This window comes from Trichocoleus sp. DQ-A1 (assembly GCF_039961955.1).
Lineage (GTDB): Bacteria > Cyanobacteriota > Cyanobacteriia > Cyanobacteriales > FACHB-T130 > FACHB-T130.
Map to the genome: position 1 here is coordinate 1 of NZ_JAMPKE010000030.1, position 57,671 is coordinate 57,671.

Annotated in this window: 53 protein-coding genes, 1 tRNA gene, 1 other RNA gene and 1 pseudogene (1 of these 56 running past the window's edge); 28 read left to right on the forward strand and 28 right to left on the reverse strand. The window is 46.3% G+C overall.

All coding sequences use genetic code 11. The features are described from left to right. Window positions 1-125: 125 nt before the first annotated feature. Window positions 126-515: pseudogene (locus NDI33_RS21575) on the forward strand (DUF2887 domain-containing protein); the annotation flags it as partial. A 90-nt stretch (window positions 516-605) separates the two neighbouring features. On the opposite strand, the gene NDI33_RS21580 reads toward NDI33_RS21575, so the two are convergent. After that, the gene (locus tag NDI33_RS21580; protein ID WP_190676688.1) at window positions 606-2,381 is read right to left on the reverse strand and encodes an N-acetylmuramoyl-L-alanine amidase; all 1,776 of its coding nucleotides are present in this window, start codon (window positions 2,379-2,381) and stop codon (window positions 606-608) included. Between the two features lie 56 nt (window positions 2,382-2,437). Next, the gene (locus tag NDI33_RS21585; RefSeq protein ID WP_190676690.1) at window positions 2,438-2,989 is read right to left on the reverse strand and encodes a pyridoxamine 5'-phosphate oxidase family protein; all 552 of its coding nucleotides are present in this window, start codon (window positions 2,987-2,989) and stop codon (window positions 2,438-2,440) included. Between the two features lie 535 nt (window positions 2,990-3,524). Here NDI33_RS21585 and NDI33_RS21590 point away from each other — a divergent pair. Both NDI33_RS21590 and NDI33_RS21595 read left to right on the forward strand, forming a co-directional pair. Next, window positions 3,525-5,198: a CTP synthase gene (locus NDI33_RS21590; RefSeq protein ID WP_190412838.1), complete on the forward strand. Its 1,674-nt coding sequence runs from the start codon at window positions 3,525-3,527 to the stop codon at window positions 5,196-5,198. 118 nt (window positions 5,199-5,316) lie between these two features. After that, window positions 5,317-5,733, forward strand: coding sequence for a hypothetical protein (locus NDI33_RS21595; protein WP_190412837.1), 417 nt, complete (start codon window positions 5,317-5,319; stop codon window positions 5,731-5,733). Window positions 5,734-5,806: 73 nt separating this feature from the next. On the opposite strand, the gene NDI33_RS21600 is transcribed toward NDI33_RS21595, so the two are convergent. The 4 genes from NDI33_RS21600 to trxB form a co-directional block, all read right to left on the reverse strand. Beyond that, entirely contained in the window at window positions 5,807-6,706 is a 900-nt protein-coding gene (locus NDI33_RS21600) for an ROK family protein (RefSeq protein WP_190676748.1), read from the reverse strand. Between the two features lie 177 nt (window positions 6,707-6,883). Next, window positions 6,884-7,327 carry a hypothetical protein gene (locus NDI33_RS21605; RefSeq protein WP_339380350.1) on the reverse strand — a complete coding sequence of 148 codons (444 nt, stop codon included), beginning with the start codon at window positions 7,325-7,327 and terminating at the stop codon, window positions 6,884-6,886. A 191-nt stretch (window positions 7,328-7,518) separates the two neighbouring features. Continuing rightward, window positions 7,519-8,424: an ABC transporter permease gene (locus tag NDI33_RS21610; RefSeq protein ID WP_190426687.1), complete on the reverse strand. Its 906-nt coding sequence runs from the start codon at window positions 8,422-8,424 to the stop codon at window positions 7,519-7,521. Between the two features lie 165 nt (window positions 8,425-8,589). Continuing rightward, a complete protein-coding gene (gene trxB / locus NDI33_RS21615; protein ID WP_199302496.1) occupies window positions 8,590-9,972 on the reverse strand; it encodes a thioredoxin-disulfide reductase in 1,383 nt (460 codons plus the stop codon). Between the two features lie 193 nt (window positions 9,973-10,165). Here trxB and NDI33_RS21620 point away from each other — a divergent pair, with 193 nt between their 5' ends. The 3 genes from NDI33_RS21620 to NDI33_RS21630 all read left to right on the forward strand — a co-directional run bounded on the left by NDI33_RS21620 (window position 10,166) and on the right by NDI33_RS21630 (window position 14,586). Beyond that, complete coding sequence (locus tag NDI33_RS21620) at window positions 10,166-11,497, forward strand: class I SAM-dependent methyltransferase (protein ID WP_190676695.1); 1,332 nt, start codon at window positions 10,166-10,168, stop codon at window positions 11,495-11,497. Between the two features lie 118 nt (window positions 11,498-11,615). Next, complete coding sequence (locus NDI33_RS21625) at window positions 11,616-12,200, forward strand: type IV pilin-like G/H family protein (protein ID WP_190676697.1); 585 nt, start codon at window positions 11,616-11,618, stop codon at window positions 12,198-12,200. Window positions 12,201-12,348: 148 nt separating this feature from the next. Next, a complete protein-coding gene (locus tag NDI33_RS21630) occupies window positions 12,349-14,586 on the forward strand; it encodes an O-linked N-acetylglucosamine transferase, SPINDLY family protein (protein ID WP_190676699.1) in 2,238 nt (745 codons plus the stop codon). On the opposite strand, the gene NDI33_RS21635 is transcribed toward NDI33_RS21630, so the two are convergent. Together NDI33_RS21635 and NDI33_RS21640 are read right to left on the reverse strand one after the other, a co-directional pair. Further along, entirely contained in the window at window positions 14,583-15,575 is a 993-nt protein-coding gene (locus NDI33_RS21635; RefSeq protein ID WP_190527786.1) for an FkbM family methyltransferase, read from the reverse strand. The genes NDI33_RS21630 and NDI33_RS21635 overlap by 4 nt on opposite strands. 49 nt (window positions 15,576-15,624) lie before the next feature. After that, window positions 15,625-17,217 carry an FkbM family methyltransferase gene (locus NDI33_RS21640; protein WP_190676702.1) on the reverse strand — a complete coding sequence of 531 codons (1,593 nt, stop codon included), beginning with the start codon at window positions 17,215-17,217 and terminating at the stop codon, window positions 15,625-15,627. A gap of 204 nt (window positions 17,218-17,421) precedes the next feature. Between NDI33_RS21640 and NDI33_RS21645 the strand changes: the two genes are divergently transcribed. Continuing rightward, window positions 17,422-18,225, forward strand: a complete 804-nt coding sequence (locus tag NDI33_RS21645; protein WP_190527790.1) for a hypothetical protein — start codon at window positions 17,422-17,424, stop codon at window positions 18,223-18,225. A 243-nt stretch (window positions 18,226-18,468) separates the two neighbouring features. On the opposite strand, the gene NDI33_RS21650 is transcribed toward NDI33_RS21645, so the two are convergent. From NDI33_RS21650 to apcD, 4 genes are all read right to left on the reverse strand, one after another. Beyond that, window positions 18,469-19,119 (reverse strand): transposase, encoded by a 651-nt coding sequence (locus NDI33_RS21650; protein ID WP_199300601.1) that lies wholly within the window; start codon window positions 19,117-19,119, stop codon window positions 18,469-18,471. Continuing rightward, window positions 19,070-19,642: a hypothetical protein gene (locus NDI33_RS21655; protein WP_190527792.1), complete on the reverse strand. Its 573-nt coding sequence runs from the start codon at window positions 19,640-19,642 to the stop codon at window positions 19,070-19,072. Before NDI33_RS21655 ends, NDI33_RS21650 begins: the two co-directional genes overlap by 50 nt. 158 nt (window positions 19,643-19,800) lie before the next feature. Then, the gene (locus NDI33_RS21660) at window positions 19,801-20,238 is read right to left on the reverse strand and encodes a hypothetical protein (protein WP_190429045.1); all 438 of its coding nucleotides are present in this window, start codon (window positions 20,236-20,238) and stop codon (window positions 19,801-19,803) included. A 428-nt stretch (window positions 20,239-20,666) separates the two neighbouring features. Further along, on the reverse strand, window positions 20,667-21,152 hold the full coding sequence (gene apcD, locus NDI33_RS21665) for an allophycocyanin subunit alpha-B (RefSeq protein ID WP_190429046.1): 486 nt from the start codon (window positions 21,150-21,152) through the stop codon (window positions 20,667-20,669). A gap of 75 nt (window positions 21,153-21,227) precedes the next feature. On the opposite strand from apcD, the gene rlmD reads away from it, so the two are divergent. Next, on the forward strand, window positions 21,228-22,655 hold the full coding sequence (rlmD, locus tag NDI33_RS21670) for a 23S rRNA (uracil(1939)-C(5))-methyltransferase RlmD (protein WP_190676704.1): 1,428 nt from the start codon (window positions 21,228-21,230) through the stop codon (window positions 22,653-22,655). Window positions 22,656-23,089: 434 nt separating this feature from the next. After that, a complete protein-coding gene (locus tag NDI33_RS21675; RefSeq protein ID WP_190412826.1) occupies window positions 23,090-23,539 on the forward strand; it encodes an ATP-binding protein in 450 nt (149 codons plus the stop codon). Here the strand turns inward: NDI33_RS21675 and NDI33_RS21680 are convergent. After that, window positions 23,536-23,817 (reverse strand): DUF6439 family protein, encoded by a 282-nt coding sequence (locus NDI33_RS21680; protein WP_190427741.1) that lies wholly within the window; start codon window positions 23,815-23,817, stop codon window positions 23,536-23,538. The genes NDI33_RS21675 and NDI33_RS21680 overlap by 4 nt on opposite strands. A 37-nt stretch (window positions 23,818-23,854) precedes the next feature. Between NDI33_RS21680 and NDI33_RS21685 the strand changes: the two genes are divergently transcribed. Both NDI33_RS21685 and asnS read left to right on the forward strand, forming a co-directional pair. Beyond that, a complete protein-coding gene (locus NDI33_RS21685) occupies window positions 23,855-24,232 on the forward strand; it encodes a DUF2203 domain-containing protein (protein WP_190676706.1) in 378 nt (125 codons plus the stop codon). 125 nt (window positions 24,233-24,357) lie between these two features. Further along, a complete protein-coding gene (gene asnS / locus NDI33_RS21690) occupies window positions 24,358-25,749 on the forward strand; it encodes an asparagine--tRNA ligase (protein ID WP_190676708.1) in 1,392 nt (463 codons plus the stop codon). Window positions 25,750-25,828: 79 nt separating this feature from the next. Here the strand turns inward: asnS and NDI33_RS21695 are convergent, their stop codons facing one another. From NDI33_RS21695 to NDI33_RS21720, 6 genes are all read right to left on the reverse strand, one after another. Next, the gene (locus NDI33_RS21695; protein ID WP_190676710.1) at window positions 25,829-26,734 is read right to left on the reverse strand and encodes a DUF4394 domain-containing protein; all 906 of its coding nucleotides are present in this window, start codon (window positions 26,732-26,734) and stop codon (window positions 25,829-25,831) included. 539 nt (window positions 26,735-27,273) lie between these two features. Next, window positions 27,274-27,720 carry a DUF488 domain-containing protein gene (locus NDI33_RS21700; protein ID WP_190412822.1) on the reverse strand — a complete coding sequence of 149 codons (447 nt, stop codon included), beginning with the start codon at window positions 27,718-27,720 and terminating at the stop codon, window positions 27,274-27,276. Window positions 27,721-27,726: 6 nt separating this feature from the next. Continuing rightward, complete coding sequence (locus NDI33_RS21705) at window positions 27,727-28,542, reverse strand: hypothetical protein (RefSeq protein WP_190676711.1); 816 nt, start codon at window positions 28,540-28,542, stop codon at window positions 27,727-27,729. A gap of 198 nt (window positions 28,543-28,740) precedes the next feature. Continuing rightward, on the reverse strand, window positions 28,741-29,208 hold the full coding sequence (locus tag NDI33_RS21710) for a GNAT family N-acetyltransferase (RefSeq protein ID WP_190676714.1): 468 nt from the start codon (window positions 29,206-29,208) through the stop codon (window positions 28,741-28,743). A 373-nt stretch (window positions 29,209-29,581) separates the two neighbouring features. Further along, window positions 29,582-29,653 (reverse strand) — tRNA-Thr (locus NDI33_RS21715). Beyond that, entirely contained in the window at window positions 29,633-29,797 is a 165-nt protein-coding gene (locus NDI33_RS21720) for a hypothetical protein (RefSeq protein WP_190676716.1), read from the reverse strand. The genes NDI33_RS21715 and NDI33_RS21720 overlap by 21 nt, the downstream gene beginning before the upstream one ends. A 124-nt stretch (window positions 29,798-29,921) precedes the next feature. Here NDI33_RS21720 and NDI33_RS21725 point away from each other — a divergent pair, with 124 nt between their 5' ends. The 4 genes from NDI33_RS21725 (at window position 29,922) to NDI33_RS21740 (ending at window position 33,275) form a co-directional block, all read left to right on the forward strand. Continuing rightward, window positions 29,922-31,067 carry a sulfate ABC transporter substrate-binding protein gene (locus tag NDI33_RS21725; protein ID WP_190412900.1) on the forward strand — a complete coding sequence of 382 codons (1,146 nt, stop codon included), beginning with the start codon at window positions 29,922-29,924 and terminating at the stop codon, window positions 31,065-31,067. A gap of 134 nt (window positions 31,068-31,201) precedes the next feature. Further along, window positions 31,202-32,059: a sulfate ABC transporter permease subunit CysT gene (gene cysT, locus NDI33_RS21730; protein ID WP_190412818.1), complete on the forward strand. Its 858-nt coding sequence runs from the start codon at window positions 31,202-31,204 to the stop codon at window positions 32,057-32,059. Then, window positions 32,049-32,930: a sulfate ABC transporter permease subunit CysW gene (gene cysW / locus NDI33_RS21735; protein ID WP_190527806.1), complete on the forward strand. Its 882-nt coding sequence runs from the start codon at window positions 32,049-32,051 to the stop codon at window positions 32,928-32,930. Before cysT ends, cysW begins: the two co-directional genes overlap by 11 nt. A gap of 99 nt (window positions 32,931-33,029) precedes the next feature. Beyond that, window positions 33,030-33,275, forward strand: a complete 246-nt coding sequence (locus NDI33_RS21740; protein WP_347275919.1) for an NIL domain-containing protein — start codon at window positions 33,030-33,032, stop codon at window positions 33,273-33,275. A 58-nt stretch (window positions 33,276-33,333) separates the two neighbouring features. Here NDI33_RS21740 and NDI33_RS21745 read toward each other — a convergent pair whose 3' ends face one another. Together NDI33_RS21745 and NDI33_RS21750 are read right to left on the reverse strand one after the other, a co-directional pair. After that, window positions 33,334-33,981 (reverse strand): response regulator transcription factor, encoded by a 648-nt coding sequence (locus tag NDI33_RS21745; protein WP_190412815.1) that lies wholly within the window; start codon window positions 33,979-33,981, stop codon window positions 33,334-33,336. Window positions 33,982-34,182: 201 nt separating this feature from the next. Further along, on the reverse strand, window positions 34,183-34,635 hold the full coding sequence (locus tag NDI33_RS21750) for a ferredoxin (RefSeq protein WP_190412814.1): 453 nt from the start codon (window positions 34,633-34,635) through the stop codon (window positions 34,183-34,185). A 305-nt stretch (window positions 34,636-34,940) separates the two neighbouring features. On the opposite strand from NDI33_RS21750, the gene groES reads away from it, so the two are divergent. The 3 genes from groES to NDI33_RS21765 all read left to right on the forward strand — a co-directional run bounded on the left by groES (window position 34,941) and on the right by NDI33_RS21765 (window position 38,355). After that, window positions 34,941-35,252, forward strand: a complete 312-nt coding sequence (gene groES / locus NDI33_RS21755; RefSeq protein ID WP_190412813.1) for a co-chaperone GroES — start codon at window positions 34,941-34,943, stop codon at window positions 35,250-35,252. A 121-nt stretch (window positions 35,253-35,373) separates the two neighbouring features. Beyond that, window positions 35,374-37,011 carry a chaperonin GroEL gene (gene groL / locus NDI33_RS21760; protein WP_190412812.1) on the forward strand — a complete coding sequence of 546 codons (1,638 nt, stop codon included), beginning with the start codon at window positions 35,374-35,376 and terminating at the stop codon, window positions 37,009-37,011. Between the two features lie 267 nt (window positions 37,012-37,278). Further along, window positions 37,279-38,355 carry an HNH endonuclease gene (locus NDI33_RS21765; protein ID WP_190676718.1) on the forward strand — a complete coding sequence of 359 codons (1,077 nt, stop codon included), beginning with the start codon at window positions 37,279-37,281 and terminating at the stop codon, window positions 38,353-38,355. 131 nt (window positions 38,356-38,486) lie between these two features. Here the strand turns inward: NDI33_RS21765 and NDI33_RS21770 are convergent, their stop codons facing one another. From NDI33_RS21770 to ilvD, 3 genes are all read right to left on the reverse strand, one after another. Then, window positions 38,487-38,969, reverse strand: coding sequence for a hypothetical protein (locus NDI33_RS21770; protein ID WP_190676720.1), 483 nt, complete (start codon window positions 38,967-38,969; stop codon window positions 38,487-38,489). 106 nt (window positions 38,970-39,075) lie between these two features. Beyond that, a complete protein-coding gene (locus tag NDI33_RS21775; RefSeq protein ID WP_190676722.1) occupies window positions 39,076-40,407 on the reverse strand; it encodes a cytochrome P450 in 1,332 nt (443 codons plus the stop codon). A gap of 109 nt (window positions 40,408-40,516) precedes the next feature. Further along, window positions 40,517-42,202, reverse strand: coding sequence for a dihydroxy-acid dehydratase (ilvD, locus tag NDI33_RS21780; protein ID WP_190676724.1), 1,686 nt, complete (start codon window positions 42,200-42,202; stop codon window positions 40,517-40,519). Between the two features lie 662 nt (window positions 42,203-42,864). On the opposite strand from ilvD, the gene NDI33_RS21785 reads away from it, so the two are divergent. From NDI33_RS21785 to NDI33_RS21795, 3 genes are all read left to right on the forward strand, one after another. Continuing rightward, a complete protein-coding gene (locus NDI33_RS21785; protein WP_190412807.1) occupies window positions 42,865-43,056 on the forward strand; it encodes a hypothetical protein in 192 nt (63 codons plus the stop codon). Continuing rightward, a complete protein-coding gene (locus NDI33_RS21790; protein ID WP_190412806.1) occupies window positions 43,043-43,879 on the forward strand; it encodes a pentapeptide repeat-containing protein in 837 nt (278 codons plus the stop codon). Before NDI33_RS21785 ends, NDI33_RS21790 begins: the two co-directional genes overlap by 14 nt. 168 nt (window positions 43,880-44,047) lie before the next feature. Next, the gene (locus NDI33_RS21795; protein WP_190412805.1) at window positions 44,048-44,644 is read left to right on the forward strand and encodes a pentapeptide repeat-containing protein; all 597 of its coding nucleotides are present in this window, start codon (window positions 44,048-44,050) and stop codon (window positions 44,642-44,644) included. Window positions 44,645-44,937: 293 nt separating this feature from the next. Here NDI33_RS21795 and NDI33_RS21800 read toward each other — a convergent pair whose 3' ends face one another. From NDI33_RS21800 to NDI33_RS21810, 3 genes are all read right to left on the reverse strand, one after another. Further along, on the reverse strand, window positions 44,938-45,324 hold the full coding sequence (locus tag NDI33_RS21800) for a CAAD domain-containing protein (protein WP_347275920.1): 387 nt from the start codon (window positions 45,322-45,324) through the stop codon (window positions 44,938-44,940). Between the two features lie 421 nt (window positions 45,325-45,745). After that, complete coding sequence (locus NDI33_RS21805) at window positions 45,746-46,804, reverse strand: tetratricopeptide repeat protein (protein WP_190412803.1); 1,059 nt, start codon at window positions 46,802-46,804, stop codon at window positions 45,746-45,748. A gap of 264 nt (window positions 46,805-47,068) precedes the next feature. Next, complete coding sequence (locus tag NDI33_RS21810; RefSeq protein WP_190676726.1) at window positions 47,069-47,947, reverse strand: 6-carboxytetrahydropterin synthase; 879 nt, start codon at window positions 47,945-47,947, stop codon at window positions 47,069-47,071. 176 nt (window positions 47,948-48,123) lie between these two features. On the opposite strand from NDI33_RS21810, the gene rnpB reads away from it, so the two are divergent. The 5 genes from rnpB (at window position 48,124) to NDI33_RS21835 (ending at window position 52,091) form a co-directional block, all read left to right on the forward strand. Continuing rightward, window positions 48,124-48,531: RNase P RNA component class A (gene rnpB / locus NDI33_RS21815), an RNA gene on the forward strand. 53 nt (window positions 48,532-48,584) lie between these two features. After that, a complete protein-coding gene (locus NDI33_RS21820) occupies window positions 48,585-48,710 on the forward strand; it encodes a hypothetical protein (protein ID WP_277878910.1) in 126 nt (41 codons plus the stop codon). Window positions 48,711-48,944: 234 nt separating this feature from the next. Further along, window positions 48,945-50,354, forward strand: coding sequence for a DICT sensory domain-containing protein (locus NDI33_RS21825; RefSeq protein WP_190676729.1), 1,410 nt, complete (start codon window positions 48,945-48,947; stop codon window positions 50,352-50,354). After that, complete coding sequence (gene rnc / locus NDI33_RS21830; RefSeq protein ID WP_190412910.1) at window positions 50,290-50,919, forward strand: ribonuclease III; 630 nt, start codon at window positions 50,290-50,292, stop codon at window positions 50,917-50,919. Before NDI33_RS21825 ends, rnc begins: the two co-directional genes overlap by 65 nt. Before the next feature lie 89 nt (window positions 50,920-51,008). Beyond that, window positions 51,009-52,091 (forward strand): Gfo/Idh/MocA family oxidoreductase, encoded by a 1,083-nt coding sequence (locus NDI33_RS21835; protein ID WP_190676731.1) that lies wholly within the window; start codon window positions 51,009-51,011, stop codon window positions 52,089-52,091. A 178-nt stretch (window positions 52,092-52,269) separates the two neighbouring features. Here the strand turns inward: NDI33_RS21835 and NDI33_RS21840 are convergent, their stop codons facing one another. Next, the gene (locus NDI33_RS21840; protein ID WP_190676734.1) at window positions 52,270-54,441 is read right to left on the reverse strand and encodes a sensor histidine kinase; all 2,172 of its coding nucleotides are present in this window, start codon (window positions 54,439-54,441) and stop codon (window positions 52,270-52,272) included. Window positions 54,442-54,704: 263 nt separating this feature from the next. On the opposite strand from NDI33_RS21840, the gene NDI33_RS21845 reads away from it, so the two are divergent. Next, window positions 54,705-55,397 carry a RibD family protein gene (locus NDI33_RS21845; protein WP_190676735.1) on the forward strand — a complete coding sequence of 231 codons (693 nt, stop codon included), beginning with the start codon at window positions 54,705-54,707 and terminating at the stop codon, window positions 55,395-55,397. Window positions 55,398-55,841: 444 nt separating this feature from the next. Continuing rightward, on the forward strand, window positions 55,842-57,671 hold the 5' portion of the coding sequence (locus tag NDI33_RS21850) for an iron uptake porin (protein WP_347275918.1). 324 nt of this gene lie beyond the right edge of the window; 1,830 of the gene's 2,154 nt are visible here — the first part of the coding sequence; it begins with the start codon at window positions 55,842-55,844; its stop codon lies beyond the right edge, outside the window.

The window sequence follows — 57,671 nt, forward strand, 5'->3', positions numbered from 1 at the left end:
GCAAGGGGGCATGGCGGCGGGAGTTGTCTCTTTCATTTATCAAACCATAACGTGAAATGGTTGCCATGCCTGTATTATACCTTTTTAGAGTCTTGTTTTTCGTTTAAGCACCGTTAGGAGAAGCGGCAGATCGATCTCTTGGCGTGGGAGTGGTGAAATTAGTCGTAGAAACTAAAAAGAAAGCCACCGAGTTGGCAAGGCAGCTACTGAATAAAGCTAGTCAAGAAATTGCTGATGAAGCCATCAGGCGACAAGTTATAGAGTTGATTGAGACAATAGTTTTGTATAAGTTTCCACAAATGACTCGCCAGGAGATGGAAGCAATGTTTGGATTCAGTGAGTTAAAGCAAACTAGAGTTTATCAAGACGCCGTCGAGGAGGGTAAACTGGAAGCAAAATTAGAAGCAGTGTCTCGATTATTGACATTAGGGTTGACTGTGGAACAGGTCGCAGAGGCTTTAAGTTTGACAATTGAGCAAGTCAGACAAGCCGCAGAAGCGAAGACTTCCGATTAGGCACTTAATTAGTATTGCTGGGATGGGAATTCATTGCCCAAATCATTGCAAAAGGAATGCCCATACCCAGCCTACTGCCGACAAGAGTATTTACCGAGCGACTTTGAACCATTGGGTAACGCCTTCAGCGATCGCTGCCGCCATCTTCTGCTGCGCTTGCGGATTGACCACCCATTCAAATTCTTCCGGATTGCTCATAAAACCTAATTCCAGCAATACAGAGGGTGCAGAGGCAGGACGCGCGAGGGCTAAGTTATCCCAAAAAACGCCGTAGGAAGGACGCCCCGCCTGAGTCACGATGTAGTTATGCAGAAACATCGCTAAGCTGTGGGCTTGGGGATGATACCAAAAAGTCCCAAAACCCTGCGTATTCTGGGCATCTCCTTCATCGGGGAGGGAATTGTAGTGAATTGAAAGCGAAATTGCCGGTTTCACTGCGTCAATAATTGCCACCCGTTCTGGCAGCGACACCGCCTTATCAACCTCCCGCGTCAGGTACACTGTGGCACCCCGTGCAATCAGCTGAGTGGCGATCAGCTTGGACATGGTGAGCGTCACCTCTTTTTCGGGATAGCCGGTTGGCCCTCCTGCGCCACTGTCTTCACCGCCATGTCCGGGATCGAGAACAATTTTGATTCCAGATAAAGGCTTGTTGGAAGACTGAGAACGGAGAGGGGAGGGGCCAGAGGTGAGACGAGGGGGATGGCGCAGAGATAAAATCAGGCTCGTGCCTTCATATCTCACCGTATAACCCCATTGCTGGGCGGATTTGAGATTAAACGTATATTGAACGGTTTCTGGGGCGACCTGTTGCCAATCCAGGCGAGAAATGACGGGATCGGGGTCGAGGCGAATGATGTCCGTTTGCGCCGTCGTGTTATACAGCGTTAATGTCAACGTGCGATCGCCCTGCTGCACAACGAGCGGTACCGGCACTTGTAAGGGAAAAATGACTTCTGTGGCACCGGGAATCTTCCGAGCGCGAATACTGCGAATCAGCGATCGCGGTGGCACCGAACCTTTGACAATTTGAACTTCTTTACTGTTAATCCAGCCGCCATAGTCCAAGCGCACCCATTCCCCGTCTCGACCTGTAATTGTAGCTCGCGTAGTTTTCGGCAGCGGTGTCAGGCGAGAATAATCTGTACTTGGCCCGGTTCGGGCGACCCCGGCATCAACAATCACCTCAGCCACCTCTAGCTGTGCTGGAGAGAGAATCTGAATCTTCGCCGGTCCCTCCTGACTCACAATCTGCCCATTTTTTTCTACTTTGAACTGGGGACGACCCAAATCAGCCGCCGCCGCCGCTGCTGCACAACCCAGGTAGTGTCCTGCCCCAGCGACAGCATAAGGTTGATTTTGTGCAGTTAAGGCAGCGGAATTCGCTGGTAGCTGTACAACCTGCTGCTGGTTAGTTAGCGGAATCGTTTGATTCGCCAAATTGACGGAAACATTGGCGTCAGCAGGAGCAACTGCGCCGAAACACAGCAACTCACCCGGCAGTCTGGCGAGATCCTGCGATGGAGTCAGGGAATCTTTGGCAAATGCCAACCCCTTTGGTGGCTCAGGGCGGGCGGCAGCCCGCGTAACTTTAAGTTTGACGGCTTGACCTTGATAGCTCACCGTAAAGAGGTTCTCTCCCGGCTTTAACGGAAAACTGGGAGCAAAATGCCCCTGTTTGCTCCGCGCGATCGCCTTCCCATTCACCAACACTTTTCCTGGCGGTGGAGCTGTGCCAATTAAGAAAATTCGGTCAGCTGTGGTTTTATGGCTAGCAGGAGGATAGGAAACGTAAAGAGATTGTTTTGCCGATACTGGTGCTGCCATAACCACCCCTAATACAGCCAATCCCAGGATGTTTCTCATGTTAAATCCTAAGTTCCTTACATCAATTAGAGGATAAAATTAGTAAAAAAGTTTCTTTAATCTTGTAAAAGTTTTGTGGGGAGTCCATCGATACTCTTTTGATTCTTTTCGCACCAATAGTCAAAGATTCCTTGTTTCCCTTTTTTTTCACCCCATTCTCTGATAGTTTTTCTTTCTTCTTTCAGTTCATAAATGGGCACACCATATCCGCATGAAGTTTGTACTGATTTTATCTCAAGTACCACGATCTGACGTTCTCCTAAGATTGGCGTAAACAAGGAATAAAATTTTTCCCAAGCTTCATGTCTTGGAAAAATTACTTTTCCCTGACCGTATAAACGAAGAATCAAAGGCTTTTCAGAAAAGCTGCAAAACATGATAGTCATCCGCCCATTTCCTGGTTCATGTAAATGAGCGGAGGTCTCGTTGCCACTCCCAGTTAAATCAAGGTAAGCCACTGTATTATTATCAATACAGCGGAAAGTATCTATTCCTTTCGGCGACAAATTAATCCGACCTTCTTTCGGTGCAGTCGCGGTAAAGAAGATTTTCTGCTCCTGAATAAAGTCTCGGAGATTCTGATTTAATTCATCGTAAACTTTAGCCATGTCTAGTGTTTTAGCCCACCGATTATCCAGTTAATAGTATTTTAATTGTCAAGCAATTTACAGAGGTCGAAGCATTACCAGGTATCAATAGTTTAGAATCTAATTGGCAGGAAAACGAGTGGGATTGATGGCATTGAAAGGAACGAAGCTATCGATTTCGTCTAACTTCCGGTAAAGGCAAAGTGCTAATACCAGAATGCTAGCAGCGAAGTCGGGAGGTATCAGTCAAAGCCAAAAATAGTGTCACTCAGGGGTTAAACCGTACCAAAAGCGCGATCGCCCAAGCGTGGGAATTGTCCGTCGTCAGTCCTTTGAGGGGTTTGAAGGTCTATAAGCGATCGCAAAGCAACTGTTAGCCTTGTTATCGTTCCTATAGGATAGGTGATAAGGCAGCCAACAAAGCCACTCTGCCAAGGTTTTACAAACCAGCGATCACCGATCGCAGACTGCAAACAACAAGCAACGAACAACTCGTTAAGACTGTGGCACAATTAACGGGGTGGGTTGCCGACATGGCTCTTCTTTTAAGCATTTTATGACTAAGTTTGTCTTTGTCACCGGCGGCGTGGTTTCCAGTATTGGCAAGGGAATTGTAGCAGCAAGTTTAGGACGCTTGCTGAAGTCGCGTGACTATTCGGTTTCTATCCTGAAATTAGATCCGTATATTAACGTCGATCCGGGGACGATGAGTCCTTTTCAGCACGGAGAAGTGTTCGTAACGGCAGATGGTGCCGAGACGGATTTGGACTTGGGGCACTACGAACGCTTCACCGATACGTCCATGTCTCGGCTCAATAGCGTTACAACTGGCTCGATTTACCAAGCGGTACTCAATAAAGAGCGTCGTGGCGATTATATGGGGGGCACCGTGCAGGTAATTCCCCATATTACGAATGAAATCAAAGATCGCATCCAGCGAGTTGCCAAAAATACCAACCCGGATGTGGTGATTACGGAAATTGGCGGCACGGTGGGCGATATTGAATCCCTGCCATTTTTGGAAGCAATTCGTCAGTTCCGCAAAGATGTGGGGCGTCATAACGTGCTGTATATGCACGTAACCCTGATGCCGTGGATTCCCTCAGCAGGGGAGATGAAAACCAAGCCGACGCAGCATTCGGTGAAGGAATTGCGGTCGATCGGGATTCAACCGGATATTTTAGTTTGTAGATGCGATCGCCCTCTACATCCAGGACTCAAAGAAAAAATCTCAGAGTTCTGCGATGTTCCCGTCGAGTGCGTGATTACAGCCCAAGATGCCAAAAGTATCTACGAAGTGCCGCTGATTTTAGAACGGGAAGGACTAGCACAGCAAACCCTAGAATTGCTGCAACTAGAGCAACGCCAACCCAACTTGAGCCAGTGGAAAATCTTAGTAGATCGCCTATATCATCCAACTCACCGGATAGAGATTGCCATCGTTGGTAAATATGTAAGGTTAACAGATGCCTATCTCTCAGTGTTGGAAGCTTTGCGCCATGCAGCGATCGCAATGAATTGTGACCTTAACCTCCGTTGGGTTAGCTCGGAAAGCATCGAATCGGGCAGTGCTGAAACTTACCTGGCTGGTGTGAACGGCATTGTAGTACCTGGAGGTTTCGGCGTTCGGGGTGTCGATGGCAAAATTGCGGCGATTGAATACGCCCGTAAAAACCAGATCCCCTTCCTCGGTTTGTGTCTGGGAATGCAATGTTCGGTGATTGAATGGGCGCGACACGTCGCAGGATTAGAAGATGCCAATAGTGCTGAATTTGCCCCGAATGGATCGAATCCGGTGATCAACCTGTTGCCGGAACAGCAAGATGTGGTGGATTTGGGCGGCACGATGCGCTTGGGGCTATATGCTTGTCGTTTAGCGCCCAATACTCTAGCCTTCCGGCTCTATCAAGAAGAAGTGGTTTACGAACGGCATCGGCATCGGTATGAGTTTAATAATGCTTATCGCAACCTGTTTTTAGAAACCGGCTATGCGATCAGCGGTACCTCGCCGGATGGGCGATTAGTGGAAATTATTGAACTACCTAACCATCCTTTCTTTATTGCCACCCAATTCCACCCGGAATTTAGCTCTCGACCCAGTAATCCCCACCCGATGTTCCAGGGATTGATTCAAGCGGCATTAGCCCAGCTTGACCCCGGACTTGCTCGTTCTGACTCCTCACAGCCTACCCAAGAAGATGCGACGCTCCAAGCAGCTGAGGTATCTTAACAGTTGCTGGCAATTCCAGCAGGACGGAAAGCGATCGCTTCACGTCCTGCTTTCCACCAACCACTTGCGCGGGGGAGCGTTGTCAGTGCCAGAACTCACCTTAATGTGAGGAGGTCATGTGGCGTATTGGATTAAAGTGAGTTATGAGCGAAATGAATATGTAATCGATCTTGACCGCATCAGTGCCTTCGCTTGCACCCCGAACGGTAAGGTAACTTTTTGGTTGCCTGATAGTGCCATCCCAATTATTATCAACCGTCAAAGTAACCCGGATGGCTATCAGCAAGTAATGGACTATATTCAACAAGTTAGCTTCCATTCACTGGCAGCATCTTGGATCAAAGTTAGTTATGAACGGAATGAATATGTAGTCGATCTCAACCGTATCAGTAGCTTTTCCTATTCTTCTAACGGTAGGCTCACGTTCTGGTTGCCGAATAGTGCTATTCCCATCATTATCAACAAGCAGAATGACCCGGATTGCTATCAGAAAATTTTGGAATATATCAAACAGAAAACCGGGCACTCATTTTAACCAGTAGGGAGAACGACAAGTGCTGAGACTAACACTCCTCAATCCTCAACCCTCAGTCCCCAGCCCTCAACCCTCAACTTTCAGTCTTCAAAATTTGCCAAGCCAATTTTGCCGCCCCAACCATTCCAGCTTGGTTGCCTAACTCAGCTTTTAATAGGTGCAAACCCTCACGGGAACTCTTCAGCACCCGCCGCTCAATTTCTGCAAGTGCAGCCGGAAAGAAAAATTCTGCACTTGCACTAACGCCGCCGCCAATGACAATCGCTTCCGGCGTTAAAACATAGATAAGACTTGATAATCCAACACCGAGATCGCGTCCGTAGCTTTGCCAAAATTCTAATGCTTGGCGATCGCCTGTGCTTGCCAGCTTGCCCAGTTCCTCTGGTTCTAACCCTGTGCGGCGGCGAATGGCGGCTACTGAGGCATATTGCTCTAAAGAGCCTTGATTGCCGCTATTACAGGGCGGACCCTCTGGATTTAAGGTAATTAATCCTAGCTCAGCGGCGGCACCTTGATGACCCACAAACAGGTTCCCATCGAGGATAATCGCACCCCCCACACCTGTACCGAGTGTTAGCAGAATCAAATTCCGGTAATGGCGTCCAGCTCCTAACCAAGCTTCTCCCATCCCAGCACAGTTAGCATCATTAGCCAGAACTGTGGGTAAACCTGTTTTGGCTTCTAACCAATCTGCGAGGGGCACATCATGCCAACCTGCGAGGTTAATTGCTACTCTGGCAATTCTACCTGATGCATCGGCGGGACCAGGGGTACCGATACCGAGCGCGATCGCGTGTCTTGCTGGATCGAGCTGCGCGATCGCTTCTATCATCGCATCCAAAACCGCTGTCGGTGTTGCCGGTTGCGGTGTCGCCACACTCAACGACTCCAAGCAAGTCCCATCCTCGCGGAACCTCCCCAGCTTAATTGCCGTTCCCCCCAAATCAATGCCAATTACTTCCCGATTCACCACAACCGTTCTTCTAATTTCCAAAAACTAATACCACTTATCTATATTCATGCCATTTGTCACTTTTCCCAACCTTTAGCGCTGATTTATAAAGTCCCAATTCCTTCTGTAGGGGCAATCCAATGCAATGCCCCTACAGAAGGTGAAGTTTGTCAGTTATTTAATCCACGACCCTTAATATCAGTCTGAAATTTTAAAGGAATTCCAGAACTTTTGAAATTCTTGCTTAGCCTGCTGATAACTTACCGCTTTCTGGTCTAATACTGCTTTTACAATTTCTTTGTCTTCATACTGCTTTTTCGCTAATTCAAACTCCAGCTTTTTCATCTGATAATCTTGCTTTTTAATTGTCCCTTCAACGGAAGCAACCCAGTTAGTAAAGCCCAAGTTTTGAACTTCCCAATCAGTATTCCCTACCTCAGAGATAGCTTTTTCTCCCAAAGCAGATTTACTTTTTTCCGTCAAAGTGTGAAAACTATTCAACGCCCCCTTAATTTGTGGAAGAACGCGCATTGAATTTTTTACAGAAAACCTTTCATTCAGGGTATAACTAACAGTTTCATCGGGATAAACAGGTTTAAGCTGCAAATCCGATACTTGGGCCGTGTTGGGACTGGCTTGCACCTTCAAACCTGTGACAGGTGCCGCCCTAAGTATCCCAGCGATCGCAATAGATAACATAAAACCACCTGTAGCGGCAGCAATTAAAGAAATATTGTCTTTCATATCTCAGCAGCAGTGCTTATTGGTAATGGATCGTTGGTAATGGGTCATTGTATAAATTCGATTACCCATTACCGATAAAATATTTGACTCTATTCAGGGGATTTTTGGTTCCAATTTTCTCTCCGCAACCGGGGATTCACAAACTCGCTTAATCCTTCTCCCACCAGAGACAACCCTACCACCATCAGCGTCATCGCTAAGCCTGGGAAAAGCGCTGTCCACCAAATGCCAGTAGGCAGAGCATCCAGCGCCTGACGGAGATCGTAGCCCCATTCAGGAACCTGATCGGCAAGCCCTAACCCTAGAAAACCCAAACTGCCCAAAATCAAAATTGCATCGGCAGCATTCAGAGTGAATAATACAGGCACGCTCTGAATCACATTAAGAAACAGGTAGCGAGAGAGAACCCTCCAAGTGTCTGCCCCCATTGCTTGAGCGGCTTCGATGAACAGTTCTGTTTTAACACTAACCGTATGGTTGCGGACGACTCGATAATATTGGGGAATGTAGGAAATGCTGAGGGCGATCGCGGCATTTAAGACCCCTCGTCCCACCACAAACGCCAGCGTCACCGACAGCAACAGCCCCGGTAACGTATAAATTGTATCCATCAAAAATAGCAGCACCCGATCCAACCTACCACCCAAATAACCGCTGACTAAACCCAACGGCACCCCGATGACAAGGCTCAACACGGTTGCCAAGATAACCACTTGCAGCGCCGCTTGGCTCCCAAATAGGGTGCGCGAGAAAACATCGTACCCTTGGCGACTGGTACCAAACCAATGACGCCACGAGGGCGGCTCATGAATCGGATTAGCTAAGGACTCCAAGGGATTTTGCACCCATCCCCAAGCCTGAAATGCGGGAGTGAGAAAAGCTATTAGCACGAACATCAAGGTGATAACAATTCCCACCCGCATCATCTGCATGGAGAGACTGGGACGCCCAGATAAACGTAAAAGTCGAGGTAAGGGAAGTTTTGTCGGGGTCATCAATATATCCTGGCGATGATAAATCGCGGCTACGCCAACCCCCCTTCAGAAGAAGGGAACAGAAAGCGAAGTCCGGATGCTACGCGGACTTCATTTTAAACCCTTGTCTAGCGGGTTTTGTTGGTATAGCTGCGAATTCTATGCGCCTGATTCCTAAAACCTTTGCTAGACATATTGCTCAATCATTTGGCGGAACTGGCTCTTTTGCTTAACGCCCTTCATCTCACCCACTAATTCTTTGTTTTTGAAGAACTGCACTGTAGGCGTTCCGGTAACACCAGCATTCTCGGCAATGTCTCTATCTTCCGCAATGTCAATTTCTACAAAGTGGATTTTGCCATCGAACTCATCCACCACCTTATTTAAGATCGGCTTTAGCGTATGGCAAGGCCCGCAATTGGGCGAGACATATTTGACCATCAGCAGGCGATCGCTATCATGGAATAGCTTCCGCAACGCATAGCTACCCTCATGCCTCGTCGCCTGCGGGTTAAACGCCGCTTCTGGATTCAGCTCAGCTATCTTATCACCAGGCTCATCTGCCGGTGTATCTGGCTCTTCAGACGTATGTATCTGCTGACGATACTCCTGGAGCAAACCATTAACAGATAGCCATCGTTCCGCCAACATTGCTGCCATACACCCAGTACCCGCCGCAGTAATCGCCTGACGATATTCACGATCCTGGACATCCCCCGCAGCAAAGATACCTTCTACACTCGTCTCCACCGAACCAGGCTTCGTCACGATGTAACCAACTTCATCCAATTCCATCTGCCCCTTAAATAGGGAGGTGTTGGGCTGATGACCAACTGCGTAGAACAATCCTTTAACAGGGAGAACACTCTCTTCACCAGTCTGAGTATGTTTGAGCTTAATCCCGGTCATCCGACCATCTTCACCGACAACATCCACTGGCTGAGAGTTCCAGTGAACCGTAATCCTAGGGTTATTCAGCACCCGATCCTGCATTGCTTTACTTGCCCGCATCTTGTCGCCGCGAATCAGCATATGAACGCGATCGCCATACTTAGTCAAGTAAACTGATTCCTCAGCCGCTGAGTCACCCCCGCCAACCACAGCCAGTTCCGCACCGTGGAAGATCGGTGTCGCACCATCACAAATCGCGCAAGCCGAGATCCCCCGGCTCCAAAATTCATGCTCGCTGGGCAGCCCTAACCTCTTCGCCGTCGCCCCCGTAGCAATTACAATACTATGAGTTCTAACTTCCCGTTCCTCAGAGCGGACAATAAAAGGACGCTGACTCAAATCCACCGAAATCACATCCTCGGTAACTAACTCAGCCCCCCATCTCTCAGCCTGCGCCTTCATCCGATCCATCAATTCTGGCCCGGTAATCCCTTCTGGAAACCCCGGAAAGTTCTCCACTTCCGTCGTGGTCATCAGCTGCCCCCCAGGTAGCCCCCCAGCTTGAAAGCCTTCAAACACAAAGGGTTTCAGATTCGCCCGCGCCGCATAGATAGCAGCGGTATACCCCGCGGGGCCAGAACCAATAATCACCAAGTTCTCTACGGTTGGGTTGGTCATAAGGTTATACAAACTCATAACGACTACGCTTTATCTAGTATAACTGTCTGGTGAGACGATGAGCGCAAGAAACTTTCGTTAGCTGTATATTTTTGCCCGGAAAAGGGAACTATTGAAGGGGGAGTGCTGGCAGTAACTAAATTTTGCCTTGCTTCCCAGACGTTCAAAACTCCAGTATCAGGAAGTATTCCCCATGAACGACCAAACATCAGAGTTACTAGAAAAAATTCGCCAGCAATTTGACTTTGGACCTTATCCCCGAATTCCAATAGATAAATCTCCTAAGGACAACGCTAACTTTCTTTTTATTCATAATCTAGTAACACCTTATTATTTAAGAAATCAAAAAGTTATAGATACTAAAGAAAAATTAATTTTAGATGCAGGTTGTGGTACGGGCTACAAATCCTTAATATTGGCAGAAGCAAATCCAGGCGCAAAAATAATTGGTATTGATATATCAGAAGAGTCAGTAAAGCTAGCACGGCAACGCCTAAAGCATCATGGATTTGAAAACGCTGCATTTCATGTTCTCTCAATTTATGACTTACCAAACCTAGGTCTTGAATTTGATTATATTAATTGTGATGAGCTTCTTTATTTGTTTCCAGATATATCCGTTGCCTTAGCCGCTATGAAATCCGTACTAAAACCAAAAGGCATTATTCGGAGTAATTTGCATAGTTCCTTGCAAAGATTTACTCATTACCGTACTCAAGGAATTTTCAAGATAATGGGACTAATGGATAGTAATCCCGAGGAGATGGAAATAGAAATAGCTGTAGAAACAATGAAGGCTTTAAAAGATGGTGTTGATATAAAAGCTAAAACTTGGAATCCCAGCTTTGAAAGAGAAGATGGCAAAGAGGGAGTGTTGATGAACTACCTATTCCAAGGTGATAAAGGTTATACCATCCTTGAGTTGTTTGCTGCTTTGAGAGCAGCGAATCTAGAATTTATCAGCATGGTGAACTGGCGACACTGGGATGTCACTGACTTGTTCAATGAACCAGAAAATTTGCCAGCTTTTTGGGGGATGAGTTTACCAGAAGTTTCCACAGAGGAACGGCTGCATCTTTTTGAACTTATGCACCCGATTCATCGGTTGTTAGACTTCTGGTGTGGTCATCCGGGTCACGCAGACTCGTTCACGCCAGTCGATGAGTGGGAGTTAGCTGACTGGCAAGCAGCTCAAGTACATCTACATCCTCAGCTTAGAACGTCTCAGGTCAAAGAAGATCTCCTGAAGTGCCTTGCGGAGCAGAAAGCTTTTGAAATTAGCGGTTATGTCACCCACCCAGCTATGGCTCCTGTCCAGATAGACAGTAGTGTAATAATTTGCTTGCTACCCCTGTGGGAAGAACCAAAGCCTATTAAATTCCTAACGGAACGCTGGCTCAAGGTGAAACCGCTGAACCCTGTAACCTTGGAACCTGTGACCTTCATGGAAGCCCTCAACGACGTCAAAGAACTTCTCAGCAAGCTAGATTTTTTTCGCTATGTACTTTTAGAGCTATCTGCGTAAGAGCTTTGGAAACGGCAACCAAAATTTTTTGCGGAGGATGATATGAAATTGATCGGATGTGGGTAAGTTACATCTAGGAGTACAAGTCAAGCATCCCCCACCCCAAGGAGAAACGCTCATGAAGACCGAACTGAAAGCCAAGTTCCTGCAACACCTCAACCAGAAAAAGCAGGACGAAGGTTTCACCCTGATTGAACTACTCGTCGTTATCATCATCATCGGTATTCTGGCTGCCATTGCTCTGCCGTCCTTCCTTAGCCAAGCCAACAAGGGCAAACAGTCTGAAGCCAAAACTTACGTCGGTTCCCTGAATAAAGCTCAGCAGGCAAACTTCACGGAAAAAAGCGTTTTCATCGGTGGTGGTTCGGCAGCTATCCCGGCTTCGGGCATTGGCATCAAAACCCAAACTGTCAACTATATATACGGTGCATCTACTGCTGGTGCAGGTACTGCTTCATACGCGTCAAGCTATTCTAGTATACCCTCCAACATTACTGCACCTCTGAAAAACTATACTGGCTATGTATCCCTGATTCTGGCTGGTACTGGCACTACTGCTGGTGCTGGTGAGTACACAAGCATTGCCGTTTTGTGTGAGAGCAAAACAGCTGGCGGTTTTGGTACGACCCCCCTCGTTGGTACTGGCACTTCTGCTGGTGCCGGATGCAATGCTAACCAAGTTCAAGTTGGTGGTACACAGTAATTACTATCCAACAAATACCTGCATGACGGAAACGGTAGGTTAAACTTGACAAAATAAGTGGGTGGTATAGATTTACCCACCCACTTATTTTTTAAGAATTTGGGCTTAAAATAAACATACCTGAGTTAATACTAAAATTTAAATTTTTATGACTTCTTCACAAGTTATGACAACTGCTACAGATTGGCAAAAACAAGCAAATCAATACCTACTTCAAGGATTTTATAGCAAAGCAGCAGACCTTTACGAGACAGCAATTTCAGTTGAACCTGAAGTAAAGGCTTATTACTGGCATTTGGGATTAATGCTTCTGTTGCAGGGGCAGGAAGCTGAGGCTCAGACAACTTGGATGCTGGGAATTGCAGAGGGAGAACTAGAAGAAATAGAGCTGTGGACAGCGGAATTGGTTCAAGTTCTGCAAACAGAAGCAGAGCGACGAGAAGTTATTGAAGATTATCAAATTGCCTGGGCTATCCGTCAACATATCCGGGAAATTGCTCCAACAGATGCTAACAATATCTTACATATTGTTTTACTCTCTATTCAACTGGAAAATTTTACAGGTAAAGATATAACAGAATCAGGAATCATTGAGTTGTTGCAGGAAAAGAAATGCCATGTAGAGTTTAATTTATTGCAACAAGTCTTAGTAAGCCTTATGACTTATGCCTATGCTGATCCGGCAGTTCTCGCATTTACTGAGGCTTGCATAAACTATGGTAATGAGCCTCAAGCAATAATTGATATTGTGATACTTACTTGTATAAAAATTGCTTACTCTGGAAACCAACCTAAAATAGCATCGCGCTATGCTGAATTGTGTCTAGATAGATGTAATAACCTTTCGCAAATTCAAGCACAGCTAACAGTTTTTTATCAAAACTGTTATGAATACGATAAAGGTATAGAAACAGCAAAGCACTGCTATGAGTCATCTACATCTTTACTGGAAAAGGTTTACAGCAATTACCTAATAATTAGAGCATTGATGTCCGCATCGGGGTATTGGGAAGAATCGTGTTTGACATTTGCAGTACATAAAGAACTGCTGTTTTCACTTATAAAAGAATGGCCACTAAATATAAACGTAGACTATTTACCATCTCTTTTGGTAACACCATTTTTTGCACCATACTTCAAAGATGATCTTCCTAATAATCGCTTGATTCAAAATAAGATTGCTCAGATTTGCTATGAAAATCATCAAAAATCAATAAAAGAAGCAGCAAGAGTAGAAGAAAATCAAAAGGTGCCTTCTACTCAAATATTAACTGAAAAGAAAAAAGTCATCAAAATTGGCTATGTTTCTCAATGCCTAAGAAGACACTCGGTGGGCTGGATATCTCGCTGGCTATTTAAGCATCACGATCGGGAGCGGTTCCAAATTCACACTTATCTTGTAGGCTATTTATCGATTGATGATTTTACCCAAAATTGGTTTGTTGGTAACAGCGATCGTGCTTACCGCGCTGATGTTCTCGGCTTAGAAATTCTTAAGCAAATGGAGGAGGATGAACTTGATATTCTAGTCGATCTCGATAGTATTACATCTGGGCATATGTGTCAAATTTTTGCAAGAAAGCTTGCTCCAATTCAAGTAAGTTGGTTAGGATGGGATGCTTCAGGGCTACCATCCATTGACTACTTTATTGCAGATCCTTATGTTCTGCCTGATTATGCTCAGGAACACTATACAGAAACTATTTGGCGGCTGCCCAATACCTATGTCGCAGTTGATGGGTTTGAAGTAGCTGCGCCTACTCTGCGGCGCGAGCAGCTAGATATTCCCAATGATGCTGTCGTGTACTTTGTTGCACAGAAGGGGTATAAACGGAACCCCGATAATGTACGACTACAGATGAGGATTCTCAAAGAAGTACCTAATAGCTATTTTCTGATCAAAGGCCCATCTGATGAAAAATCTTCACGAACTTTTTTTGAAAAGATTGCTGAAGAGGAGGGTGTGAATTGCGCTCGCCTGAAATTTATGCCAATTGACATTTCAGAAGAAGTTCATCGAGCTAACCTGGGTGTTGCTGATGTGGTACTGGATACTTATCCCTACAACGGAGCTACAACTACTCTAGAAACACTCTGGATGGGTATTCCTTTGGTAACGCGAGTGGGTGAGCAATTTTCTGCACGTAACAGCTACGGCATGATGATAAATGCAGGTATAACAGAAGGTATCGCTTGGACGGATGAAGAATATGTAGAATGGGGAGTTCGTTTAGGGAAAGATGCAGTTTTGCGGCAACAAGTTGCTTGGAAACTGAAACAATCGCGGCAAACAGCTCCTTTGTGGAATGCTAAGCAGTTCACCCGCGAAATGGAAAAGGCTTACGAGCAGATGTGGGAAAAGTATACTCAAGGCAATCGTACTTAAGCAAGCAAACCTTGAACATCGCCACTAACGCGATCGCGAATTTTTTCCACAATAGGCAAGGAACCTAATCCTTGCTGTATCAGCCCAGGAAATTGAGCCAAACTCTCAATGATATTGTTAGCAAAATTATAATTTGCATCAGTTCCATATTGCAGAGTCAAATACTCCAATAGTTCCAGAGCATAATCTGGAAAATTCATTATATCGGCCATGCAAGCTAACTTAAAAATTTGCTTTGGTGTTTTTAAAGGGATACTGATATCCTCTCTAATCAAATCTCGGAAGTAAAACGCATCTGCCCAAAGTAATTGTCCAGCACGAACTCTTGAATGAATAGGTGATCGCGCACGAGTACGATAAGAAGTAGCTAAGTCAAATAATGTAAAGCCTTTTTTTCGGAGATAAGTGTCTACATCCGCAAACAAAGGCTGTTTATCGTATAAATGAGAAAATTCAACTTCAACTTGAACAGCCAGAGTACTGCGTTTTAATATCTCAGAAGCTCCTTCCAAAACTTGCAGATCCGCACCCTGAACATCAACCTGAAGAAAATCAATCTCTTGGATTCCCTCTGTTTGACAAAAAGCATCTAAAGTTGTGGTTTCAATTTCTAGAGTAAAATCTAAATTTACTAACTCTGGAAGTCCGCCAAACCTAGCTAAGTATGGTTCATTGGGTGGATATAAGGAACTACACATGGGATGTTTGGTTACATAGAGTGTAGACTCTCCTACAGAATTTCCCAGTGCTAAGGGAATGTGTTTTTCTGTCCAATTTATTTGTCTAGCTTCAAGCTCAGCGTTCGCTTCATCACAAGCATCTACATCTGCATCGAATCCGTATATAGTGAGCCGAGGTGCAAAGATATCCCAGCCAAGGCTGGTGTAGTCATCGTGACTTCCTAATTTACGAGAACCAACATTACATATAGTTAGGTGGAGCTGATTCAAGTGACCGCTTTTCTTTAAACTGGAAAGAAAAACTGACATTTTATATTCCTCGCTTTTGAGTGTTTAATAATTATTAACGACTGAGGTTTTATAATTCCTGGGTGTGCAAAGCAATTATATTCAATTTACCTTGCAAATCTTCAGCAGAATTAACTGGAATAAGCTGCTGTAGGTAAGGCTGATATCGAAATAGTTGATAGCCTCTGGATGTCAGAAAATCGGCAACAGCTAGATTACTGCTTTTACTACCTGCAATATTTTCGTAAAGTATAGCAGGAGTAAATTCGCTGAGAATCTGGCTGCTTCCCTCTAACACTTTCATTTCATGTCCTTCAGCATCAATTTTCAATAAATCAACCTGCTTGACATGTTCGCGTTCAATTAGACTGTCAAGAGAAAAGCAGTCAATTTCCTCAAAATTACCATGCTGGTTTGTTGCTTCTGCATCACTAGAAACTATTTCGTTAAGTTCACTAGCAGCATGGAGAGACAATCGGGCTGTGCCATTGCGATCGCTTGCTGCTCCTGCACAAACTTTAACCCAACTTAAGTCATTAACTTTACAGGTTTCTTGCAAACAACGAACGCAGCCTGAAAAAGGTTCAACAGCTAGTACGCATCCTTCCGCTCCCACCTTTAAAGCAGCGCTGAAAGTATATACTCCTACATTCGCACCCACATCGATAACCGTCATACCGGGTTTTATCCAGTTTCGCCAAAACTCCATTTCTTTCTCGAACCAGTCTCCTTCAGCAATCAGTACGCTGGTTACAATACTGCGTAAACTTGGTTCAACCGCTAATAATAATTTGCCCTCAAAAGGTACATAAGTTAGTAAACTGTCAGCTTCTTTATTAGTCCATTTCCACTCTACAGAATCTGGCATTTTCTTGCTGATATTTCGCCCAATTTCTAGCCATAAACCAGCAGGTTGTATCTGTTGTATATCTCGATAAGCTAAATGTAGCGCTTGCAGAATAATTGCCGAATTTGCTGCTTTTTGCCTAGCGCGGTTTAAATACAAGAGTCCTTCCCATTGATTATTCATCAAACTAGAAATTCCCAGTTTTAGATTAACTGCAAGGGAATCGGGTGATAGTTGAGCAGCTAAATTTAATAATCGTAGTCCTGTTTTATTGTAAAAGACGAGAGTTGCCCAACACAAAATTTCACTGAATAACAACAGTGCTTGAGAATAGCCATCTTCAATTTGCAGAATTTGAGCTAGTTTCTCATACTGGAAATCTATTAAGCTAGTGGGAGTAGGAGGTAGATATACTATACCTAGAGCAATTGGTTTATCATTGATATAAGCAGGCTGGAGGGTAGCAACAAAGGTAGAAAAAGCTGTCTGCATCGCTTGTTCGCTTTCTCCAATCATGGCTAGGACTAGAGCCAGATGAGCTGTGCAGAGGGGATTACCATCCAACTCTGCCCCCCTATTTAATGCCTCTAAAGCCATCTCAACATAAAGCGAACGCACAGATGGCTCGTGAGACTGTTCTGCCTCAATGAGTGCCACTACTGCAATATTATTTAAATCTAAGGCGGATGTGGGGTCATCCCAAGAAGTACCATCAAGAATGGTGTTTATACGCGATCGCACATTTGAATCGAGGCAAATACAAGCCTTTTCGAGATATTTCCAATATGCATCAGCAGAAGCCAAAGAAGTTGCCATACTCCAACTCAGTTTTTATCATTTCTTATCAAAGTTAGACTATCATCATCTTAAACTAATATACTTCTAGAAGAAAATATCATATTTATTATAAAAACTTAATCAATCTTATTATATTATTTATACAGCTACAAACGATAAAGAAAAAACTTTAAACTTTTAAAAGACTAGTTATACTTTTTTACTTTTAAGCAGGTGATATAAATGCTTTCTCGATTTCGTCAAAGCTTCAGTCAACTAGTAGGTGCGTCCTTCTTAGCCCTGCTGTGTGTTTTGGCAATTGGAGTATTACAGATACCTCAATTAAATAAACTAAGTTCAAAAGCAAAAATTGCCTCAGCAGAAGAACTAGAAAAAGAAGTAGAAGCAGAAAACATCCGTCTCAATTTGCTCCAGAAATTTCCGGACTTTGGATTTGATAATCTTTTGGCCGACTGGGTATTTCTTGGATTTGCACAGTATTTTGGTGATGATGAAGTTCGTAAAGTTACTGGCTATACCCTCAGCCCAGAATATTTTGAAATAATAGTAAACCGCGATCCCAGATTTCGGGAAGCGTATCTTTTTCTTTCAGCTAGTAGTTCTTTATACGCAGCGCTGCCAGAACGATCTGTTGCTTTGATGGAAAAAGGGCTAAAGTCACTTACTCCTCAAGTTCCACCCAAGTCTTATTTTATTTGGCGTTACAAAGGGATGGACGAATTGTTGTTTTTAGGAAATGCTCAAGCGGCAAGGCAATCCTTTGAGAAGGCAGTGGAATGGGCGAAGGTTTATTCCGATCCAGAAAGCAAATCAGTAGCAGAAATTTCTCGCCAAACATCTGAGTTTTTAGTTCGCAACCCTAATAGCAGAAAGGCTCAAGTGTCTGGCTGGATTTTGGTGTTAACAAATCCAGTTATTGACGATCGCACGCGCAAGATTGCTATCAGTCGGATTGAGGCGCTGGGTGGTAAAGTCATTATTACGCCGGAAGGCGGAGTGCAGGTTCAGCTACCGGAGCAAGATTAAGGGATACCGCGCAGGTAGACTTTACCAGAAGAGATGAGATCGCTCTCTTTAACTTTCCTTCGTAGGTGTTAAAAACAAAACTGCCCCACAGCAAGACTGCTGTAGAGCAAGAGGACAGTTAAACGCTTACTCTAGTTTCCAGAAATCTAGCACCCATTGACTTGCCCTGTGTGACGGTATTTACAGTGTCCATTGAGAGAAATTAAAGGCGCGATAGGCTGCAATCCTGCTTGACTGACAAAATTAAGAAGCAGGAATGCGGGTGAGGACCGTAAATTCACGCTTGCAGGATTCATCGTATTGTCGCTTGGAAGCAAGGGCAGGTTGCGGGTCAGGTGCACCAGGGAGAAACGGAGCAACCTGAATTTTCCATTGCTGTGTAATGGCAAGGCGAATCCAGTTCCAACCCAGTTTGAGGTAACTCATCCCTCGTTGCCAGTGAGCATCGACTTGACGACGCTTGCCTGATACAACGACTTGCACTCCTTGTAATACCAGAAATAACATTGTTAAGGCAATGACAGCGCACAACTGAGACAGGGCAAACTTGTCCCGCAGCCTTGACGCTTCCAGTTTTAACCCGTTCGACTTAATGTCCAAAAACGATTCTTCCACCTGAAACCTCAAGCGATATTGGGCAAAAGTTTGCAGGGTGGTTGGTTCGTCACTCACAATCACCCAGGTTTCATTACTTTGCTTATCATGGGCAAATGCAAGATAGACGCTCGAATAGGGCTTGGTTTTGCCGACTGCAACCCCAGGAGTGAAGTAGGCTTGCCCCGGTTGCAACGCCACCGACGATACTTTGCGCCACTGCCCCTTAAGTTGAAACTGGAATGAGCGCTTAATGCGAATCCGAAAATGCCAACCCAGGGTTTCTTTGAGGTACTTCATCAACTTGCCATTGCTCAAAGCCCCGGTCTGCTAACAGGACAACGGCTACGCCAGGGGGCATCACTCGTGCCGCTTGCCGCAGCACCCGTTGAAGCGTCCACAACCGTACCGTACTGCTCGATTGCGCCACCACTCGCCAAGCTACCGGAACCGTTCTGCCCCGATACACCACCCCAATCCAGACGATGCAGAAACAATTCCACACTACGGTTGTGTCCAAGCTCAGATACAGTCGTTGGCTCTTCCACTGGCAGAGAGCTTGCTTGATGAGGGCATGATGGGCTGAAACAACATCAATTCGTCGATTCGATAACCAACGCCGAAACCGTGGTTGGTGCGACTGAGCAACTTTAGCCCGACTGATGACATACACCTCAAATCTATTGAGATGAACATTTTGGCTTTGAATTATGCCAATCATCATCCAACAGAGCGTTTGCAGATGGCGCACATCTTGCCACGGAATCTCACATTGACCCAGATAAGGACACAACGCATCATAAAGACGGGAAGTAGGTGACATTGATTTGACCGATTAGTGTGGTAACTCATCAGCTTAAATCAAGCTCTGCTTCCCTCCTAGCTTTTGTTCCAGTCCCATGCCCTTTTGTCAGTCAATCAGCGCTGCAATCTATGGTTTGTGCCTACTAAAGGCAAGACAGAAGCTGATGGAGGCGTTGGCTAAAAAGATGGATGTAGCAACAAACGATTTAGTATCAAGCCTAAACCAAACCCGCTCCAAGATACGGCAACGAGAATCCAAAAAGCTTGCAGTGCATTGAATTTAGCAGTTTGAAGGTCTAGTCTAGCTAGGGCACCTGCTGAGAGTAGAACAAAAATATTGGCAAAAATATTAATCCAGGTGAGGATAAAGACCCCAGCCAAAGCTCCGGTTATGACTGAAAGGAAGGCTCTAGTATCGGAATTCATCCAACGGGCAAAAAAGATTCTTAAGAGCCTGATAGGAGCCGTTAAAACCAAAGCTATCAACAAGGCTACTCCTATCTCTAACAGCAAAATCTCCCAGGTATATGTAAAGGAAAACAACCAGCCGTATACGCAATAAGTACCCAGAAGCAACGCCAGGGTTGCCCTAGGCAATCTTTTCAGGAAAGACATTCCATTCGTTGCGCTCCTTTTGGCGTATCAATCTTGTACCAAGAGTCTACACTGAGCTAGCAAACTATGGTCTCCTTTTTAGGCTTTTTTTAGGCTGGGGAGATTTTTGTCTTTTGGGCGATCGCGCAAGATACTACTGCGCCTGCAACTTTGTCCTACGCATTCGTAAGCGATCTTCTTGTGCGATCGCAATCACAGAAGAAGATGATTGATATCGCTCTCCCTGTATGGCTGAGTGGTCATACTAAGAGACGACTGAACTCTAGCCGAGTCATCAATAGGGAACACACGACCAGCCGACAGATTCTGTAGAGAGACTGTCGGTTTTTTGTCGTTACAAGCATGTCGCTACAAGCATAAAGACAAGAAGTGAAGAAGAATCTTTCTTCTTCACCCGCGCTCGCATGTTCTGTTTGATAGCGATAGAATCAGGACATGGCTTGAATAATGTAGTCGAAATAAGGAGCCGCGGCTATTGCATCGTCCTCGCTAAGTAAGTCGAGGGAGGCTTTTTTCAAGCAACGGATAGATTCAGCCATGCCTGGGACAGGAACGCCGAGGGAATTGTACATTTCCCTCACGCCAATCAAACCAATTTTTTCAATCGGTTCCTTGTCACCGGACAGAACTCCGTAGGTAATTAGACGCAAGTACCAGCCGTAATCCCGCAGGCACAGCGCCCGTTGCCGCTCCCCGTAGGCATTTCCCCCTGGCGCAATGAAGTCCGGGCGTTTTTGCCAGAGCTGCTTACTGGCTTCTTGAACAATTTTTTTCTCATTTTCAGCCAGCGTGTTGGCGATACGCACCCGCTGTGCGCCAGTTTGCAAAAAGTCTTTGATGCTGTTGAGTTCGCCACTACTGGGGTAACGAAGTTCGTCGTCTGCTTTGAGAATAACTTGGCTAACTACACTCATGATTATCGGGATGATTCAGAATATCATTCGTAGTTTAACGAGTCCGTGGGACACAAATAAAGAGACAGAGATAATATGTCACTAACAAAATCACTAAATACAGGTTCTAGCGAGGCGGGTGAAGACCTTTGGCAACAAGGTCAACTGGTGGAAATAATCATCAGCGATCTTAGTGACAGCGGTGACGGAGTGGGTCGTTTGGGAGGTCGGGTAGTTTTTGTCCCGGATACGGTTCCGGGCGATCGCGTTCTTGTGCGCTTAGTGCGAGTCAAACCTCAATATGCCCACGGCAAATTGGACGAGATTTTGGAAGCATCTAGCGATCGCATCCGTCCATCCTGCATCGTGGCAGATAAGTGTGGGGGCTGTCAGTGGCAGCATATTGACTACCAACACCAGCTAGAAGCAAAGAGAAATCAGGTGATCCAAGCCCTAGAACGCATTGGCGGGATCGCCCAGCCAACGGTCGATCCCGTCCTAGCCGCTGCCGATCCGTTGGGCTATCGCAACAAAGCGACCTATCCGGTAAAACGGTCATCTACGGGTCAAGTCCAAGCAGGTTATTACCAAAAAGGCAGCCACCACCTGATTAACTTGAATCAATGCCCGGTTCAAGACTCGCGTCTGAATCCCTTCCTGGCAGAAGTCAAGCAAGACATCCAGGAGCGGGGTTGGGGAATTTACGACGAAAAACTTCACCGAGGGAAAATCCGTCACCTAGGGCTGCGGATTGGGCGACGCACGGGCGAAATATTGCTAACCTTGGTCGTCAAAGATTGGAATCTCGCCGGGAGCGATGCTCAAGCTCAGGAGTGGTTAACTCGGTACCCCCAGCTAGTGGGCGTCTCGCTGAACTGCAATCCCGATCGCACCAATGCAATTTTTGGCACGGAAACCCGCTGTATCGCCGGACAACCTTACTTGCGCGAAGAATTCGCGGGTTTACAGTTCCAAGTGCGTCCCGACACCTTTTTTCAAGTTTATACAGAGCAAGCTGAAGCGCTGTTACAGGCGATCGCTGATGAACTGGATCTCCAAGGAAATGAGGTGCTAGTAGATGCCTACTGCGGCATTGGCACGTTAACCTTGCCGTTGGCGCAGAAAGTAAAGCAGGCGATTGGGTTGGAGATACAGCCAGAAGCAGTCGAGCAAGCGACTCTCAATGCCCAATTGAATAAAATCACAAATGTAAAGTTTTATGAAGGGACGGTGGAGACGTTGCTGCCCACGCTGGAGGTGAAGCCAGATATTGTATTGCTCGATCCCCCGCGGCAGGGATGCGTTAGCCCAGGGCGTCCGAAGGACGGTCGCGATGTCTTAGAAACCCTTTTAGAAATTCAGCCGAGTCGGATTGTCTACGTCAGCTGTAAACCTGCTACCCTAGCCCGCGATCTCAAATTATTGTGCCAATCGGGCGGCTATAAGTTAACCCGCGTACAACCCGCTGACTTCTTTCCCCAAACGTCTCACGTTGAATGTGCCGCCGTTCTTGTGGGCCAATAACAGCCCTTTGTAGCGTACTTGACTAACCGTTGGGGTGGCTTTTTTAGAAGATTTTGTTACAATGGAGAAAGTGGTTTGCCCGACAAATTTTGGGATAAAAAGCACTCCTCTAGAGGTCAGAAGTTAGCAAATTATTCGTATCCGTCAGAAAGCTAGCAATTTGCCAAGTAATCTAACGGAAAAATGCAGTTGGTATCCTCGATTAAAAAAAGAGAATACTGGACAAATACGCAATGATTAATGCTTGGCGATAGGTGTATTTAAGCCTGGACATCATCTCGAATCTACCTGTGATTCCCCTAATTGTACGCAAGAGATGTTGTACGCATAAGATGAGTCCAAAACTACTCGTATCAAAGCTGTATAGCGCTACGCGCATACCCTTCGGCATCTGACTGTTAATTCTATTGAATGAAAGTCTAGAGGTTTTTTGAGTGATTGCTATCTCACAGCGTCCGGTAAGGCGAACTTGGGGCACGATAAGCTTCGCTTCTACCCTCTACCTTTGTCCCGTTCTGGATCTTCTGTTAGCTCAGATTCCATCCCGGTGGCAAGCAGAAATTCGGCTAGGGCTGCAAGAGGCGCTAGTCAATGCGGCAAAACACGGCAATAAGCTCGATCCCAGTAAGACCGTGTCCGTGCGCTTTTCGATGGTAGAAGGACAATACTGGTGGGTAATTTCAGACGAAGGAACGGGCTTTTCTCCCCCCTGTGATTGCCATTCTGACCCCGAACAACATCTCCCTGACGACGAAGCAGAAAGCGGCAGAGGGATGTGTATCCTCCACCAAATCTTCGATCAAGTCCACTGGAACCACCAGGGAACGGAACTCAGACTCTGCAAGCAAGTCAAAAATCGCTTCCGGCAACCCCTGCTTTTCTAACGGTTGTGTCCATGAGTTGGGCAAGGCGGTGCTGAGATAGACTTGTCCAGCCAGCCAGAAGCCTGCTGAAAGCGCACCAACGCTTCTTCCGGTTGATCTTTCAAGAGAAATACCAATGCGGCGATGGCTTGTTCACCAGCACGAACTTTGCGGTTAGACTTGAGCCGATGCCAATCATTCGGTTGAATACTCAAGCGTTCTGCCAGAGCTTGAGCGAGTTCCAGGGTACTCAGTTCGTTCAAGTCAGAGGTTTTAGAAAGCTGGGTCGGTTGAGACATACTGAAGATAGACTCGCATTTATCCCTACTCTACTGTATGCCGCGCCGTCCAAAAGGATCAGAGCCATCACCTTCCCCACTTGGGGATCAAGAGCAATTTGAGCGATCGCTGTTGGAAGTTGAGACTTCGCTTGCCGATCTCAAAGAACGCTACGCCCAAGTGCAGCAAGACCAGCAACGGCAAGCAGAACTCCAGGAACGATTAGACCAGATAAAAAAGGAACAAAAGCTTTCCCAGCAGCGACAACTTCAAGTCGAGCTGCGGCGCATCAAAGAAGAGCTGGATACTATAGAACTTAACTTAGAAAGTCGTCTATTTTCTTGGGACAGTCTAAAGGAACCTTTTTGGCAAGCTGTCCGCTTTGGAGGGCTTGGCATTGTTGTAGGCTGGATCTTGAAGTCCTGCGCTGGGTAGGGGTTAGCAGGTTGAAAAGGTGGCAAGTTGAAGGGTGGCAAGTTGAAAGTTAAACCTTCAACCTTCAATTTTCAACTCTTTAACTATCGAGAACCTTCACTTAGCAGATAACAACAGATAACAACATGGTGACTCGACGGATTGCAGACATATTGCGAAATGGTCAGCCAGATGAGCCGCTGACGATCAAAGGCTGGGTACGAACGAAGCGAGAATTGAAAGAATGTGCCTTTGTTGAAGTCAACGATGGCTCATCAATGGCTAATCTCCAAGTTGTACTCAATCCGGATTTGTCAGATTATGGGAACACCATTAAGCAGCTGAACACGGGTGCTTCTGTAGAAGTTGCGGGTGTGCTGGTAGAGTCTCCGGCAAAAGGACAGCGGATTGAGCTGAAGGCAGAAACGGTGAAAGTCTATGGGGAAGCCGATCCCGAAACCTATCCGTTGCAAAAGAAACGTCACTCATTTGAGTTTTTGCGAACAATTGGACATTTGCGATCGCGCACTAATTCCTTTGGTGCCGTCTTCCGCGTCCGTAATGCCTGTTCCTATGCGATCCACCAGTTCTTTCAAGAGCGAGGATTCCTCTGGGTTCATACCCCGATTATCAGCGCTAGCGACTGTGAAGGGGCGGGAGAGATGTTTACCGTCACCAACCTCAATCTAAAGGACATCCCCCGCACAAACGCCCAGGAGATTGATTACAGCAAAGACTTTTTTGGACGCCCTGCCTATCTCACCGTCAGCGGACAACTGGAAGCTGAAGTCATGGCGATGGCATTCAGCAATGTTTATACTTTTGGCCCCACCTTCCGAGCAGAAAATTCCAATACTTCTCGCCACTTGGCAGAATTTTGGATGGTAGAACCAGAAATGGCTTTCTGCGATTTAGAAGGCAATATGGACTTAGCAGAAGCCTTCCTGAAGCACGTTTTCAAGTATGTGCTGGAGACGTGTCCTGAAGACATGGAGTTTTTTAACCAGCGAATTGATAACTCCGTTCTCGCTACAGCGGACAATATCATTAACAACGAGTTTGAACGGTTGACTTACACGGATGCGATCGCGCTTTTGGAAAAAGCCGATAAAAAATTCGAGTATCCCGTCAAATGGGGCTTGGATTTGCAGTCAGAACACGAACGCTATCTGGCTGAAGAAGTCTTCAAAAAACCTGTTATCCTTACTGACTACCCAACAGAAATCAAAGCCTTCTATATGCGCTTGAGCGACGATGAAAAAACCGTCCGCGCAATGGATATATTGGCTCCTAAAATTGGCGAAATTATTGGGGGATCGCAGCGGGAAGAACGCCTAGACGTGCTAGAGCGAAGAATACAAGCTCAAGGGCTAAATCCAGCAGATTATTGGTGGTATCTCGATCTACGGCGCTATGGCACAGTTCCTCACGCTGGCTTCGGTTTGGGGTTTGAGCGCTTAGTACAATTTATGACCGGAATGGGCAATATTCGGGATGTGATCCCCTTCCCTCGTGCGCCATTAACTGTAGATTTTTAAGTTCAGTAGGGTGGGCAATGCCCGCCCTACTGAAAGCCCAAAAAGCACAAAGGCAAAGTATGAAATCTTGAAACTATATTTAATTAGCTGACTTGACACGACGGCGGCTGCGACTTAGTAGGGCAAGCGCACCGAAACCGAGCAAAGAGCCAACAGTACCAGGCTCAGGGACGGAAGTGGCAGCAAGACCAACAATATTGCCGCCGCCACTGAAAGTGCCTAGTGTCGTAGCAGCACCTGTGCCCAAGTTGATGCTGTAAATGTTCGAGCCAGAAGCTGCGAAGGCATTATTGACGATGCTACCTCCCTTCTTGGTCGTTACAATGTCAAATCCTCCAGTTTCGCCGAAATCAACACCTAGGGAGCCAATCGTGTTCAGAATGCCAGCATTGGGCGGGTTCTGCTGAACCAATGTGTCGAGAGCAAAGTCAATTCCGTATAGTGCGGTTGTAGTTGTCCCAGCGAAGTTGTTGGTGTAGGCCGCAGCGGTGATATTGGGGTTAGCTCCGAAGTTGGGATCGCCAGATGCATAGTTTAAGGTTCCATCAGTAATCACTGCACCAGTGTCCACGTTTATGCGAAGGTTTTGGTCATTGCTACCAACAAGCCGCAGGCGGTCAGGTACTGGATTGAAGTCAAATCCTGACGTGACTCCTCCAGAGAAGGGAGCGCTGAGGTTACTTACCAAAGTCGCAGCACCTGTGGTGGTGTCAATCGTATAAATACCGTTTTTGTCTGTGACACCGTAGAGGAGACCATCGGCTGGTCGAAAGTCAATCCCTAGCACAGTCCCATCAACCCCTGCAATCTTTACGGTGCTAGAAATCTTGGAAAGTTTGCGGTTAAAGAAAACCAGGCTGTTATCGTCGTTCAGACCAATCAGCTTCATGGTCACTGCCTCTGCGGGTTTGGCAACGCCGAGCAGATCGAACATCGTAGCTACAGTTAATGCAGCGATCGCTGTACCAAGCTTAATTAGTTTCATGGGTAGTTCTCCGACTGCTAATTTTTTCTAGTTTTGTCAGCCAAGCTCAACAAGTAACTAAAACTACGCAAATATGCTTAGTTTTAACGGTGATTGACAATGACTGTGTACTGTACGGAGGAACTATCACTACGGTTTTCGGTCAGAGTCTATCTTTACAAATTCTTTAATTAGCAGCCTCTTTTCTCTCAAAAGATGAAGTTTTGATGAAGTTTTGCTGAAATGCTTGTTTAAACTACGCATTGTAAAACTACGGAAAGCAGAAACTTTCAGTTTGTGTTTCAAGGCAGTGTGGAAGTATAGCAACAGCCAGGGCGGTTAGGACGCTAAGTATAGAACATACTCCATAGCATCGCGTAGACAAACAAACTGGTCGAGTTGTTTGCGAATTCAACTTTTGAGCCAAGACTTGAGCCAAGGATTTGCGTTAAAACACTTCTTTGTTGATTCCGTAAGAGTTGACGCTTTAGAGAGTGTTCCACTACGAAATTTTCGATGTAACGCTTGAAGGTTTTTAATTGAGGCGGTGCTTTTTTAGTTTACTTCAAATGTTTAATTGGAACATCAACAAGCTTCTGTAGTTCGCAAGCAACATCTACTCTATGACATTTAGATGAGTCCATCTCAGCACACAATAGTAAAATCGTGCCGACTTCAGCAAGCTTTGAAATTTCTATTAGTGTTTCACGCGCTTTATCATAATCAGGAGGAATCCAGTTACTTTTACCAGATGTATTACCTAGAGATTCTTTTGATAAATACTTAATTTTTTTATAACTACAAATTTTTTCTATCTGCTCTTTGTACCATTGACGACTCCAAGCACGAGGGCTTAATCTAACGTCTATTACACAAGTGACATTAAATTCATGTAAGTAATCTAAAAAAACTTCGTGGTTTGTTCTATTTCCATAACCAAAAGTCAGGATGAGTCTATCCATATTAGAAATAGTTTTAGAATCATCTTCTGTAGCAATAATAGCCATTTTTATTCAGAAAAAACTGAGCTGTTCATATTTTACTATAGGTGGGTACACTAAACCAATAATCATAAAATTCTGGGGATGGCTTTTTAAATTCCCAACAATAAAATAAAGCTCTTTATCATACATAAAGCTGCTTTCGAGTTTTTGCCTAACTTTCTCCAATGCTTCATTCTCCTTAGAGTATAAATCAGCTAATTTTGAGCGTTCTCTACAATTTCTGTACAACTGCATGATTTCCCAGTCGGTGATTGTATATTTGTGTTTAACGTCATCATTATCTGTAAATTCATATCCAAACTTATAAGGAATTTTCTCTAATGTTGACAATGGATTGCTTGGTTCTAGTAAATCGAGCAACTCGAGCTGATCCTGCACGGCTTGCTGCTTATCGCTCCATTCACGTTCTACTGGCTTGCAAAAATATTTACTTATATTTTTAGGCTTAATTAAACCTAGAGTTTTATTTTGTTTTTTAATACTATTGATGGAATCAAACTGAAAAGGGAAAATGAAATATTTTATTTTTTCCCAATTATTCTCCGTCCCGACTTTTCTAAGGACACTTATAGAATCATCATCTATCCTATAACTTTCAGGTCTAGCATCCTTATCATTTTTTTCTATTCGAGCGCTGATAATACTCCATCTAGGAAATTTTTTATCGACTTCTAGCTCGCGGAAACGAATAGGATAAATGCGAATCCAACTTTTAGGATTTTCGTCGTCATCCAATAAGATTCCAGCCGTACAAACAGTTTCTTTGTATTTGGTGCTTATTGAAGGATAAGTTTTTGTTGCAATTAGTATTTTATTTCTTTCCATATAAGTTAACCTTCTTTAAATTCAAGGTGGCTTGGCGGTGCAAAGGGGAAAAGTTGGTTATAGGCTAGGCTACAAGGCCTGCTAGTGATTGTTGGCGCACGGGATCTCTGCCAAACCGTGAAATTTTCGATGCAAAAGAGCGATCGCGTTGCGCCGAAGAAGTCCGTTCGCTTTCGCTGGAACCATCGCCCCACTCGCTCAAAGCTGTTGAGATATTCTATGCGCTGTCGTAGAAGGGTCTTTTGGCGCAGGCGACTCTAGCTCAAACCCGTGCTTTTTGTACCAGTTGATAAGACCTGGAGTGGTGGCGATATCTTTGTGAGTCAAGCAACCGTAGATGTGTGTCATCCCCTTCTGGCGAGCGAAGTCAAGCGCAAACTTCAGAAGGTAAGTGCCTAGTCCTTTGTTGCGGTAGTTTCTAGGTTTGAGTTTAAATACTTTCCGCCACCTTGGGATCTCCACGACATCATCATCATCGGAGATAATCAAGTCGCCTATTTTCATTTCTCCTGGCGGATATTCTAGGAGGCATTGAAGCCGACCAACTTCCTGATTTTGATATTGCAGCTTGACGACAAGAAGCCCGGATTCATTGTCATAATCGCCTTTCATTTGGTACTGGCGACCTTGCTTATCTTTAACTAATTGCTCTATCTCCTGAGTCATCCAGCCGTTCTCGTAGACTTTCTAAAGTGCCAAGCCATGATGGGTTCCGCTTGATTCCAAAACCCAAGTCGCTGTTATAGGTGTACTTGTAGCGATCGCGCGATTATCTATAAATTACTTTTTGAAAGTTATTGCTTATGGTGCATTAGGCGTTTATATAGCTTGGGCAGCCCATAGATTATTCCACCAAATTCTAGCTTTAGGGCAGGTCAATCGCTAACTGAGAAGTAAGCTCTATTTACACCAATGAAGTAATTTTAGTGAAAGCTGGAACCATAATATTGCCACTGTTAAATGGAAGCATAAGCCTGCCGTTGCGGCAAAGTTATGGGTAAAGTCACAAGGAAGCTAGAAGGCACAAACTCACAAAAAAAGCTGGTGACAAGATTTGAACTTGCGACCGGCTGATTACAAATCAGCTGCTCTACCCCTGAGCTACACCAGCAACCAATGTATAGAATAGCAATTTTTGAATTAAATATCCAGTCCTTTCAGTATTAATACTCAATTCTTTCCCAGGAACATCAGCCAAATCATCAAAACTAATTTGGGCTGGAGTCGCGATCGCCCTCGCCTTCATCTTTGCCAAACCTCTGGCTGAAATTTCCTTGCGTAACTAGACACAAACGTTCTCAGTTGCTGTAGGATGTATGTTCGTAACCATAAATTACGGTATCCCGACCGACTTACCGGGGATAAAAGGAGAGCGTTTCATGCGTTTGTGGCAAATTACTCGGCTTAAGGCACTTCAACCGTGGAAACAACAGACAGCCAGATGGCTAAAGGTCACTTCCCGGAAGGGTTTTGTGTTTATGTTCCTGTTGGGGATGAGTTTAAGCGTAGCGATCGCATCTTGCGCCCCCAGTAACTCTAATTCCCCTTCCCCGACAACGACTGCCGCAGGTGGTGCCAGCCCAGCGGCAAAAACCGGCGATGCACAAGTAACCCTCGTCTCCTACGCGGTGACTCGCGCTGCTTACGAAAAAATTATTCCCCAGTTCACCGCTAAGTGGAAACAGGAACGCAACCAAAACGTTACCTTCAACCAAAGCTATGGTGGATCTGGCTCCCAAACCCGTGCCGTAATCGATGGTTTAGAGGCGGACGTTGTAAACCTGGCCCTGGCTCTTGATACCGAGAAGCTTGAGAAAGCCGGGTTAATTGAAGCTGGTTGGGAGAAAGAAGCACCGAATGGTGCAATTGTAACCAAATCTGTTGCAGCACTGGTTACTCGCGAGGGCAATCCCAAAGGAATTAAAACCTGGACAGACTTAGCCAAAGATGGCGTGCAAGTCATTACAGCTAACCCCAAAACTTCTGGTGGCGCTCGCTGGAACTTCTTAGGTTTATGGGGTTCAGTGACCAGAACCGGCGGTGACGATGCCAAAGCCCAAGAATTAGTCACCAAAGTTTACAAGAATGTCCCCGTGCTACCGAGAGACGCCCGCGAAGCCAGTGATGTCTTTTTCAAGCAAGGACAGGGAGATGTCTTAATCAACTATGAAAACGAAGTAGTATTGGCTGGGCAAAACGGTCAGAAACTTCCTTATGTCGTGCCCGATACGAACATCTCCATCGACAGCCCGGTCGCCGTTGTGGACAAAAACGTTGACAAACACGGCACGAGAGAAATTGCAGAAGCGTTTGTCAAGTTTCTATATACCCCAGAAGCCCAACGAGAATTTGCCAAAGTGGGATTCCGACCCGTTGATCCAACAGTAGGGGAAGAAGTCGCGAAGCAGTATGCCCCAGTTAAAACTCTCTTCACCGCTCAAGATTTGGGGGGCTGGGACGAGATCCAGAAGAAATTTTTTGATGACGGAACAATTTTTGACAAAATTCAAGCTAGCAGTAGATAAAGACTGACTAAGAGCTAATTGCTAATTGCGTCATTATCAACCAAGAAAAGACTAGGATTCATTAGCAATTAGCCACAATTAAAACCGAGAACAATTACCGAATTTCATCATTCTTTAATACTGGATACTTTTCTATGGCTGTATCGGCTCCTCCTCAACAAACTTCTGTTTGGAAAAACCCATTTCGCCAGATAAGCAGTATGTCCTGGCCTTGGCGGATTACCTTGGGGTATCTCACCATCATGCTCATCCTGCCAGTGTCTGCCCTTGTGTTGAAAGCAAGTACAGAAAAACCGATTGATTTTTGGAGAATTGCCACCAGTCCCATTGCTCTTGCAACCTACGATGTTACCTTCATCACAGCCTTCATTGCGGCACTGCTGAATGGGGTGTTTGGCGTGTTAATTGCTTGGGTTTTGGTTCGCTATGAGTTCCCATTCAAACGGTTCATTGATGCAGCCATTGATTTGCCCTTTGCACTGCCTACCTCAGTCGCGGGTTTGACACTGGCAACGGTCTACAGCGATAACGGCTGGATTGGTTCCCTGCTAGCACCTTTGGGAATTAAGGTGGCATTCACGCGCTTGGGAGTGGGGGTGGCGATGGTGTTTATCTCCTTGCCATTTGTCGTGCGAACCTTACAGCCTGTATTGCAAGAAATGGAGCATGAAGTCGAAGAAGCCGCTTGGTCTTTGGGAGCCTCTAAATTTCAGACATTTTGGCGAGTTGTTTTGCCACCTTTAATGCCAGCGATTTTAACGGGTGTAGCGTTGGGATTTGCGCGTGCTGTTGGAGAATACGGTTCGGTCGTAATTGTGGCGGCGAATGTACCTTTTAAGGACTTAATCGCATCCGTGTTGATTATTCAGCGATTGGAACAGTATGACTATTCTGGAGCAACAGTGATTGGGACTGTTTTATTAGTAATTTCGCTGTTAGTTCTAATCGTAATTAATGTTTTGCAAGCGTGGGGACGAAAGTATGAACTCTAATGTAGCAGGGAAGTCTTTTAATCCAGAATTAAAAACTCCTCAAGTCTCCCCAAACCAGAAGGAAAAAAGCTGGGTAAAAGTTGTTTTGATCGGGGTAGCGATCGCTTACTTGGCTGTGATTTTGTTCATTCCAGCTATCAACGTCTTTGTGCAAGCATTTAAGGGAGGGTTTGGCCCGTTTATCCACAATATGACGGAACCCCATTTTCTCCATGCCGTAAAGCTGACTATCTTGATCGCCCTGGTTGTCGTACCGATGAATGTCGTGTTTGGACTCTGTGCAGCGTGGGTGGTCGCACGACATCGATTCCGGGGTCGAACCTTTCTGATCAGCCTTCTAGACATCCCCTTTGCCGTATCCCCAGTCGTCGCTGGACTGATGATCGTGCTGCTCTATGGACGCAACGGTTGGTTTGGTCCACTGCTAGCGGCGGCAAACATAAAAATTATTTTCGCCGCGCCTGCAATGATATTGGCGAGTGCTTTTATTACGATGCCCTTCGTTGCCCGTGAAGTGATTCCCGTTTTGGAAGAAGCTGGTTCAGATCAAGAAGAAGCGGCTAAAACGTTGGGTGCAACTGACTGGCAAATCTTCTGGCGCGTCACTCTGCCAAATATTCGCTGGGGTCTCCTCTACGGCGTCATTTTGACCAACGCCAGAGTCATGGGCGAGTTTGGTGCCGTCTCGGTTGTATCTGGCAATATTGCGGGCAAAACTCAAACTTTGCCGTTGTTTGTGGAGGAAGCTTATAAGCAATACCAGACTCAAGCATCTTTCTCAGCCGCCGTTCTACTTGGGGCACTCGCGTTAGTGACCCTGGTCTTGAAAGAAATTCTAGAGCGTAAAACCAGTATTAAAGATGTTGAATAGGAGGAATTGAAGACTATGTATAGTACAAATGACTTGCCTGTAAATACATCAAAACCAGCTCAATCTACGACTGGGCACGAAGATAACAGACCTACTAAAATGCGTGTCAGAATCCGCATTCCCAAGGAATATCAGGAAGATCCAATCATCTCACGACTAGTCTCTCACCACGGTGTCACAGTTAATATTGCTGCTGCCCTTTTAGGAGCCAACGCTAGAGATGATGGCTGGTTTGACCTAGAACTCTCAGGATCGACTCGCCAACTTCAAAGCGCCTTAACTTATTTGAATGAACTGGATCTAGAACTGTGGGGCAAATCTGACAGCGAACAAGATGGGTGGTAACGAAAATTTAAAAAGGCAAAATTAATAATTTCAATTATTAATTTTGCCTTTTTATTTGTTAAGCCATATTACTCTCAATCGCCCAACGAGCTAACTCCGTGCGGTTATGGAGATTCGTTTTACCTAACATATTGGATACGTGGCTCTCAATCGTGCGCTGAGAGACGTTCATCTGCTCAGCAATTTCTCGATTTGCCATACCTCTTGCCACAAACTGAACTACTTTCAGCTCGGTCGGGGTTAATTCTACAGTGTCAGGTACCTGGAGTTTCGACCCTCCTTCAGTTCCTCTAGCTGGATGATGAATTAGGCGAGTGGCCTGCTTAAGAGAAGATTCCACTTGCGCCACCAATTCTTCAGGCTCAAAGGGCTTGACCATGTAGACATCTGCCCCAGTATTGAGACCCTTGACTCGGTCTTGGCTTTGACCTTTCGCTGAGAGGAATAGAACTGGAATCCAGCTGATGCGGGGATCTTCTCTGACGTGTTGCACAAGGGCAATTCCGTCCATCTCTGGCATCATGACATCACAGATAATCATGTCAGGAATATCATGCTCTAGAACTTCCAGTGCTTCCCGACCATTTTCAGCGGTGATGACTTCGTACCCCCGAAATTCCAGGTAGTCCTTGACCAGCAAAATCAGGTTGGGGTCGTCATCAATCAGCAACAGTCGTTTGTTATCTCTTATACTGGTGTCTTTCATGCTGTGCCACTCGCCAAGCCTGGAATTGTGAAAATTTAAACCGTTTTGTACGTATAGTTTACGTTTTTTTCAGCACCCTGCTGCACCGACTCCTACTAAGTCTAGGCAATTCCTATAATCTCTTTTTAGAAAATTATAGTCACTGACATGGGTCACAACGACGAAAATCTAGTAGGTACACGGAAGAATATAACGTAGCTACTATGTTACTGTATAGGGTTTTGGTAGTGGATGAACTAAGAAAGCGTATTCTTGCACAATTTTGTTGCCAATCAGATGTTCTTGGATAATCCGCTCAATGACTTCAGGAGTCGCTCCACGATACCAAACACCATCTGGGTAAACGACTAGAATTGGGCCTTGGGAGCAAACTCGCAGACAGTTTGCTTTGGTGCGGAAAATGCAAAGAGGGCTTTTGTCGGAAGGCTTGTCTAGTTTTAGCTCTTTAAGTCGCTTTTTCAAGTAATTCCAAGATTCTAAACTGGTTTCCTTGGAGCAACACTGGGGTAAGGTTGGATCGGCACAGATGAAGACATGGCGCTGAATTTGATTCAGTCCCAAGGTCTGCACACAAGCGGCGAGAGCGTTTGGGTCTGATGATTGACAAGTTTCAGGAATTTCAGGGCTAGACTCAGCCACTGTGTTTTCAGTCATTATTTATTTGATTTCCTTGGAAGAAGCGAGATATCCGTTTTTTAGGAGATTTTAGCGGTTCCAATTTTTTTTAGCAGATTGAGTGCGATCGCGCTATGCCATCCCAATGACTAAAGCTATCTTTGTGTCTTAAGCATTTCTACTAAAGTCTTCCGACAACCGGATAAGTTCGGGAACCCGTACAAAGAATTTTGTTGCGATCGCACACTGGTTGGGCTAAATTAGCACTCAGAGGTTGAGAGTGCTAATTCTCAACGAACGAATCGTGTGTCTTGAGTCAAACCTGTAATAGGAGCGAAGTTTGTATGGCAGCTGTATCTCTAAGCGTATCCACTGTTAAGCCGCTGGGCGATCGCGTTTTTGTGAAAGTGAGCGCTGCTGAAGAGAAAACCGCTGGTGGAATTCTTCTTCCTGATAATGCCAAAGAAAAGCCTCAAGTAGGGGAAGTCGTCGCTGTGGGACCTGGCAAGCGCGATGACAAAGGCACTCGTGTTGAGTTGGAAGTCTCTGTGGGCGACAAGGTTCTCTACTCCAAGTACGCTGGCACAGACATCAAACTCGGCACAGAAGAGTACGTTCTGCTCTCAGAGAAGGACATTTTAGCAGTCGTTTCATAAAGTTATGAGTTCTGAGTTGAGAGTTCCGAGTTAAAAACATCTGCTTAACTCAACACTCAAAACTCAACGCTCAACACTCCTTCAAAACTCAAAACTCAAAACTCAAAACAACTGAGGAACTATGGCTAAGCGCATTATTTACAACGAAAACGCTCGTCGCGCCCTGGAAAAAGGGATGGACATCCTAGCTGAAGCAGTGGCTGTCACCCTCGGCCCTAAAGGCCGCAACGTGGTACTAGAGAAGAAGTTTGGCGCACCGCAAATCGTGAATGATGGTGTCACCATTGCCAAAGAAATTGAATTAGAAGATCACGTTGAAAACACGGGTGTCTCCTTAATTCGTCAAGCTGCTTCTAAGACCAATGATGCTGCTGGTGATGGCACCACGACTGCAACCGTTCTCGCTCACGCAATCGTAAAAGAGGGCTTGAGAAACGTTGCTGCGGGTGCAAATGCAATTTCTCTGAAGCGCGGGATTGACAAAGCTACTGGCTTCCTGGTGGAAAGAATTGCCGAACACGCCAAACAAGTAGAAGATTCCAAAGCGATCGCTCAAGTTGGAACCATCTCTGCTGGTAACGACGAAGAAGTTGGTCGGATGATCGCTGAAGCGATGGATAAGGTGGGCAAAGAAGGCGTCATCTCTCTAGAAGAAGGGAAGTCCATGACCACCGAACTAGAAATCACCGAAGGGATGCGCTTTGACAAAGGCTACATCTCTCCCTACTTCGCTACCGACATGGAGCGGATGGAAGCGGTTCTGGAAGAGCCTTTCATCCTGCTGACCGATAAGAAAATCACGCTTGTCCAAGACTTAGTGCCCGTTCTGGAGCAAGTCGCTCGTGCTGGTCGTCCTCTGATCATTATCGCTGAGGACATCGAGAAAGAAGCACTGGCAACCCTAGTGGTTAACCGCCTGCGGGGTGTGCTGAACGTGGCTGCTGTTAAGGCTCCTGGTTTTGGCGATCGCCGTAAAGCAATGCTAGAAGACATTGCCGTTCTCACTGGTGGTCAGCTGATCACCGAAGATGCTGGTCTGAAGCTAGAAAGCACCCGGTTAGAAATGCTGGGCAAAGCTCGCCGCATCAACATCACCAAGGACAACACCACAATTGTCGCCGAAGGCAACGAAGCTGCTGTGAAGTCTCGTTGCGAGCAAATCCGCCGTCAAATGGACGAAACCGATTCTTCCTACGACCGCGAGAAGCTGCAAGAGCGTCTAGCTAAACTGGCTGGTGGCGTCGCCGTCGTCAAAGTGGGCGCTGCGACCGAAACCGAAATGAAGGACAAGAAGCTGCGTCTGGAAGATGCCATCAACGCTACTAAAGCTGCTGTGGAAGAAGGGATCGTTCCTGGCGGTGGTACAACCTTGGCTCACCTGACTCCCCAGTTGGAAGAGTGGGCTACCGCTAACCTGAAGAATGAAGAGCTGACAGGTGCGATGATTGTTTCTCGTGCTTTGGCTGCTCCTCTGAAGCGGATCGCTGAAAACGCCGGTCAGAATGGCGCTGTCATCGCTGAGCGCGTCAAAGAGAAGGACTTCAACGTCGGCTACAACGCTGCAACGAATGAGTTCGTCGATATGTTTGAAGCCGGTATCGTTGACCCTGCCAAGGTGACTCGTTCCGCTCTGCAAAATGCCGCTTCTATCGCTGGCATGGTGCTGACAACCGAGTGTATCGTGGTTGACAAGCCTGAGCCGAAAGATGGCGCTCCTGCGGGTGCTGGCGCTGGCATGGGCGGCGACTTCGACTACTAATCGTTTTAACGATTGTTGGAGCAATTTATAATTTGCTCCAATGGTAACAAGATTCAAAATTATTTAAGCCGTCTCTATAGAAGAGACGGCTTTTTTATAGATACTAAATTAATTTGTTGATGCGCTTTAGCAAAAGCAGGACACCTCAACTAAATAATTTTTATGCCACCATTTTTTTTATCCAAACTAAGGTGTTGTTTCCTGCCAAACAACACCTTAGTTTGGTTGATATGATTAAAACAAGAGCAATTTCAAGTGAAAAGAAATATGAAAACAAAAGATGTGAAAATACTTTGGGGTCGTTCGGGAAATCGGTGCGCTTTTCCTGGTTGTAAAATTGAGCTAACGCCGGATAGTGCAGAAAGTTCGCTGGGGGAAATGGCTCATATAGTTGCTGAATCACCAAATGGGCCTCGTGGTAATAGCTATCTTACCTGTGAGGAAAGGGATGAATACTCTAATTTGATACTGTTATGCCCAACACACCATACTTTAATTGATTCCAATCCAGAAGAATGGACGGTGGATAAATTGAAGCAAATAAAGAGGGAACATGAAAATTGGGTTTCTACACAACTAGCTCAAAATAGAATTTTCGTTGAGCGAATTGATAATTCAAGTTTTATAGAGACCCAGAAAAAAGAATGGGCTAAATTTGCAGAAAATTATGTATGGATTATAGTTAGTATAACACCGCTCAACATATCTAATGATGATGCAATTAATCCCCTAAACAGAGCTTTACTCAATTCAATCAATAGTTTAAAATTATTAGACTACATCTCATATTCTGAAATAACTGTTAACCACTATCATACAAGCCCTAATGAATATGGAGTTGTCAATCAAGACTTAAGAAATATAAAAGAGGGATCAGCTCATAAAATTCAAGTTTTTAGGAATGGTCACTGTGAATTTATGGTTTGCTTAGAAAATGTTCTAGAAGTAGATTCTGACCATACTCACCATCAAAATTTGCTGCATAATCCTTCAACAAAGATTTTATTTTATAAAGATATGGCAGAGAGTCTGAGCAATCAAATCGAGGGTTTAATAAATATATGGAATGATGGGCTAACCTTTAAGGATATGTTAATAACTGCTGTGATGACGAATACAACTTATATGCGTTTATATTCAGGGAGAAAAACCTGGAACGGTTATGAATTGGGATCTCCAGTGAGTGATCCAATACTTCAATACAGTAAAGTTATAAATAAAGAAGAAAGCAAAGCTGCGGTAGAGGAGTCGTTTATAAAACGGTTTGTAAACCATTTTGGTTTAAATATTGATACTGTTTTTGATAATAATGGGAATATGAATAAGCCGGGAAAACTCTACTAAAATTGGATTATAGGTAAGACAAAGTAGTTTTTTATCTAGTAATAAAAGTTGTCATAAAAATGGAGCAGCAGAAATTGTGATAGTGTATTTTTAAATAAAAAATGCGATGTTTAGTTTTACCAACGCTTCTTTCAAACTTCTATATCAATTTTGTTTGAATTGAGAATAGCTGCCACTTCTTGTAACAGCTCGTTCTGCTCTTGTTGAATCGCTTCTAGCCTAGAGGAAATCTCTGCCAGTCGTTGCTGTTTATCTTGCTGAGTAGATAGAGAATTTGAATCCGGTAAAGCTGGGAGTTCAGCATTCTTGGCACCTGTTAACTGTTTGAAAGCTAAGCCTCCAAACTTTGATATTGATTGAAAACTAACTCCAAATAAGAGCTGAATTAGCTTAAAAGGAGCTTTCAAGATTGATAAGCTAGTTGTTTCAATTAAGCGACCAACTGCTTTGATTAAGCTTCCAGCGATCGCTACCACGAACAACAAAATAACTAAGCTGACAATTGGGTGATTCGTCCCCCAGATGAATACCTGAAGTAGCCGCAAGACGGAGGGGTGAGCTTGCAGCCACTCATTGATAGAAGAAGCGATCGCTGTTTGAATTGGATTAGACATAACACCACCAGAGCTAAACGCTTTTTGCTGCGTTTGTTCTTATAGAGCCTTTGGTTTCTCAATTGTGATGAGATCGCTTTCCCGAACCAGAGCGATCTCATCACACCTATTTTTCACACAACACTTGCAACGGTTGAAACCGAACCCGCAGCCTATCTCTTGGGTGGCTGGTGGGAATTTCTACTGAATCCAGGCGTTGATTCGGGAATAGTTCCCATTGATAACTGCGTAGTAAGTGGGCGGCTACAATTTTCATCTCCATTTTCGCAAATGCTATCCCAATACAAATTCTCGGCCCACCGCCGAAACCAATTAAACTAAAAGGACGCTGCTTGTGTTCTTGCCTTTGGGGGCTGAAGCGATCTGGATCGAAACGCTCTGGTTCGGGGTAAACCGTTGATAGTCGATGAGTCCCGATAATCGAATACACCGCCTGCCACCCAGATGGAACTTGAAAGCCATTAAACTCAAATGGTTTGACGACACCGCGAAAACCACCTCCGACGGGCTGATGCAGTCGTTCAGTCTCGCAGAGAATTTGGTCTAGATAAGGCATTTGCCCTAATTGTTCTAAATTCACCCCTCCCCTAGCTGTAAGCTGCTGCTGTTCTTCCCTGGCGCGTTGCAGAACCTCTGGGTGACGGCTTAACTCCAGGCACAACCAAGTCAGCATTGAAGTGGTCGTTTCATGCCCAGCGAAGAGTAACAGCATCGCTTGGGCGCGGATTTCCTTTTCGCTCATGCTGTTACCGTCTTCATCTTTGGCTTGTAATAAAAGGCTGAGAACGTCTTTAGTCGGATGTTGCTGGCGATCGCGTACCACTTTGCTCAAATGTTCTAAGATTTCGTTACGAGCCGCGATCGCTTTCCCAAACTGTGTAAACGGTAAAGGCAGCGGATTGATGGCAAATAGCCCATTTGTTAGTCTTGTAAACAACTGGCTCAACCGTACCGCTTCTGGTCCCGGATTCGTACCCAACAATAATTGACTGGCAATATCAAACGTTAGCAGTTTGAATTCATCAAACCAGGTAAATTCTTGTTTCTGCTGCCATTTTTCGAGATAGCTTTGCGTAATCGACTCCATTGTGGCAACGTAGTTTCCTAACGCTGCGCCATGCAAAGCTGGCATCATCAGGCGGCGATTTCTCCGATGCTCCTCACCATCTTGCACAAATAGTGATTCGCCCAGCAGCATTTTAAAATTGTTGGGCCACCCTTCGCGCCACGAGAAACAATCCATGTGGCTGGAGAGAACAAATTCAGCTGCCTCTGGCCCCACCATAAAAACCGTAGGTTTGCCAATAACATGACTCTTAAAGATAGAGCCATATTGCTGATAGCGCTTTTCGATAAATTTGGGGTCGAACACAAACGCGAGTGTTTCGCCAAGCACCGGCAACCCCATCCTACCAGGAGGAAGTTTATCGCTGTTCATTATTGTTAATCTGCGTTAAAAGTTATAAAAAAATGAAGTATAAAGAGAAACTTCAGGGTTCTTCTTTTATACTTCATTTTTTGGTTTATCTAACAGTTAAAGACTGTTTTCAACCCAAATCTAAATCCGTCACGGCACCGACACTGCTAGAAGAAACTAACTTGGCATATTTTGCCAGTACGCCAGTTGTATAACGCGGTTTAGGCGGTTGCCAAGCAGCGCGACGACGCTCTAGCTCTTCATCGGGTACATGAAGGTGTAACAGGCGATCGCGTGCATCAATTGTAATGGTATCGCCTTCTTCAACGAGAGCGATCGCGCCTCCTACAGCCGCCTCTGGGGCTACGTGACCGACAACCATGCCGTAAGTCCCACCAGAGAAGCGTCCATCGGTAATCAAGCCAACAGCATCCCCTAATCCCGCACCAATCAGGGCAGAAGTGGGAGCCAGCATTTCTCGCATTCCAGGACCACCCTTGGGACCTTCGTAGCGAATCACTAGGACATCTCCACGGTTGATCTTGCCAGCCAGAATGGCTGCTAAAGAAGCTTCTTCAGATTCAAACACCCGCGCTGGGCCGGTTATTGAAGGGGTTTTGACGCCGGTAATTTTGGCAACAGCCCCTTCCGTTGCCAGATTGCCTCTCAGGATGGCTAGGTGCCCTTGAGCATACATCGGGTTATCCCAGGGACGGATAACATCTTGATCAGCACGGGGCTGTTCTGGGACATCTGCCAAGACTTCAGCAATGGTTTGTCCGGTGATGGTCAGGGCGTCTCCGTGTAGCAAATCGTGTACCAGGAGCATCTTCATCACCTGGGGAATTCCACCGGCTTTGTGGAGGTCAGTGGCGACATACTGACCGCTAGGCTTGAGGTCGCACAAAACTGGAACGCGGGCGCGAATGGTTTCAAAATCATCCAGGGATAATTCGACCCCAATCGTATGAGCGATCGCGAGTAAGTGCAGCACGGCATTCGTAGAACCGCCCACTGCCATAATTACAGAAATGGCATTCTCAAACGCTTTTCGGGTAACAATCTGTCGCGGTAAAAGTTGTTTTTTAATTGCCTCTACTAGGACAAAAGCAGATTTCTCAGCACTTTCTGCTTTTTCAGCATCTTCTGCTGCCATTGTGGAAGAATAAGGCAAGCTCATCCCCATCGCTTCAAAAGCGGAAGACATTGTATTGGCAGTGTACATTCCGCCGCAAGAACCGGCACCCGGACAAGCCTTGCGTTCTACTTGCAGCAACTCATCCGTGTCTATTTTTCCGGCGCTGTGTTGCCCCACCGCTTCAAAAGCACTCACAACCGTCAAATCGCGCCCGTTGTGATGTCCCGGTTTAATCGTACCGCCATACACGAAAATAGCCGGAATATTCATCCGAGCGATCGCAATCATCGCTCCCGGCATATTCTTATCGCAGCCCCCAATTGCCAGCACTCCATCCATACTCTGCCCGTTGCAGACAGTCTCAATCGAATCGGCGATTACTTCCCGCGACACCAGGGAATACTTCATCCCTTCGGTGCCCATTGAAATCCCATCGCTGATGGTAATCGTGCCGAACATCTGAGGCATCGCCCCAGCCACCTTGGCCCCAGTTTCAGCCCGTTTTGCTAAATCATTTAACCCCATATTGCAGGGGGTAATGGTGCTGTACCCATTGGCAATTCCCACAATGGGTTTCGTAAAATCCTCATCTCCAAAACCAACAGCACGTAACATAGCCCGGTTGGGCGATCGCTGTACGCCTTGGGTGACGACTTGGCTTCTCAAATTCTCCGGCATTCTCTGTCCTTAAGATTGCTTTTCGGTGGATCGGCTATTCTCTTTGCAGGTTTGGTGTTTGAGAGAAGGTCTCCCCATATAACTAGATTACAGGAATCTTCTTGTCAAAGAGCTACCCGCTGACAGCTACCAGGTGGCAGCTATTTTGTAACAATTAGAGTTAATTGAGCGGAGTTGAGCGCTCAAGTTAGGAATAAGATTCAGTAGCTAGAGATTAACCTCTAGTTCTAATAATTATTTAGGAGTTTCCAGCCTTGTAAATCTTTAATAGAAAATGCGCGAACTAACAAGTCAGCGCTAGGCTAACGCCTCGCTTCGCTGTTTTCATGCCCAAAGGGCTGTACGCTATTGCCACCCCTCCGCCAAAATTCTAGGCGCGGTGAAGCATAGTGACTTTATCCCACACTTAACCTTACGGTTATAGTGTAAGCTTTCTCAACCTCACGGCTACTGGTTCTAGTATCCAACAGGCAAACTCGCTCAAGCATCTACACTGACTGAATGTCCAACAATTAAACTGACCCAGGCTCCAAACGCGAGTTCCACCGTTTTTGAATCCCGCTCGAAGTGAAGGATCTAAACAAATGTTCGCTCTACCTGTGTACCCAGGAGGTTTTACGCACTCAAGGGTTAGGGAGTGTCGCCTCCTGCTTCAACGTGTCATGGTTCTGTGTCGATCCCAATCGTCGATTAGAACCTTTATTTTTGGCTTTGAGCGTCTGTCATCCCACCCTTGGGCAGTTGGCATAGACTGCGATCGCTATTTTCCTGCCACTCTAGGAGAGGGGTTGAACCCCATCCCTAACGACTGTAGCGGCAGTACCCTGAAGGGAGGTCTAGATGGATGCCGATGAACTGAAACGCCTCTACGCAGCAGGCGAACGAGATTTTCGAGAGGTAAGTCTGCGGAGAGCAGACCTGATGGGAATTGACCTGAGCGAAGCGAACCTACGGGGAGCAGACCTGCGCGAAGCAAATCTAATTGGGGCATACCTAATCGGAGTCAACCTACGCGAGGCAAATCTCAATGGAGCGGTTCTCCGCGCCAATCTCAGCGAGGCAAATCTTATCGGCGCTAGCCTGATTGACGCCAACCTGAGCGAAGCGATTTTAACTGAAGCGAGTTTACGAGCTGCCAATCTCAGCGGAGCTAACCTCGCCGGAGCTAACCTGAGTCACGCTCTTTTGAGCGAGACTATTCTCCGCGATGCCAATCTGACTGGAGCCAAACTAATTGATGCACCCTTAAGTCGAAGCAACTTGACGAATGCTACGTTGATTGGAGCTGTGCTGGAAGGTGCAAACTTAACGAATGCCATTCTAATTGGAGCCAACCTGGAGAAAGCCAACTTAGCGAACGCTGTTTTAAATGGAGCCAGTGCAATTGGAGCAAATCTCACGCAAGCAGACTTGAGCCGCGCCAAGATGAGCGGAACCAATCTGACAAATGTCATCTTAATTAAAGCCAATCTGAGGGGAGCAAATGTAAGTTGGGCGACTCTGCGAGGAGCGAATCTCACCGGAGCTAACTTGTACAGGTCAAAACTATGCTGGTCAAACCTGACTGGGGCAATTCTCACTGAAGCGGTTCTCATTGACGCTAACCTAAATCGGGTCAATTTCCGTGACGCCGATATGACTGGTGCCATCATGCCTAATGCAGCTACGCACGAGTAGCGAAGTGACAAGTCAGCCCTAAACTAACGCCTTGCTTCGCTATTTTCATGCCCAAAGGGCTGTACGCGATCGCCAGCCAGATTTTAGATTGGCAATTCATGGAAAATCAATCTAAAATCCAAAATTCCTAAGTCCACGCTAACTGGAAGCAATTTAGAGGCAATAGAAATGGATGGGGATGAGGTTTTAACACGATATGCTGCTGGAGAACGGGATTTCCAGAAGTTAGATTTGAAGGCGGCAAATCTGGAAGGAGCGAACCTACGCCAGGTCGATTTCAGCGAGACGATTCTGGAGGGAGTTAACCTAGCCGGAGCCAACCTGCGGGGGGTGAACCTAACAGGTGCCGATCTGAGTGGAGCAAACTTGAGTCGTGCTGATCTCACGGGTGCCGATCTCACGGGTGCTGACTTGATCGGAACCAATTTTGATAAAGCCAGACTGATTGGAACAAGGCTCGTTAAAACCGAACCGATTGGTGCTGAGTTAACTGGAGCGAACTTAACTGGCGCAAATCTAACTGGCGCAGATATGAGAAGGGCAAACTTGAGCTACGCCAACCTCAGCGATGCAATCTTGTGTGAAGCCAATCTGACTAGCGCCCTCCTCATTGGAGTAAATCTGAATAGAACCGACTTAATTAAGGCGAATTTGAGTCAAGCCGACTTAAGTGAAACTGATTTGAACGGAGCCGATTTAAGTGGAGCGGAATTGAGCGGGACAATTATGCCAGTTGAACACTTTACACCCAGCGAGAGCAAATGAGCCGCGATCGTTGGTAAATTCAACGATAAAATCCGACGATCGCGCCAAACTTAGTGGTAGAGATGCAATTCCTGCCAGTCTTCTACAATCTAGAAGCTAAAATCCAAAATGATATTTTGGATTCGACTCGCTTAAAAATATCACGTGATGGGCACACGCGCTTTCTACCAGTATTAAGAAATTTACAACTAAAATTATTAGGGGCAGTCACTAGTGTGCTACCCCTAAGTCAGAAAATCAGAGACGCAGGGCAACAATGCTGTGCGGAAATGAGCTATGCGGAAATGAGAAATTTACGAGTTATTGGAATCCCCGCCGACAACTTGCGACTTGAGAGCTTTAAACTCCTCGGACAACTCCTGACGATTAGAAGCTCGGAGTAAGTAGCGGTACACAAACCAGGCTGAGTAGCCAATTCCTACCAGTTCAAAGGTCGGCGCTAGCAGAGGAATATCATTAAGCGCATCCAGAACCGCCAGTGTCACCTTCACGGTAATGATGCCAGCTAATATTAGACCTAGAGTGGTCAAGGGGCGCTGGTACTCTGAGAAGAACTCACCTAAGTATTCGGGTAGTTCTGCGAAAAATGCGGAAATTTGTTCTCCAATTTGCTGCCACTTTTCCGTTGATTGGGTGGCTGGGGGTAGAGCTGCCAATTCGCCTGGGGCGTCAACTCTCATTTCTACCTGGGTTTTTTCGGTCTCTGGAGCGGAATAATCAGTTTGCATGGTGTCCATATCCTCCATATCGTTGTTTTAGGTACGATTGTGTATCGTTTAGGCAAGATAGCTGGGTACAATTGCGGGGTGAATTCCTCTTGCTCATATTATCAGACACCCCAAGACCACTTCGCTGAGTCCAGAATTTTCCGGTTAAAACTTAGTGATAATCGGGCGAGCGGTCTCCATGCATCTCCCAAAAGCGGGACGTAGCTAGAGAAAATAAAAAATTAAAAATCAAGAAACTTTTTAGCTCAATCTACGCTGTACGGATATAGATTAGAAACTAAAGCTGAAAAACATACCTAGTAAGCTTTTCGGGCGCAACTAAGCTCTCGGCAATACATAGATTGCCTTATAAATTTTTATTTTTAATTAAATGCTATTGGTCGTATTCCATCACTTTGGCGTAATCGCCCAAAGCATAGCAAGCAACTCGGAGGCTTCCCAGAGCCTGCCCTTCGACTCGGCTGTCTTGGAGGATTCGCGCTATCCTTAAGCGTTGTTCATAGTAGTCAATTGCTTTAGCGTAGTTGCTCAATGCCTCGTAAGCCACTCCTAAATGCGAAAGTGCCTGCTCTTGGGAGCGGAGGTCATCCGTTGCCGAAGCGATCGCTAGGCGTTGCTCTCCATAGTCAATTGCCGCAGAGTAGTCCCCGATTGCGTAGCAGGCGTTCCCCAGATTTCTCAGGATCTGTACCTCAATACGGTGATCTCCAGTCTGCTGCACGAGTGCTAAACGCTGCTTATAGTAGGCGATCGCTTTGACATAGTCTCCCAAAGCGTAGCAAGCATTTCCCAAATTTCTCAGGATCTGACCCTCTGCCTCTTGGTCTTGGAGTTCCCGCGCCACTATCAGACTTTGATGCTGGTATTCAATGGCGGCTGAGTAGTCTCCCAGTGCCTTGTAAGCTAGTCCGAGATTATTCAGCGCCGCCACTTCTGCACTCAAGTCTTTCAGTTCCCGCACGACTAGCAGACTTTGTTGCTGAAACTCAATGGCTTTGGCATGGTTGCCTAAGTGACGGTAGGCATTGCCGATATTTCCCAGCGCTTGACTTTCCAATCGCTGATCGTTGATACTTTGGGCGATCGCTAAACTTTGCCCAGAATACTCAACCGCTTTGGCAAAATTTCCCAAGGCATAGTACACTAGCCCCAAATTGCCGAGCGTTCTTCCTTGTCCTCGCTGGTCTTGAAGTTCGCCGTAGACCGTGAGTGCTTGATGAAAGGATAGTCGTGACGCCTCGAAATGACCGTTTTGGTGCTGCTGGGCACCTTGCTCCAGCAGTCGATCGGCTTCTCCCTTAGTGTAATTATCGGTTTTTGGCTGATGCTGGCTATGAGCGCTAATATCTGTAGGAGGAACAACAGTGATGCGTTCCTCCTCAGGTAGGTCGCCCTCTTGTTGGCTGTTGTGATGGTTAACGCGGCGATCCATATATTTTTCTCAACACCTTGATTCGCTTAGCACCGACTTGCGGTATAAGGCTAGGTCGTCTCTTTTTAGTGTTCCCGGATCGGCTGGTTAAGCTCTCATGCTTTGAACAAATTTTTCAAAAAACCTTACAATTTATCGCTTTAGGCGTTGGAATGCAACCCTTGCTTGCCACTGGACGAACGCTGCTTAGGATTCGGTAGACGCAAATCGATAGCGGGTTTGTTCCCGAAATTTTCTAAAAACTTGCGTCTCCCGGCTAAAACATCAAGTAGATACAGGCGTTAGAGAGCGATCGCTCTGTTGAATTCCCGCTAAGTTTGGAGCGGTTTTGGTACAGTATACTTCACACGAATTATTCGGGCTTTCAACCAGTTTTACCTTATGCAGCTTTGCTCCTAATTCCCGGATAGGCTCTTGCAGAAGATTCCGGATATGAATGGCAATATTCTCAGCGGTGGGAACAACTTGGGCAAAATAGGCGATATCCTTGTTCAGGAAAGTATGGTCAAACGGCTCAACCACATAATCTTCTACTACCTTGTTTAACGCTCCTAAATCCACAATCATCCCTGTGCGCGGATCAATTTCGCCTTGAACTGTTACTTCCATGTGGTAGTTGTGCCCGTGACCGTTGGGACGAGCGCATTTGCCATAAATCTCGCAGTTCTCTTCGTAACTGAGGTTCGGATGAGCCAGTCTGTGAGCGGCGCTAAAGTGGGTACCAATTGTCAGATAAGCTTCCATTCCGTTTCCTTGATAGTCAGCCCAGAGTTCGGGATGTTCAAATAGTTGAATATTTACCAACGGTAAGTGAGGTGCTAGACGCTGCCAAATGGTTCGCGCGATGTTTTCTGTAGTGGGCAGGGTTTGTTGAAATTCCGACCACACATCGTTGAGATAACAGAAGTCTAGCTGACTGGTGACTTCCTGTTTGATCACCCGTTTGACTTCAGACAAGTTTTGCACCATGCCATACTCATCCAGATCCCCGGCAAGGGAGACAAACAAAACGTAGTTGTGTCCGTGTCCGGGCGACTGAGTGCAGCGACCAAACGCTTGTATATTCTCCGCTTGACTCAGTTCTGGCAGCCAATAACGGTGGCTCGCCGAAAACTGAGCGCGGCGGTTGATGATGCATCTCATAAGTCCAGTAACCAGCAGAATTATTAAGTTACGTAAATCATTCCCTTTATTCAGGATAATCGAAATTTAGGCGGGGATCTCCAATCTTTCTTGAAAAACTGCATCGGCAAAGTGAGAATTCAAAAGCGAAGATTCGCTCTCTAAAGCTCTTGAATATGCCACACTGAAGAACGGGAGAGAGTAGGCGCAGGTGGTTGCAGATTTGCTGTTTGTGCGAGTCTGAGGAAAGTCCGGGCTCCCGAAAGACCAGACTTGCTGGGTAACGCCCAGTGCGGGCGACCGTGAGGATAGTGCCACAGAAAGATACCGCCGGGAAAATTAAAAATTAAAAATGCAAAATGAATAATTTTTAATTGTCTCGGTAAGGGTGCAAAGGTGCGGTAAGAGCGCACCAGCAGCGTCGAGAGGCGCTGGCTCGGTAAACCCCGGTTGGGAGCAAGGTAGGGAATCAGGTTGGTCTTTTTCCGATTCCGTTTTAAAACCGCTTGAGGCGTCTGGTAACAGGCGTCCCAGATAGATAACCGCCCTTCCAGCGGCACTGCTGCTGTGGAGAACAGAACCCGGCTTATGACCGACTCTCTCCCTTAATCGCTTAACGGTTATTCACAAGAGCTAGAGAGCCGAGGGTGAGTCTAGGTTGAGAGATTCTCTAGCTCAACTGGCATTTGAAAAATTGGGTAAATTGAGCGATCGCCTATCGAGTCTTCCCGGCAAAACAGGACGAGCAAAGCCCAGTGTTAGTTGGCGATCGCGATCGCGCTAGTAGAGGCTGCAAGGACGAGCGGTCGGAAAAGTAATCCTTTTCTCAGGCTAAATCAATTTAATTAATAAATTCAGTGAAGCTTCATGTAAAAATGAGCTTGTTTTTCTCTTGATGCAGTCACAAAAGTCAAGACTTCAAGAAATTTTGCATAGCCACCCGTAGCATTTAGCGGTAATCTGTCTGCCAGAAGCGATATTTACACGATTTTGAACTCTTGTTAATCAGGGTGGCTTAGTGGACATATCATTGTTCCGCTCGATTGCGAACCAATACCAAGAATTGCGCGGTATTCACACGATCGCAACGATGAACGTTATCGGCGATCTGCTCGAAGATCAGTTGCTCAACCACAAACTTCCGGTTGATTTGTTTGCTGGCTTCCAGCGTTTCTCTCACTTCCTCGAACATCTCCGTCGATATAGTTACTTAGGCGAGGTATGTCGGCGGGTCTTTATATTTGGTGTTCCCGACGTTCATCCCCCCGAAATTCCGGGAATCGAATTTATTGGGCTTGAGCCTAACTCAGCCTTGTCCAGGGAGCGGTTTTGGCTGGTTGATACCCCCGATTTCTGGACGGCGGTATTGACTCAAGCTGTGGAAGGGCCAGAACGCAACAGCAACAATCAAAGCTTTGATGGGCTGTGGTCTTACGATGAAGAGGTAGTGGCGCGGGTTTCGTTGCTGATGTCCCAAGTTATGGGGACGTTTTACCAGCCGATCCGAACGCGAAACTACGTTCAGCAAAGTGCCCACATTGCCGAAATTAATGGACGCCTGCTGGGACGGCTCAAAGAAGCCGAACTCACGAGTCACCGCCGTTGGGTGCAGCTTTCTACCTTGCATAAATTTTCCACCGCTCTATCGCAGTATCAGCCTTTGCCTTGTATATTGCGAGATGCGGTGCAGATATTATTTACCAATTTTGGTGCCGCCGATGCCGTCATTGCCCTCAACTTGAACAATGACAATTTTATGGTGGTTTCCGCAGCAGGCAACATCAGCACCAACAAACCAATTGTCGGAATTAGCGATGGAGCTAGCGGTAAAGCAATCGGTGAGGGTAGATTGATTTATGTCGAAGATGTGCGCCAGAATGGTTTGATGGAACCCCTGATGCCCACGGCTCAAACGTTAATGGCAGCCCCGTTGCAAGGTCGTCGTCGCGTTTACGGTGTGGTGACGGTTGGTGGTAGAGAACCGAAGCAATGGAATGAGGAAGACGGTCAGACTGTGATGGCGATCGCTAAAATGCTGGCGGTACTCATCGAACAGAAGACCCAGCTCAGCGGGGATGTCGTGTTACAACTCAGACGTGCCAAACACTTAGAGCAGACAATCTCCAAGTTGCGTCAACCCATCGCCCGCCTGCGCGATTTGCAGCAAAAACTCCGGGAAGAAGTCCACCTCTTACCAATTCAACGAGAACTGATGGCTCAGGTTGAGGCGCTGTTCAGTGATGTTGCAAAAATGATTGGGGTTCCCCTAAGTCCAACGCATTCCCATGAATCTCAGCTATCCTCCTCGTCAAAAGCAGCTGCAAAGTCTGATCCAAAAGTTAGGGCTTCCACCGCAGGTACCAGTGCAGTGGTCGCTCCTCAACTTAGCGCTCACCCACCCCACAATTTCGACAACGGCGAACTATGAGCAATTGGAGTTCCTGGGGGATGCGGTAGTGCGGATGGCAGCGTCTGAATTTTTATGGGAAGTTTATCCTGATTGTTCTGTGGGTGAATTTTCGGCAATTCGGAAGGTACTGGTGAGCGATCGCACCTTAGCCGGTATTGCAGATAGTTACGGACTAGATCGCTACCTGTTAATTTCTGAAAGTGCAGCAGGTGACAAAGCAGGTCTTACCTCGCGGTTGGCAGACGCCTTTGAAGCGGTGTTGGGTGCCCTGTACCTGAGTACGCATACCTTAGAACTAGTGCGTCCGTGGCTAGATTCTCATTTTAAACAACTGGCATCCGAAATTCGGACAGACCCAGCCTACCAAAACTACAAGGACGCCCTCCAGGAATGGACGCAAGGTCATTACCAAATGCTGCCAGAATATCGCGTCCAGGAAACCAGACGAATTCACGGCGATCCAGAGCGCTTCACTGCCGAGGTTTGGCTGCAAGGGCGTCGATTGGGTCAAGGTAAGGGACATTCTAAAAAAGCTGCCGAACAAGCTGCGGCGAGGGAAGCTTTTTTAGCCATTAGCAATTAGCCTAGTTCATGGCTAATTGAAGACTGGTTAATGGCGAATGACAAAGAACAATTAGCCAGTCTTCAATGAACAACGAACAATAAACAACGATGAAAACTGGAATTGCTGTGTTGGGGGCTGGACGCTGGGGTGTACATCTCGTGCGGAATTTCCTAGAGCATCCCCAATCCCGCTTGGTCGCGGTATTAGACCCGAAGCAGGAGCGCCTGGAAGCACTTCGAGAACGGTTTAAGTTAGATGACAGCGTGCTGCTAACAACCGAATGGTCCCAGGTGCAGCAGATGCCGGAAGTCGAGGCAGTTGCGATCGCAACCCCAGCCACGACACACTACACCTTGATCGCTGATGCTCTCCGGCAAGGCTATCACGTCTTATCAGAAAAACCACTCACCCTCGATCCGTCTGAATCCATAGAACTGTGCCGATTAGCAGAACAACAGCACCGGCAACTCTTCGTAGACCACACCTATTTATTTCACCCAGCGGTTGAACGCGGTAAAACCGCTATCCAATCTGGAATTCTCGGAGATTTGCGCTATGGCTACGCCACCCGTACCCATCTAGGCCCTGTGCGCCAGGATGTTGATGCACTCTGGGACTTAGCAATCCACGATATTAATATTTTCAACAATTGGCTTCAGGCAACGCCAACTCAGGTGCAAGCCAGCGGCACCGTTTTTTTGCACCAAGAAGCCGGAATGAAAGATGAAGTCAATTCTCAAACTCATCCCTCATCCCTGATTCTTCATCCTTTAAGAGACCTTGTTTGGGCGACACTTACCTATCCCAGCGGCTTTCAAGCCTTTATCCACCTGTGCTGGCTGAATCCTGATAAACAGCGTCGTTTGTGCGTAGTGGGGAGTGAGGGAACTTTGATTTTTGATGAGTTACAAGCAGAATCACCGCTAACCATTCAGCATGGACGCTTTGAAAACACCAGTGCTGGCCCTTATACGCCAGCCAATCAAAGCCGGGAAGTATTGAGCATAGAACCGGGCGAACCTTTAGGGCGAGTTTGCGATCGCTTTTTGAGCTGTATCCACCAGAATCAATCTTCAGAGATTTCTTCGGGATGGGTGGGTGCCCAGCTGGTACAGATTCTTCGATGTCTGAGCGAATCTTTACAACAGGGAGGACTGACGGTTACAGTTCCCCAGTCCGTGAAAAATTAAAGCTTCTTCAATTTTTCCTCTTTCAAGGCGATCGCGAAATCTTACGTTTCCCTGTATGTAAACAGAGAGATTGAGAAAGAGTCTGAGGGAAATTTTCACCATTGAGATGCCTTCTATAAACCCCTCCTCGTTAACGAGGAGTGGGTTTCATTCCGCAGTCAAACAGATAGCTGAATTCTTAATTTTTTGCCGCATTCGTAGACTCAAGAGTTGGCAACGCTGAAGTATCAATCATGGGCACGGCAATCTCCACAGTTGTGCCCAGACCAGCTCCTGCACTTGATAGCGTAATGCTACCTCCCATCAGTTCCATTAAGTTCCGAGAAATTGCGAGTCCCAGACCTGTGCCGCCAAATTTCCGAGTCGTCGTGCCATCAATCATGACAAAGGGGCGAAAGAGCTTATGCTGTTGATTCGGATCAATACCAATCCCTGTATCGTGAACTGTTACAACAACACGCGCAGAAGGGACGAGACGCTCTTTGAGAGAGTTCGTAGTTCCTGTTAGAAGGCTTCGAGAAAGGTTAGAAGCTCCATTCGAGATGCTAGAGGCATCTTCTCCTCTAACTTCTTGCCCATTGCCCACAGATGCCGCCGCCTGGATTTTTGTTTGTTCTTCATGACTCACTGTCGCGGCTTGAGCGACCCCATTCGATAAATGAGAGCTAGGAGGGACAGAATTCCCCACTGCCTGTTCTTTGCCATAACTAGTCTCTATCCGGGTGGTAATCGTAACGCTGCCTTTTTCAGTAAATTTAGTCGCATTGCCAACCACATTTAGCAGCACCTGCTTGAGTTTTGCGGGGTCAGTACGAACAGGAATCGATTCTGGCAAATCTGGCGTATTAAACTGCAAACCTTTTTGCTGAATCGGAACAGCCTGTAAATCAATCACTTCCTTAAGCAACTTTCGCAGATCGACTGCCTCCATAACGACGGAAAGCTTACCCGCTTCAATTTTGGCAATATCCAGAACGTCATTGATGATTCCCAGGAGGTGAATCGCTGCATCATCCGCTCGCTGTAAGAAATCCATCTCTTCTTCGCGGTCATCGCAGCAGTCATCGCGTACCAGGCGAATGCAACCAATGATCGCATTCAAGGGAGTTCTTAGTTCGTGAGAAGTATTCGCTAGAAACTCATTTTTCAGCTGATTCGCTGCTTGTGCTTCTTTCCAGGCTGTTTCGATTTCTTCTGCCCATGCTTTCAGTCGCTCCACCATATTATCGAGGGCTTCCGATAATTGATTGAATTCCCGGATTTTGAAGTTTTGAGGAACTCGATCTGTAGAGTGAAAGTGCCCTTTCGACCCAGCGTAGTCTCTCAATTGCTCCAATGGCAGCGCCAGTTCGCGAGAGATATACAGCGTTGCCAGCAGGCTAGCGGCGATTAAGCCAAATGTCAGAATCACCAGCACCTGTTGAATTTCTTTTAGACCCGATAAGGCACTATCTAAGCGAGTGACGGCTAAGATAACCCACTGGCGATCCGGCTGGTTGCTAATCGGACTGGGAATCGGGGTATACCCTGCGAGTAATTCCACACCGTTTTTCTCGAAAGAAAACAAGTGCAGAAAATCATTTCTACCCGCGATCGCATTTTTCATGACCGTTTCGAGCCTTTCCCCATCTGCCTCCTGCTTAATATTTCTTCCAACTCGCTGGGTAATCGGATGCGCCAAAATGGTTCCAGCCTGGTCAATCACCACTGGATAGCCACTCAGAGACCCTGGTTTGGCACGCTCTTGTTTCAGTAGAGCTGATTGGACACTCAGGGCATAACGCAGAGAACCCGTGCTGTCATAAACAGGCGCACTGAAAATCAATCTTAGTTGGCTTTTTGGGCTGGGTTGATTCTCTTTAACAGTTGAATTCAGGCGGGAGCTTCCTGGAAGCAGCGATTTCACCTGCACCTTGGAAGTATCTAACAGTAATTCCTGTTGCTGCTGGGGCCAGTGACTTGCATCTAGCGTACTAATGGGTTTCTCCCCACAAGTGCTGGCAGCAATGTTTCCGGTCTCGACGTTGATGAGTTGAATGCACTGGACTTGCGTTGGCAATTGTTGGGCGAGTTGGTTTAAAAATTTTTGATGCGCTTCGGGCGATCGCGATTGCAGTACGACTGCTTCACTTGCAGTCACTAAGTTGGCAGAGAGCGCTTTAATTGACTCGCTCATGCTCTCTCCTTTTCTCACTGCACTTTCGGTAAGATTTTGGCGAGCGGTTTCCAGTATGCTAGATCGTGCTTTTCTGTAGGTTACATACACCCCCATCAGCAGTACCGGGACGCTCAAAAGCAAAATGCGTGACAGCAGGATGCGACGGAAGGAGGATTGACCCGGCTTAGCCATAGGACTTCTCTAATTTGAGGTGTAAAACCCAATAGCAAGAATTCTCAAAAATCACCCCATCAGAGTGGGGGTATTGATTAGCCTACTTTTTTCTGGGTTAATCGTGTTGGTAGAGCGATACTGTTTGACAGATCCATTCCATCCTAGAACGGTTCCAGATCCTCGTATACTCTGGAAAGGTTGACTTTGTGGAATCTCTACACTAATTCCCGTAATATAAGCAATTCTTAAACTTTAATTAAATATTTGAGCGACCAGCAGCGATGACGGGATTTGTCTGGAAACGCCCTTCTACGACAGTTGTTTTGGCAATGAGTGCCGATGGCAAGATTGCGGATATTCGTCGCGATCGCGCCCGATTTTCGTCTCCAGCGGATCTGGCGCACCTGGAAAAACAGATTGCCCAAGCGGACGGAGTTTTATTTGGCGCAGGGACTCTCCGCGCTTACGGTACGACGCTGAGCGTCACGAATCCCGATTTGCTCCGCTGGCGACAACAGGAAGGGCGATCGCTCCAACCAGTCCAAATTGTTTGCTCTCAATCAGCCAATCTAGATCCGCAATGGCGCTTTTTTCGTCAACCCATACCTCGGTGGTTACTTACAGGAGAGGCAGGTGCCAAGCGCTGGCAAGGATGCTCAGAATTTGAGCGGGTTCTAGAAGTGGAGGCAACGACCGATGGAATTAGCTGGATTGCTGCTTTTCAACAGCTCTGGGAGCTAGGCTTGGAACATCTCGCTGTCCTAGGAGGTGGGGAACTCGTAGGTGCTTTAGTGGCGGCTGATTTAATCGATGAATTCTGGTTCACGGTTTGTCCGTTAATTTTAGGAGGAGCGACAGCACCGACGCCAGTAGAAGGTTCTGGATTTTTGGCAGATTTTGCACCTAGGCTGGAACTCTTGTCAGTCGAGTCGATTGAGCAAGAAGTTTTTCTACACTACCGGCGGCAGCGTTAGTTGAATTTGGTAATTTGTAGATAAAACTTGACAATTATTTGCACAATCTCTATTGCACGAACGAAACAGAAATGATGTTGAAAATCGCTCGGACACTCATTGTTAGGATTTATAAACTAATTTGACCCAGAAGAAGCGATCGCGCCTGTTTCGGCTGTGTTCATCTGAGATGGCACACTTGTCTGAGATGACCTTGAGTAATTAGGCGGGGAGTATCAAACCTCCGTGTATAAAAATTGCTTCTCCGTTAATCCCTAGGAGCAATTTTTTGTCAGCGATTATAAAAAAAAAGAAACTCAGCCAGGAACTTTCCTTTTGGGTAAACGTCACCTGCCAACCTCAATCCCTAACAAATGAAAAGGAATCCAAAGCGTTAGTAGCGACTGACACAATATTGTTGTAGAATTCCAGCAAGTATGGTGTGTTTTGAGGAGTTTTAGACCCGTGAAATCCCAGTGGAGAATAGAGAAAACAGCATCCTCAGCGCTAGTGTTTACAGCCTTTGGCTTACTAGCAGTTAGCCTCTCCCCGGCGATTGCAGCCACCGATATCGAACCAACCACAGCTGCTGAGGCAGTCCAGTCTTCAACCCAGGGATTCTCGACATCTACAGATTTAGCGACAGGAACGGATGTAACCGAGGCAAAATCGACAGCAAATTCGCTGGCGGTAGCTGCATCCGAGGGCACACTCGCATCGGCGAATGTACTGCCAGAACTAAAAGCATCGCCAACGGAACCGGCAGCAAGTTCGCCTAGTTTAGCGGCAACTCAAGAATCTGCCACTGCGGTAAATTTAACCCCCCCAACTGAAACAAGCCAGTTGCAACCAGCAGCTAGCTTACCAAAATTTTCGACTACAAAGTCTCCTATCTTGTCTGCTAGCCGTCGCAGCTTGGATGCATCTTCCACTACATCTGCAACAACAAAAGAGGCTCGCACTCTTGTAGACGCAGCAACTGTTAGCAATCCCAACACCCTGCAAGCTCAAGCGCTGCCCTCTGAAGAGGCTAGCGAACAAGTGCTTCCAGCGGGCGATCCTTTGGAAATGGGAAACCCAGAGGACATGGAAGCCAACCCATTGGATCAAGTCACCAATGTGTCCCAGTTGAGCGATGTGGAACCAAGCGACTGGGCTTACGAAGCATTGCGAAGTCTTGTAGAGCGTTACGGCTGTATTGCAGGCTATCCTGATGGCACTTTTCGCGGCAACCGGGCACTCAGTCGCTATGAATTTGCCGCAGGGGTAAATGCCTGTCTTCAGCAAATTGAGAAATTAATTGCCGCTAGTTCGGCTGATGCAGCTACCGAAGCGGATTTAGAAACCCTGCGACGACTCGTTGATGAGTTTGGGCCGGAACTGGCGACCCTACGGACGCGGGTAGATAATCTGGAAGGTCGTACCGCTTTCTTGGAAAGCCATCAGTTCTCAACCACGACGAAGCTATTTGGACAGGCAGTCGTCGGCGTTCAGGGACGCAATGAGAATGAATTTGAGTTGTTCCTGAACCGAAAATCAACTGGGAACCGATTAGAAGACCAGAATACAAATCCCAACGTCATTAGCAACGTCCAGTTGAGTTTGTTCACCCAGTTCAGTCCTCGCAGCCTGCTGCTGACTGGATTGCAAGCGGGTTCTGGAAATTCGGGACCTCGTTTGCTCAATAACGACATGGTCTTCTTGGGATATGAAGGAGACACCGGGAACGACATTGTACTGAGCGACCTCACTTATCGTCAGTTAATCGGTAATAATTTTGCCTTCATCATCGGTCCGGAAGGGGTCAACCCAGTGAACGTTTTCCGGGGAGCAAACCGCGTAGAAAGTGCCGGTCAAGGGCCACTTTCCCGCTTTGCTCAACGCAACCCAATTATTAATACCGGGGGACGTGGAGGCTTAGGCTTTGACTGGCAAGTCAATCCACGGATCAGTTTACAAGGCGTCTACTCTGCCAGCAGACCCGCAGATGCTTTTCGTGGGGGTATCGGCGGTGGACAAGATGGAGAAACCGCAGCTGGCTTGCAGTTAGTCGTATCGCCCCTAGATACGCTTGATATTGGTCTGCAATACATCAACTCCTACTCTCCGTTTGGAAGATTGGGGACTGGCGTTGGCGACGATTTGGTTCTCCTCCCGACTCCGGCAGGCAGAGGGCCAATTAATACGAATGCTTTTGGTGCCAGTTTAGAATTCCGAGCAACGCCCAACATTACAATTGGCGGTTGGGGCGGCTACACGACTTCTGACGCGCAAGGAATATCCGGAAATGTAGAA

What these genes read in the sequence shown, in the direction of transcription:
- NDI33_RS21580 (WP_190676688.1), bottom strand. Translation starts at nt 2,381, where the DNA reads ATGAGAAACATCCTGGGATTGGCTGTATTAGGGGTGGTTATGGCAGCA.
- NDI33_RS21585 (WP_190676690.1), bottom strand. Translation starts at nt 2,989, where the DNA reads ATGGCTAAAGTTTACGATGAATTAAATCAGAATCTCCGAGACTTTATT.
- NDI33_RS21590 (WP_190412838.1), top strand. Translation starts at nt 3,525, where the DNA reads ATGACTAAGTTTGTCTTTGTCACCGGCGGCGTGGTTTCCAGTATTGGC.
- NDI33_RS21610 (WP_190426687.1), bottom strand. Translation starts at nt 8,424, where the DNA reads ATGACCCCGACAAAACTTCCCTTACCTCGACTTTTACGTTTATCTGGG.
- trxB (WP_199302496.1), bottom strand. Translation starts at nt 9,972, where the DNA reads ATGACCAACCCAACCGTAGAGAACTTGGTGATTATTGGTTCTGGCCCC.
- NDI33_RS21620 (WP_190676695.1), top strand. Translation starts at nt 10,166, where the DNA reads ATGAACGACCAAACATCAGAGTTACTAGAAAAAATTCGCCAGCAATTT.
- NDI33_RS21625 (WP_190676697.1), top strand. Translation starts at nt 11,616, where the DNA reads ATGAAGACCGAACTGAAAGCCAAGTTCCTGCAACACCTCAACCAGAAA.
- NDI33_RS21630 (WP_190676699.1), top strand. Translation starts at nt 12,349, where the DNA reads ATGACTTCTTCACAAGTTATGACAACTGCTACAGATTGGCAAAAACAA.
- NDI33_RS21635 (WP_190527786.1), bottom strand. Translation starts at nt 15,575, where the DNA reads ATGTCAGTTTTTCTTTCCAGTTTAAAGAAAAGCGGTCACTTGAATCAG.
- NDI33_RS21640 (WP_190676702.1), bottom strand. Translation starts at nt 17,217, where the DNA reads ATGGCAACTTCTTTGGCTTCTGCTGATGCATATTGGAAATATCTCGAA.
- NDI33_RS21645 (WP_190527790.1), top strand. Translation starts at nt 17,422, where the DNA reads ATGCTTTCTCGATTTCGTCAAAGCTTCAGTCAACTAGTAGGTGCGTCC.
- NDI33_RS21650 (WP_199300601.1), bottom strand. Translation starts at nt 19,119, where the DNA reads ATGAAGTACCTCAAAGAAACCCTGGGTTGGCATTTTCGGATTCGCATT.
- NDI33_RS21655 (WP_190527792.1), bottom strand. Translation starts at nt 19,642, where the DNA reads ATGTCACCTACTTCCCGTCTTTATGATGCGTTGTGTCCTTATCTGGGT.
- NDI33_RS21660 (WP_190429045.1), bottom strand. Translation starts at nt 20,238, where the DNA reads ATGTCTTTCCTGAAAAGATTGCCTAGGGCAACCCTGGCGTTGCTTCTG.
- apcD (WP_190429046.1), bottom strand. Translation starts at nt 21,152, where the DNA reads ATGAGTGTAGTTAGCCAAGTTATTCTCAAAGCAGACGACGAACTTCGT.
- rlmD (WP_190676704.1), top strand. Translation starts at nt 21,228, where the DNA reads ATGTCACTAACAAAATCACTAAATACAGGTTCTAGCGAGGCGGGTGAA.
- NDI33_RS21680 (WP_190427741.1), bottom strand. Translation starts at nt 23,817, where the DNA reads ATGTCTCAACCGACCCAGCTTTCTAAAACCTCTGACTTGAACGAACTG.
- NDI33_RS21685 (WP_190676706.1), top strand. Translation starts at nt 23,855, where the DNA reads ATGCCGCGCCGTCCAAAAGGATCAGAGCCATCACCTTCCCCACTTGGG.
- asnS (WP_190676708.1), top strand. Translation starts at nt 24,358, where the DNA reads ATGGTGACTCGACGGATTGCAGACATATTGCGAAATGGTCAGCCAGAT.
- NDI33_RS21695 (WP_190676710.1), bottom strand. Translation starts at nt 26,734, where the DNA reads ATGAAACTAATTAAGCTTGGTACAGCGATCGCTGCATTAACTGTAGCT.
- NDI33_RS21700 (WP_190412822.1), bottom strand. Translation starts at nt 27,720, where the DNA reads ATGGCTATTATTGCTACAGAAGATGATTCTAAAACTATTTCTAATATG.
- NDI33_RS21705 (WP_190676711.1), bottom strand. Translation starts at nt 28,542, where the DNA reads ATGGAAAGAAATAAAATACTAATTGCAACAAAAACTTATCCTTCAATA.
- NDI33_RS21710 (WP_190676714.1), bottom strand. Translation starts at nt 29,208, where the DNA reads ATGACTCAGGAGATAGAGCAATTAGTTAAAGATAAGCAAGGTCGCCAG.
- NDI33_RS21725 (WP_190412900.1), top strand. Translation starts at nt 29,922, where the DNA reads ATGCGTTTGTGGCAAATTACTCGGCTTAAGGCACTTCAACCGTGGAAA.
- cysT (WP_190412818.1), top strand. Translation starts at nt 31,202, where the DNA reads ATGGCTGTATCGGCTCCTCCTCAACAAACTTCTGTTTGGAAAAACCCA.
- cysW (WP_190527806.1), top strand. Translation starts at nt 32,049, where the DNA reads ATGAACTCTAATGTAGCAGGGAAGTCTTTTAATCCAGAATTAAAAACT.
- NDI33_RS21740 (WP_347275919.1), top strand. Translation starts at nt 33,030, where the DNA reads ATGCGTGTCAGAATCCGCATTCCCAAGGAATATCAGGAAGATCCAATC.
- NDI33_RS21745 (WP_190412815.1), bottom strand. Translation starts at nt 33,981, where the DNA reads ATGAAAGACACCAGTATAAGAGATAACAAACGACTGTTGCTGATTGAT.
- NDI33_RS21750 (WP_190412814.1), bottom strand. Translation starts at nt 34,635, where the DNA reads ATGACTGAAAACACAGTGGCTGAGTCTAGCCCTGAAATTCCTGAAACT.
- groES (WP_190412813.1), top strand. Translation starts at nt 34,941, where the DNA reads ATGGCAGCTGTATCTCTAAGCGTATCCACTGTTAAGCCGCTGGGCGAT.
- groL (WP_190412812.1), top strand. Translation starts at nt 35,374, where the DNA reads ATGGCTAAGCGCATTATTTACAACGAAAACGCTCGTCGCGCCCTGGAA.
- NDI33_RS21765 (WP_190676718.1), top strand. Translation starts at nt 37,279, where the DNA reads ATGAAAACAAAAGATGTGAAAATACTTTGGGGTCGTTCGGGAAATCGG.
- NDI33_RS21770 (WP_190676720.1), bottom strand. Translation starts at nt 38,969, where the DNA reads ATGTCTAATCCAATTCAAACAGCGATCGCTTCTTCTATCAATGAGTGG.
- NDI33_RS21775 (WP_190676722.1), bottom strand. Translation starts at nt 40,407, where the DNA reads ATGAACAGCGATAAACTTCCTCCTGGTAGGATGGGGTTGCCGGTGCTT.
- ilvD (WP_190676724.1), bottom strand. Translation starts at nt 42,202, where the DNA reads ATGCCGGAGAATTTGAGAAGCCAAGTCGTCACCCAAGGCGTACAGCGA.
- NDI33_RS21785 (WP_190412807.1), top strand. Translation starts at nt 42,865, where the DNA reads ATGGTTCTGTGTCGATCCCAATCGTCGATTAGAACCTTTATTTTTGGC.
- NDI33_RS21790 (WP_190412806.1), top strand. Translation starts at nt 43,043, where the DNA reads ATGGATGCCGATGAACTGAAACGCCTCTACGCAGCAGGCGAACGAGAT.
- NDI33_RS21795 (WP_190412805.1), top strand. Translation starts at nt 44,048, where the DNA reads ATGGATGGGGATGAGGTTTTAACACGATATGCTGCTGGAGAACGGGAT.
- NDI33_RS21800 (WP_347275920.1), bottom strand. Translation starts at nt 45,324, where the DNA reads ATGAGAGTTGACGCCCCAGGCGAATTGGCAGCTCTACCCCCAGCCACC.
- NDI33_RS21805 (WP_190412803.1), bottom strand. Translation starts at nt 46,804, where the DNA reads ATGGATCGCCGCGTTAACCATCACAACAGCCAACAAGAGGGCGACCTA.
- NDI33_RS21810 (WP_190676726.1), bottom strand. Translation starts at nt 47,947, where the DNA reads ATGAGATGCATCATCAACCGCCGCGCTCAGTTTTCGGCGAGCCACCGT.
- NDI33_RS21835 (WP_190676731.1), top strand. Translation starts at nt 51,009, where the DNA reads ATGAAAACTGGAATTGCTGTGTTGGGGGCTGGACGCTGGGGTGTACAT.
- NDI33_RS21840 (WP_190676734.1), bottom strand. Translation starts at nt 54,441, where the DNA reads ATGGCTAAGCCGGGTCAATCCTCCTTCCGTCGCATCCTGCTGTCACGC.
- NDI33_RS21845 (WP_190676735.1), top strand. Translation starts at nt 54,705, where the DNA reads ATGACGGGATTTGTCTGGAAACGCCCTTCTACGACAGTTGTTTTGGCA.